This is a genomic window from Streptomyces sp. SD15 (genome assembly GCF_054462255.1).
On the sequence record NZ_JBTLMO010000021.1, the window covers coordinates 1 to 57,671 of the forward strand.

Sequence of the window (57,671 nt, forward strand, 5' to 3'; positions counted from 1 at the left end):
GGCCGCCCCTGACACACCATCAGCCAACTACACTCCGGACGACGCCTCTGACCAGACCAGATAGCGAAACGCTGCTGGAGTACTAGGCGGCAGCCTCGGAGGAGACGTCCTGGTTCACGTCGCGGTAATGCTGCCACTCGTCCATGCACGCCTTGTCTTTGACGTCCACACAGGGTTCGGCGATGACGTAGGTCATGGGCATCTCCTTTGCGAGGGCACGGTCCAGGTGTCGCCCTCGGCGAGCGGCGCCGCCAGGTCGCCCTTGCCGTTCTGTTCGGTCGCGGTGTCGAGCCGGTCGGCCATCCGGATGAGGCCCGGCGCAGCGGCTCCCCCCGAGGTCACTGGGGCTGGTTCCCGTGCTTGCGGGAGGGCTGCGCCACGTACTTGGTGCGCAGCACGGCGAGCGCGTCGATCAGCCCGACGCGGGTCTCCGCGGGGTCGATGACATCGTCCACCAGGCCGCGTTCGGCGGCGTAGTACGGGTGCATGAGCTGGTCCCGGTACTCCTTGATGTACTGCTTGCGGGAGAACTCGGGATCGGCAGCGGCCGCGATCTCGCGCCGGAAGACGACGCCTGCGGCGCCCTCCGCCCCCATCACCGCGATCTCGTTGCCGGGCCAGGCCAGCGACAGGTCCGAGCCGATGGAGCGCGAGTCCATGACGATGTACGCGCCTCCGTAGGCCTTGCGCAGGATCAGCTGGATGCGGGGAACCGTCGCATTGCAGTACGCGTAGAGGAGTTTCGCGCCGTGCCGGATGATGCCGCCGTGCTCCTGGTCGACGCCGGGCAGGAATCCCGGCACGTCCACCAGCGTCACGAGCGGGATGTTGAAGGAGTCGCACATCTGCACGAAGCGTGCCGCCTTCTCGCTGCCCTTGATGTCGAGGACCCCGGCGAGCGAGGCGGGCTGGTTGGCGACGATGCCGACAACATGGCCGTCCAGACGGGCCAGGGCACACACCACGTTGGGCGCCCAGGCCTCGTGCACCTCGAAGAAGTCGCCGGCGTCGACGAACTCCTCGATGACCTTGCGCATGTCGTACGCGCGTTTCGCGTCGGACGGCACCAGGTCGAGCATGGCCGGGGTGAGCCGGTCGGGCCGGTCGGCGCAGGGTTCCGACGGTGGCAGCTCACGGTTGTTGGCGGGCAATAGGGACAGCAGGTAGCGGACGTCGGCGAGGCAGCTCTCCTCGTCGTCGTAGGCGAATCCGGCGACCCCGGAGAGACTGGCGTGGGCGTCGGCGCCGCCCAGCTCGTCCTGGCTGATCTGCTCTCCGGTGACGGCCTTCACCACGTCCGGCCCCGTGATGAACATCTGCGAGGTGCCACGCACCATGAACACGAAGTCGGTCAGCGCCGGCGAGTAGGCCGCCCCGCCCGCGCATGGGCCCATCATGACGCTGATCTGCGGGATGACCCCGGAGTTGCGGACGTTGCGCTGGAAGATCCCGCCGTACCCGGCGAGCGCGGTCACCCCTTCCTGGATGCGCGCCCCCGCGCCGTCGCACAGGCCCACGATCGGGGCCCCGGCCGTGGCGGCCATGTCCATGATCTTGTGAATCTTCTCGGCGTGCGCCTCGCCGAGGGAGCCTCCGAAGATCCTGAAGTCATGGGCGTACGCGAAGACGGCACGTCCGAACACCCGGCCCCAGCCGGTGATCACACCGTCGGTGTAGGGGCGCTTGTCCTCCAGGCCGAAGCCGCTCGCCCGGTGTCTGCGCAACCCTTCGACCTCGGTGAACCGGCCGTCGTCGAACAGGAGCCCGAGCCGCTCCCGGGCCGTGAGCTTGCCCTTGGCGCGCTGCGCCTCGGTGGCCTTGTCGCTGGGCCCTCGGCGCATGGCGTCACGTATGGCCTCAAGCTCGGCGACCGTGCCTCGCCGCTGCCCGACCGGCTTGTCGTCCACGGCGGTCATGAGCTCCCCTTCCGGCCGTCGTGATGAACCACCGACCAGCCTCCGCCCTGTCGCTCGAAGCCGGTTAGAGCGATGGATGACGCCGCCGCGCAGCTCTCCACCGCCCTGCGAGCCCCCGTCGAGGGCGGGGCGGGACGCTCGGGTCGTGAGCTCCGATACGGAGGGCCACGAACCCTCGCGGGGCACCGAACCGCCCGCCGGCGCCCCACATCCCCCGAGGGCACCGGCGGGCTTTTTCTCTGCCCGCGGCCGGTTGGGTCGGTGTGATCAGCAGCGGCGGGCCCGGCTTGAAGGGGCCTTCGACCTCGACGCCGATGCGGGCTGGGAGGTCGGCCGGTTCCTGCCCGATGCCGCCGCTCGACGAGGGCGGGGAAGACCTGCTGGGCCTGGTCGGTGCATAGCCCCATTGCCGTACGACCGGCCGTCGTTGTCGAAGCAGGTCCTGTCCGGGGCGTGCGAGCCGGAGCAGGTTCGGCTGCGCGGCGCCGAGCAGTTCGGCGCGCTCGATCGGCCGGGCCGAACCGAACAATTGACTGGTCCGGCCACGGTCAAAGACCGGTCGGCCGGCACGGACGAAGGGACACACCAACAGTGAACAGCACGTGGTTCCGACGCTTCACCACGGCCGCGGGGGATGGGCCGCGGCTCGTGTGCTTCCCGCATGCGGGGGGCTCCGCGACGGCGTACACGCACCTGGCGCGTACGCTGCCCGCGGACTTCGACGTGGTGTCCGTGCAGTATCCGGGGCGCCAGGACCGGTACCGCGAGGCGCCGTTCACGGCCTTGGCCCCGCTTGTCGAGGCAGTGGCCGAGGAGCTCGCCCACGAACTGGCCGCGGACTCCGGACGGCCGTACGCCCTGTTCGGCCACAGCATGGGCGCGCTCGTCGCGTTCGAGACGGCCCGGCTGCTCGCCCGGGGCAAACTGCCCGGCCCCCAGCGGCTGTTCCTCTCCGGCCGGGGCGCGCCGGGCCCCCGGACCGGCATCCGTTACGACCTCTACGACGACGCCGACGTGCTGGCCGAGGTGCGCAGGCTGGGCGGCACCGATCAGGCCATGCTCGACAACCCTGAGGTCCTGGAGATGGTTCTGCCGGCGCTGCGAGCCGACTACCGGGCCCTCGGCACGTACCGCTGGCGCGGGGGAGAGCCGCTCGCAGCTCCGATCACCGCCCTGGTCGGGGACCGCGACCCGATGGTGACGGTCCAGGAGGCTCAGACATGGCGGGAGCACACCAGCGGCGACTTCGCTTTCAAGGTCTTCCCCGGCGGCCACTTCTACCTCGTCGACCACATCGGCCAGATCGCTGCGGACGTCACCGAGGGGCTGCTCGCCGGCACCGCCGCTTCCTGACCGTGCTTCCTGACCGGCCGTCAGCCGAAGTCTTCGTGTCCCACCGCAATGCCCGGCCGGCCGTTCACGGCAGGCGGATACTGGTTGGTCGCGTTCGCTCCGGCAAGCCCAGTGGCGCATGTGGCGGACGAGATGGGCATCTCGCGCGCTGCGCTTGAAGGCCGGAGTCGGCGGGGATGGGGTGACGGCCGGCCTCGGTCCGCACGGCGTCGCGGTGACGGACATGATCCTCGCCCCGGCGGCCACGAGCACCTGACCTCCTGGGGCCAAGTGGAGGTCAGCCATCGCGTCAAGGAGACCGCCGGCCTGAAAGAGCTCGCCAAGGATGTCGCCGCGTTCGCGAACCACATCGGCGGGATCATCGTGGTCGGCATGGCTGACACGAAGGGCGTCCCGACGAAGTTCATCATGGACAGCGATGTATCCGATGCTCATCAGCGCCATCTCCAGCAGGCCGTAGCCCACAACACGGCGCCCCCGGTACGGGTCGAGACACGGGCCGTAGACAACCCGGCCACTCCGGGCAGAGGGTCCTCCGGCTCGGGCCGACGGGCTGTCGGGCTGTCGGGCTGTCGGGCTGTCGGGCTGTCGGGCTGTCGGGCTGTCGGGCTGTCGGGCTGTCGGGCTGTCGGGCTGTCGGGCTGTCGGGCTGTCGGGCTGTCGGCGTGACCGTACGGGGGCCCGAGCGGCTCCGGGACGGAGGGCTCCGGCGAAGTCCGCGTGACTGCCCGCCAATTGGCGGACCACGCAGGCGGGGTCGTTCCAGGGGGCCGGGTGGCGATGTGGCGCGAGGCGGCATGGGTCAGGAAGGCGTCCCGCCGACTTCGTTTCCGCCCGCCGGCCCGCGCGGCACGCCGCCCAGCAAACCGTCAGGCGGCGTGGCAGAGCACCGCTGGGCCGGCCGGTGCCGCGGCGCGGGCCACGGCCGCGGGCACGGGCACGGGCACGGGCACGGGACGGGCGGTAGGGACGATCACCGCGGTCTGCGAACGGTTCCGCGCGAAGACGACGAGGCGCAGCACCGCGAACCGCGCGATGCCGGCGACTGCGGAGGCGGACAGGTAGACGACCTGCTCGAGCACCGCACCGGGCGCCTCCACCAGCAGTTGCAGGACAAGCATCGCCACGCAGGTCACGGCGTACGCGACCGCCGCGGACCCGGCCGACTGCGCGTGCTGGCGCCAGGTCGCGCGCCCGCCCGCGCCGAAGGTGAAGCGGGCGTGCAGCTCGGTGGCAAGAAGCGTGGAGACCACGGTGACCACGGCGTTGGCCAGGGCCCAGGGAATCCAGGAGGCGAGGGCCGCCACGGCGAAGCTGGAAGCGAGCCCCACCCCGCCGCCGCAGAGCACGAAGCGGGCGAAGGCGGCAAAGGCCCCAGGTGCCGCCTGCTGCCGGTTCTGTGCTGTCTCCATGATCCGCCCCCTTTGATCGCTCACTCCGCGAAAACGCGCACCCCCGGGCCTGCGAAGCCGAGGAGTGCGCTACCGATGACGCCATCATGGCACACAAATGGCGCCACGTGGAGCCTTACGTGTCGCCATCCATGTCCACAGTGGCGTCATGGCATGGAGCAAGTCATGAATACGCAGGTCGGCGCCTCGGCGTGCGCGCTCATGGCACCCATGTCGTGGCCCGAGTTCGCCAAGAACCGGCCGCGTCGACACCAAGCGCTGATAGCTCTGACCTGGAGTTTTATGGGTCGCGCCGGAGCGGTGGCCCCATGATGGCCCACATGCAGCGCACGCTTGCTCGATACGGCGCCAAGCCTGCGCCATCGTGGAGCCACGGAAACGGGGCGACGCTGGGTACGGGCAAGCTCACCCTGCGGACCGCCGCGTATGGCGCCGTTTCGCTGCGGGCCGCCGCTGACGCCGCCGGCTCTCCCCTGTCCTCCGCGACCGGCCGCCATGCCGTCCAGTTGCCGCCTCCACGAGCACGACGTCGCGTCGGCGGCCCAGGAAGACGCTTGTTCATCACCTCGCACATGCCCCATCGGGCGGGGCTGGCCCGATCGTGCCGCCTCGGGTGCTCGGGCCAGCGGCAGAGCACGGCGGGGGCAGGTCACCTTCTTGACGCCACCACATGGCGTCACACGACACAGGGTGGCGCCTCTTGGCGCTATCTGGCGTCACCCCGTGTCGCCTGGCGCCATTCCACGCTCCCAAAAGCACTTGAGCACGCATGGCACCACAACGGCCCGAGGTGCCATCTCCGCGTTTCCGCAGGTAGGGCGGTCATCCCCGCGCCCATTTCCCACAAGGCGCCATTCAAGCTTGCGCGTGGCACCATGATGCTGCCATCATGGCGTCATGGACCTCACCCCGTACGTCGACACCCTCCGCCGCGAGCTCGCGGTCGCCGCCGAAGCCGGCGGCGACGAAGCCCGCGAGCTGGCAGAGAGGCTCACCGCTCCCCTGGAGTCGGCGACCCGGCTGACCATGCTCAACGTGCTCTCCGCCGCGATGGACGAGATCACCCGCGAACTCGCCCCCGGCTCGGTCGACGTACGGCTGCGCGGGCTCGACCCCGACTTCGTGGTGACACCGCCGCCCACCTACGGCGGCGCCCCCGCGGAGCCGGCCGCGCCCGTGGAACCGCTCAGGGCCCCGGCCGACGGCGACGAGGGCGGCACCGCCCGCGTCAACCTGCGCCTGCCGGCCCACCTCAAGGCCCGCGCCGAGGAGGCCGCCAGCCGCGAGGGCCTGTCGGTCAACGCGTGGCTGGTGCGCGCCGTGTCGGCCGCGGTCGACGGCGGCACCCGGCCGCGTACGGCGGAGAAGACCCGGACCGTCGGACAGAACTTCACGGGCTGGGTGCGCTAACCGCGCCCCCGCCCGCCCCACTTCACCCCCACCACGTCCCACCAGCGGGGACGCCCCGAAGACTCAAGAGGACGGTACAGCCATGCCTTCGTTCGACACTCCCGAACCGATCTCGGCCACGGCGCACGTGGATGCCGGCTCCATCCAGTTCACCGCTGGCGACCGCCTCGACACCGTCGTCGAGGTGCGGCCCCACGACCCGAAGAAGGACCTGGACGTACGGACGGCCGACCAGACCGAGGTCACGTACGCGAGCGGCGTACTGACCGTCAGGACGCCCAAGCCCAAGCTGTTCGGCCGCACCGGCGCCGTCGACGTGACGGTCGAACTGCCCACGGGCTCGCGGATCGACATGGCCGGTGGCTGGGCCCAGGTGCTCGGCGAGGGCCGACTCGGCGAGGTCCGGGTGAAGACCTCGTCCGGTGAGGTCCGCCTCGGCACCACCGGGCCGCTCCAGGTGACCGCGCCGGACAGTTCGATCAGCGTGGACCGGGTCGAGGGCAGGGCCGAGATCACCACCAGCTCCGGCAGCGTGCGCGTCGGCCTCGTCGACGGCCCCGCCGTCCTGAAGAACTCGCACGGCACCACGACCGTCGGCGCCGCGACCGGCGAGCTTCGGGTGAGCGGCGCCCACGGCAACATCGACATCGCGCGCGCCGAGGCATCGGTCACCGCCACCACCACCAACGGCACCGTGCGCGTGGGCGAAGTGGCCCGCGGCACCGTTCAGCTGGAGACCTCCTACGGCGCCATCGAGGTCGGCGTCCGCGAGGGCACGGCCGCCTGGCTCGACGTCAGCTCGAACTTCGGCCAGGTGCGCAACACGCTCGCCACGTCCGAGACCCCGAAGAAGACCGAGGACACCGTCGAGGTCCACGCCCGCACCCAGCACGGCAACATCGACGTCCGCCGCGCCACGGCCTGAGGCCCACATCCTCAACCGGCCCCGTCCCTCACCCACTTCATCCTTCGAACGGAGGGCCCCATGCCTTCTTCTGTCATGCTCACGCCTAGTAGGGCCGACGGTGACACGTCGTCGGCCGCCGTCTCCGCCGCCGGTCTGCGCAAGTCGTACGGCGACAAGACCGTCCTCGACGGCATCGACCTGCGCATCCCGGCCGGCTCGGTCTTCGCGCTGCTCGGGCCCAACGGTGCCGGCAAGACCACCGCCGTGAAGATCCTGTCCACGCTCATCAGCGCCGACGGCGGGCAGGCCCGGGTCGCGGGCCACGACGTCGCCACGTCACCGGACGGGGTGCGCGCCGCGATCGGCGTCACCGGACAGTTCTCCGCCGTCGACGGCCTGATCACCGGCGAGGAGAACATGCTCCTCATGGCCGACCTGCACCACCTGCCCAAGCACGAAGGGCGACGGGTCACCGCCGAACTCCTGGAGCGCTTCGACCTGGTCGAGGCCGCGAAGAAGCCCGCCGCCACCTACTCCGGCGGCATGAAACGCCGCCTCGACATCGCCATGACCCTGGTCGGCGACCCGCGGATCATCTTCCTCGACGAACCCACCACCGGCCTCGACCCCCGCTCCCGCCACACCATGTGGCGCATCATCCGCGCGCTGGTGTCCGACGGTGTCACCGTCTTCCTCACCACGCAGTACCTGGAAGAGGCCGACGAACTAGCCGACCGCATCGCCGTGCTCAACGACGGCAAGATCGCCGCCGAAGGCACCGCCGAGGAGCTGAAGCGGCTGATCCCCGGCGGGCACGTCCGGCTCCGCTTCACCGACCCGTCCGCCTATCAGAGCGCCACGCTCGCGCTGCGCGAGGCCACCCGGGACGACGAGGCGCTGTCGTTGCAGATCCCCAGTGACGGCAGCCAGCGCGAACTGCGCTCCGTCCTCGACCGGCTGGACTCCGCCGGCATCGAGGCGGAGGAGTTGACCGTGCACACCCCCGACCTCGACGACGTGTTCTTCGCCCTGACCGGCGGCACCGACAGGACCAAGGAGGCTGTCCGATGAGCTCCCTCTCCCTCGCCGCGCGCGACTCGGCCACCATGCTGCGCCGCAACCTCCTGCACGCGCGCCGCTACCCCTCCCTCACCCTGAACCTGCTGTTCACGCCGATCATGCTGCTGCTGCTCTTCGTCTACATCTTCGGAGACGTGATGAGCGCGGGCATCGGGGGCAGCGGAGCCGACCGCTCCGATTACATCGCCTACCTCGTGCCGGGCGTCCTGCTGATGACCCTCGGCAGCACCACGATCGGCACCGCGGTGTCCGTGTCCATGGACATGACGGAGGGCATCATCGCCCGCTTCCGCACGATGGCGATCCACCGCGGCTCCGTGCTCATCGGACACGTCGTCGGCAGCGTGCTGCAGGCGCTCATGAGCGTGCTCTTCGTCGGAGCCATCGCCGTGGCCATCGGCTTCCGGTCCACGGACGCCACGGCCCTGGAGTGGATCGCGGCATTCGGACTGCTCGCGCTGTTCGCCGTGGCGCTCACCTGGATCGCCGTCGGCATGGGCCTGGTCAGCCCGAACGTCGAGGCGGCCAGCAACAACGCGATGCCGCTGATCTTCCTGCCGCTCATCTCCAGCACCTTCGTACCGATCGACGCGATGCCGGGCTGGTTCCAGCCGATCGCCGAGTACCAGCCGTTCACGCCGGCCATCGAGACCGTGCGCGGCCTGCTGCTCGGCAGCGAGATCGGCCACAACGGGTGGATTGCGATCGCCTGGTGCCTGGGCCTCTCCGCGCTCGGCTACTTCTGGTCGAAGTCGGTTTTCAACCGCGACCCGAAGTAGCCGGGACGAGGGCGGCGTACCCCGACACGGCGGCGGCGTACGCCGCCGCTGCGAAGGGGGGCGAGCGCGCATCGTCGCTCCAGCTCTCGTCGTGAGTCGCTTCGGTCGCTGGCATGCCTCGATGTCACCCGGAGGCGGCTGAGCGTCGTCTGCTGCCATACGCCGAATTCGTACCAGCTGGGATCACGTGTGGGCCTTTGTATGCGTGTCCCGTCGGCGGGACACGCATACACGCTCCGCCGAGTGCGTATCCCCTTGCTTTGCTCCGCGTCGGCGCGCGGCTTGCATTCCGAAGGCACCGAACTCGCAGAAAAACGGAGACGTATTCATGTCGATCGGCGCGAATGCCGTGACTGTCGCCGGGCAGCCGCCGCTGGGCTATGAATGGGTGCACGACGCCCGGCGCCGTATCGCCGGCCGTGTGGCGCTGACGCCCGTTGTACGCAGCGAAGAACCGCACAGAAGGGTTGGGCATGACAGGGTCAGGGAAATTCGACGGGGAGTGGATACACCGCTTCCACCCCACCGACGACAGTGAATTCCGAATCGTCTGCTTCCCGCACGCCGGGGGCTCGGCAAGCTACTTCTACGCACTGTCGGAAGCTCTCTCACCGGAACTGGACGTGCTCGCCATCCAGTACCCGGGACGGCAGGACCGGCGTGCCGAGGGCTGCGTCGAGAACTTCGCCGAACTCGCCGACCTCACCTACGCGGCACTGCGTCGCTCCGAGGACGGCCGGCCCACCGTCTTCTTCGGCCACAGCATGGGCTCCATCCTCGCCTTCGAGGTGGCCCGCCGCTACCAGGACGACACCGGCACCCCACCCGCCTGGCTGCTCGCCTCCGGCTACCCCCCGCCCTCCCTGCTGCGCGGCGGAACGGTCCACCGCCGTGACGACGACGGCATCATCGACGAACTGCGCTCCGTCAAGGGCACCGACCCCGTCTACCTGGAGAACAAGCATCTCAGGGCCTCCATCCTCTTCGCCGTCCGTGGCGACTACACGGCCATCGAAACCCACCCCCGGGTCACCGGTATCCGGCTCGACTGCCCCCTCACCATGCTGGTCGGCACCGACGACCCGCACACCACGACCGCCGAGGCCGAAGCCTGGCAGGAGCACACCACCGGCGAGTTCTCCCTGCACGTCTTCCAGGGCGGCCACTTCTACCTCGACCAGCACAGCCAGGAGATCAACGACATCATCTCCGGCACCGTCCGAGACCTCTCCGCCGCCCGGAAAGCAGTCCGCTAGGTTCTGTCTCTTCGGTACGGATCCCGCGCCGTCGCAGGTGGTCGCGGACGGCGCGGGAGGAGCGGGCGCGACCGCCCGACAGCAATGGGGCCGGCACGTTGTCCCCCATCTTCGACGCCCATGACCTCCCGGAGGGCCGACGCCAGCGCGTCCGCGTCCAGTTCGCCTTTCTGCGCAGGACGAGCGATGTCTGCCTGGGCCGTCGTCGAATCCACGCGACGCAAGGATGGGGCGAAGCGCGATTTCATCGCTGCGGAAAAGCGACCCCGCCGGTGTTTTCGGCGCCTCCGCGACACAGCGTGCTCATGTGCGCGGAGGGTGGGCCGCAGCAGGGCGACACCCCGGTCGGCGAGGTCGACCGGGGTGTCCTGAAGGTACGGATTTCGCCTCCGGCGAAGATGACGGCGGAACGCCTACAGAACTTCGCCTTCCTTCGTCCTCCTGCGCAGAGTCGGCCTGCTGGACCGGGCGAGGTCCTTCCACGTGTCGGTCAGACCGGCGATGGTGCGCACCGCGAACAACGTGCGGATGGGCACCTCTTGGTTCAGCTCCGCCCGGATCAGGCCGGTCAGCCTGATCGCCCGCAGCGAGTTGCCACCGTGGTCGAAGAAGTCGTCGTCGATCCCCACCCGGTCCAGCTCGAGCACGTCGGCGAACGCCTCGGCCAGCACCCGCTCGGTGTGGTCGCGCGGTGCCCGGTACTTTTCGTCATCGAACGTGGGCTCCGGCAGCGACGCCCGGTCCACCCTTCCGCCGGCGGTCAGCGGCAGGCGTTCCAGTACCACGAACACCGACGGGATCATGAACTCCGGCAGCCGCCCCGCGGCGAACCGGCGCAGCTCGTCACCCGCGACGGCCTGGCCGCCCACCGGAACCACATAGGCCACAAGGCGTTGCTGCCCGGAGGTGTCCTTGCCGACGACCACCACCGACTGCGCAAGGCCGGTGTGCTCGGACAGCGCTTCTTCGACCTCGGCCGGTTCGACCCGGGTACCACGTACGTCCGCCTGGGCGTCGGCCCGGCCCACGTACTCAAGGAGGCCGTCGGTACTCCACCGCACCCGGTCTCCGGTCCGGTACATGAGCCCGCCGGCCGGGCCGAACGGGCAGGGCACGAACCGCTCCGCGGTCTGCCCGGGTCGCCCGGCACAGCCACGCGCCACGCCGGGCCCGGCCACGTACAGCTCTCCGGCCACGCCCACGGGGACCGGCGCCAACCCCGGCCCCAGCACGTAGAAGGCCGTGTTGTCCATCGGGCGGCCGACCGCGCCCGCGTGGTGCACCGGTTCGGCCGCCGCCAAGCGGTGGGACGCGGCGAACACGGTCGTTTCCGTCGGACCGTGACCGCCCACGATCGTCAGCTCGGGGCAGGCCTCCCGCACCCGTCGCACCGCGGCCGCGGACACGCGGTCACCACCGGTCCACACCTCGCGCAACCCGGCGAGGCGCTCGGGGCGTTCTGCCGCGATCGCCGAGAACAGGCCCGAGGGCAGCCACACCGTGGAGATCTCGTGCGCCGCTCGCACCTCGGTCAGCGCGTCGATGTCCAGCTCCCCCAAAGGAGCCACGACCACCCGGCCGCCGTTCAGCAAAGGCACCCACACTTCGAGGGGAAGCGCGTCGGAGGTGTACGGCGCATGCCACAGCACGGTGCTGTCGCCGGCATCCTGCCAGCGGCGGTCCAGGACGAACCGCTCCATGTTCCGGTGCGTCACGGCGACTCCTGTGGCCGCACCGGTCGGTCCGGAGCCGTACATCACGGCCAGCAGGCCGTCCTGACGCGACGGGACCGGAACCTCCGCCGCACCGTTGCTGTCGTCGGCGGCGTCCGACCGGATGTCGTCGCACAGAATCGCCGGCACATCCAGATCGCCGGAGAGCGCTTCGGCTGTCGCCGTATCGGTGAGCAGTGCGCGCACCGAGGCGTCACTGACCACCGACGTGATCCGCTCCGCCGGGAACGTCGGGTCGACCGGCAGGTAGGCTCCGCCCGCCTTCACCACTCCCAGCAGGGCGACGACCAGGTCGACCGATCGGGGCAGCGCCACCGCCACGACCGTCTCGGGTCCGACCTGCCGCCGTCGCAGCGCCTCGGCCAGGCGGCTGGAGCGCTCGTCCAGCTCCCGGTACGAGACCGCCGAGTCCCCGGCCACCACCGCGACGGCATCGGGAGCCCGCTCCACCTGGCGGGCGAACAGCTCCGGAACCGTCAGCCCCGGCACCGGCACATCCGTCTCGTTCGGCGCCGTCAGCACCCGGTCCCGCTCGACACCGCTCACCACGTCCAGCGCACCGACCGGCTGTTCGTGGGCGGCCACCACGGCGCGGATGTGCGCGATCAGGTCCTCGCCGATGAAGCGCAGCTCCGCGCGGGAGTACAGGCCCGCAGGGGCGTCGAGCCGGATGAACAGGTCGCTGTCGGCGGTCCCGTCGGTGTAGACGCCGATCGACAGTTCCTCGAAGGTCCCGGTCGTCCCGCCGAGAAAGTGTGCCGGGCTGTCGGCGAAGTGGAGGTGTTCCGCGAACTCGACGACGTTGATGACGGCACCGAAACTGCCGCGATCGTTCAGGACGGTTCCGCTCGCGCGCTGGATCTCCGAGTAGTGGCAGGCGGCGTGATCGAAGATCTCATACGTCTCGTCGCCGATCGCGTCGGCGATCTCGGTGAAGGTCGCACCGAGCGGAACCTCCACCCGCACCGGCACCACGTTCACCGCCAGACCGGGTGTCCTGCTCGCCACCCCGACGCGATTGGCCACGGCCAGCGAGAGGAGGAACTCCGGACGATCGCAGCGGTGCCGGAGGAACACCGCCGCGGCCGCGGTCAGCATCGACGACATCCACACACCCATGGACTTCGCGGTCTCGGTCCACGCGTCCGCCTCGGCGCGCGGAACGGTCAGCGTTCGGCTCACCATGCCGATGGGTTCGGTCAACTCCCCCCAGCGGTCGGCGCTGCCCATCGGTTCGGAGAGCGCGGACCGCGTCGCGTCGGACAGGGCGACACGCGGAATCCGCGCGGGGGCGGGCGCATCCGCCAGGTAGTCGCGCCAGAACTCCGTGTCCTCGGCGAACTGCTCGGAGGCGCTGTACTGCGCTGCCTCGGTCGCGAACGACTCGGCATCCCACGGGTGCGGCAACTCCGGTACGTCCGAACCCCGCGACAGCGCCGTGTACACCTCGGCGAGGCGCCGCGACAGCAGGCCGGCCGCGCCGAACCCGTCCGATATGAGGTGGTGGTAGATGATCACCAGCACACAGCGGGCCGCCGCGAGTTTGACCACACCCAGCCGGAACAGCAGATCCCGCTCCAGGTCGAACGGCTGCCGCACCATGTCGGCCAGCGCTTCGCGCGCCGCCCGCTCCGGATCGTCCTCGGCGCCGGCATCCAGGAAGAACGGCCGCCAGTCCCCCAATTCCCTGGGCACAAGGCGCAGCCCGCTGCCGTCGTCGACGAAGTTGACGCGCAGCACTTCCGCCTCGCCCATCACGTGCAGGAACGCGGATTCCATGACTGCCGCGTCCAGCTCACCGTCCACATTCCACATGGTCAGCGCATGATTCAGTGTGTCGGGAAACATTTCCTGCGCCCGCCACAACCCTTTATGCGCAGACGACGCACCGAACGAACGCACAGAGATCATCTCCTCAGCAAAAGCGGCCGGGAACCGGAGGCATTCGGAGAAGACCTCCACTTCACGGAAGTGGATCGACTGTTCAAGGCATCTGGGGCCCGGTTTTCACCGCCGGTCGCGACCGGCCATCGACGTCGCGAGGTGCCCGGCGACCCGCCTCGGTGTCGGGTGCCGCAGCACCAGGTTCGGCCTCAGCTTGAGTCCGGTCGTCGTGGCCAGGCCCTTGCTCAGCTGCACCGAGAGCAGCGAGTCGAATCCCATGTCCTTGAATTCCTGGTCGGGGTCGATGGTCTCGCCGGAGGGGTGTCCGAGCACGACGGCGACCTTCGTGAGGACGTGGTCCAGGACGAGTGCCGTCGCCTCGTCGTCGGGGAGGGTGGCGAGCAGGTCCGGCAGGGCGACGGGCTCGTCGTCACCCGCGGGCGGCTCCAGCGCGGGCACCTCCGCCGTCACCCCCGCGTGCGAGGAGTTCAGCCAGTAGCGCCGGCGCTGGAACACGTACGTCGGCAGGTCCACCCGCCGACGCGTCCCGAACAGGGCGTCCCAGTCCACGGACCCGCCCTGGACGTGGAGTTGGGCCAGCGAGCCGACCAGCGCCTGAACCTCCCCGCGGTCCCGCCGAGACGACGACAGGACCACCGCGTCGTCGACGTCCTCGACGATCTCCTGCACCGGGACGGTCAGCACGGGGTGGGGACTCATCTCGATGAACACCCGGAAACCGTCGTCGGCCAGCCGTCGGACGGAGGGCTCGAAGAGGACTCTCTCGCGCAGGTTGTTGTACCAGTAGTCACCGTTCAGCTCTGCGGTGTCGATGGTTCTGCCGTACAGGGTCGAGTAGAAGGGCAGCGTCGACGTTCTCGGGTTCACGTCGGACAGCGGACCGATCACCTGGTCGCGGACGCGGGTCACGTGGTGTGAATGGGAGGCGTAGTCGACCCTTATCCGCTTGGCCTGGGCGCCTTCGGCCTTCATCTTCTCGACGAACTCGTCGAGTGCGTCCGGTTCCCCGGACACCACCACGGAGCGGGGTCCGTTGACCACGGCGATGCTCACCCGGTCCTTCCACGGAGCGAGATGTGCCTCCACGCGGTCCGCGGACTCCGCGACCGACGCCATCCCGCCGTGACCGATCAGATCCACCAGAGCCTTGCTGCGCAGCGCCACGACTCGGGTGGCGTCGCGCAGTGACAGGGCGCCGCAGACGTGGGCGGCGGCTATCTCGCCTTGGCTGTGCCCCACCACCGCGGCCGGTTCCACACCCCAGGACCGCCACAGGGCGGCCAGGGACACCATCACGGAGAACAGCGCCGGCTGCACCACGTCCACCCGGTCAAGCGTCGGTGCCCCCGCCACGCCGCGCACCACGTCGAGCAGCGACCAGTCGACCCACTCGGCCAACGCTGTCGCGCACGCGTCGAGGCTCTCCGCGAAGACGGGGAAGGTGTCGTACAACTGACGGCCCATACCGACCCACTGCGACCCCTGCCCGGGGAACACGAAGACCGTGCCGCCGAGCTCCCTGGCGACGCCGCGCACCACCGCGGCGGACTCCGCGCCGTCGCTCAACGACGCCAGACCGCTCAGCAACGCGTCCCGGCCGCGCCCCAGCACCACCGCGCGGTGCTCGAACGCCGTCCGGCTCGACACCAACGACCAGCCGGCGTCGGCGACGTCCAGATCCGGGTCGGCGGCGGCGAAGTCGCGCAGCTTGCGGGCCTGCCGTTCCACGGCCGCCGCGTTCTTGCCCGACAGCACCCACGGCACAAGGCCGCCGGGAACCGCCGGGCCCGGAGTGCGCTCGTGCGCCCGCTCCAGCGGTGTCCCCTCCTCCAGGATGACGTGCGCGTTGGTGCCGCTGACGCCGAACGACGACACGCCGGCCCGCCGCGGACCGTCCGCCCGGGTCCACTCACGCCCCTCCACCAGCAGTTCGACCGCGCCGGAGGACCAGTCCACATGGTGTGAGGGCGTATCCACGTGCAAGGTCTTCGGCAGGTGCCGGTGGCGCATGGCCATCACGGCCTTGATGATCCCGCCGACCCCGGCGGCGGCCATGGAGTGACCGATGTTCGACTTCAGGGACCCCAGCCAGAGCGGCCTGCCCTCGGCCCGGCCCTGTCCGTAGGTCGCCAGCAGAGCGCCTGCCTCGATGGGATCCCCCAGCGTGGTTCCGGTGCCATGGGCTTCGACCAGGTCCACCTCGGAGGCCGAGACCCCTGCGTTCGCCAGCGCCTTGCGGATCACCTTCTCCTGGGCGAGGCCGTTGGGAGCGGTCAGCCCGTTGCTGGCCCCGTCCTGGTTCACCGCGGAACCGCGCAGGACGGCCAGCACCGGGTGGCCGTTGCGGCGGGCGTCGGACAGCCGCTCAAGGAGCAGCACCCCCACTCCCTCGGCCCAGCCGGTCCCGTCGGCTCCGTCCGCGAAGGACTTGCACCGGCCGTCGGGCGACAGACCGCGCTGCCGGGAGAACTCCACGAAGAGCGCGGGCGTCGACATCAGCGCCGCCCCGCCCGCCAGCGCGAGCGAGCTCTCCCCCGAACGCAGTGACTGCATCGCCATGTGCACGGCCACCAGCGACGACGAGCACGCCGTGTCCACGGTCACCGCCGGTCCGGTCAGGCCGAGTTCGTACGCCACTCGGCCGGAGGCGACGCTCAGCGCGCTGCCCTGCAGCAGGTAGCCCTCCAGTTCGTTCCCGCTCGCCTCCAGGAAACGCATCCCGTACTCGGGGGAGCTCACTCCGGAGAAGACACCGACGTCGGTCCCGCGCACGTCGGCGGGAACGATGCCGGCCCGCTCGAAGACCTCCCACGACGTCTCCAGCAGCAAGCGCTGCTGCGGATCGACCGCCAGCGCCTCACGTGGGCTGATGCCGAAGAACCCCGCGTCGAAAGCGGCCGCGTCCGTCAGGAACCCTCCGTGCCGCACGTACGAGCTGCCGACCGTGTCGGGATCCGGGTCGAACATGTCCCGCCACCCGCGGTCCTGCGGGAACTCGTCCACCACGTCGAGGCCGCCGCGGATCACATCCCACAGCTCCTCGGGCGATGACACGCCTCCCGGGTAGCGGCAGGCCATGGCCACCACGGCGATCGGCTCGCCACGCCCGGCTTTCAGGGCGTCGTTCTCCTGCCGGAGGCGGTCGCGTTCCTCCAGCAGCGCGCGGAGTGCCCGTTGGACCCGGTCCCCGCCCTCCGCTGTGCGCTCTGCGGAGTTGTTCATGTCAGTTACTCCTCTCGTCCAGGGCCAGGTCGACGAGTGCGTCCAGGTCCAGAGCGGCCAGTGCGTCCGTGCCGGTGTCCGCCGTACCGATGTCCGGCACCTGACCGGCGGCGTCCGACTGAGGCGGGGTGGCGCACGCCAGAACCAGGTCCAGGAGGCCCGCGCTCCGCAGCGTTTCGATCGAGACGGTCCTCAGCACTTCCCGGATCTCCGCGTCCTCGGCCGAGCCGATGTCCGCTGCCGGACGCAGCAGGCCGCGCAGGTGCCGCCCCAGTTCGCGTGGGGTCGGGTAGCTGAAAACGAGGGTGGGCGCCAGCTGCAGTCCGGTCGAGGACGCCAGGCGGTTGCGCAGCTCGACCGCGGTCAGCGAGTCGAAACCGAGGTCCTTGAACGCCTTGTCGAGGTTGATGGTGTCGGACGTGGTGTGGCCCAGGACGAGCGCGACGTGGGTGCGGACGAGGGCGGCGAGGGTGTCCTCGGCCTCCTCGGGGGACAGGTGGGCCAGGCGATCGCGGAGGGTGGCGGCGCCGGTCGCCGTGGCCGCGGTGGCCTTGCGGACGGGAGCGCGCACCAGGCCCTGGAGGACGGCGGGAAGAGTGCCGGTCTCCAGGTGGGGACGGAGCAGGGCGGGGGCGATCTTGGCCGGGACCAGGCAGGCGGCGCCAGTGGCACGGGCGGCCTCGAACAACGCCACCCCTTCCTCCGCCGTGATGGGCTTGATCCCGAGGCGAGCCATCCGGGTCAGGTCCACGTCGTCCAGGTGGCCGGTCATGCCGCTGCTGTCGGACCACAGTCCCCAGGCCAGGGAGGTGGCCGGCAGCCCGTCCGCGCGACGGCGCTCGGCCAGCGCGTCGAGGAAGACGTTCGCCGCGGCGTAGTTGCCCTGGCCCGAAGTGCCCAGAACGCCCGCCACGGAGGAGAAGAGAACGAACTCGGTGAGGTCCGTCTCACGGGTGAGCTCGTGCAGGTGCCAGGCGGTGTCGACCTTGGGGCGGAACACGCGCTCGACACGCTCCGCCGTCAGGGAGGCGATGGTGCCGTCGTCGAGGACACCGGCGGTGTGCACGACGGCGGTGAGGGGGTGTTCGTCGGGGATGGCCGCGAGGAGCGCGGCGAGGGCGTCGCGGTCGGCGGTGTCGCAGGCGGCAACGGTGACCTTCACGCCCAGCTCGGTCAGTTCGGCGGCGAGTTCGGGCGCGCCCGGGGCGTCCGGGCCACGCCGGCTGGTCAGCAGCAGATGACCGGCCTGCCCGGCCATCGCGTACCGGCGGGCGAACAGCGTGCCGAGGGTGCCCGTGCCGCCGGTGATCAGGACCGTGCCGCCCATGGCGGACTCCGGCACGGCGTCGGCGTCCGCGGTCGGCGGGATCTCCCGCACGAGCCGGGGGACATACAGTTTCTGATCGCCGTCACGCAGGGCCACCTGCGGCTCGCCGCTTCCCAACGCCGCAGGGAACGACTCGGCGGAGACGGCGTTCTCGTCCGCCAGATCGATCACGGTGAAGCGGCCCGGGTTCTCGGCCTCAGCCGTACGGATCAGGCCCCAGACAGCGGCGTCCGCGGGGCTGGGCGTCTCGGTGTCGGCGTGGACCGCGACGGCTCGCCTGGTGACGAACACCAGCCGGCTGTCGGCCAGCCGCTCCTCTGCCAGCCACGACTGGAGCATGTCCAAGGCGTACTGAACGGCCTCACGCGCGGAGGCTGGGACGTCCTCGCCCGAGCCGGAACGCCCCAGCAGGCCGGTGGCGATGACCAGGTCCGGGAGGGGAGCGGTGTCGTCCGCCAGCAGCGGCGCCAGCCCCGCATGACTCTCGACCGCGACATCGTCGGGCAGCGATGTGACCAGTGCCTCGGGAACGGCGGTTCCCAGGAACGCCACGCGCCCGGTCTTGAGTGCCTCCGCGACGGACGCGGGGGTCCAGGCCAGGCGGAACAGGTGGTCGTCTCCTCCCGACGCGACTGCCTTCGCCAACTGCTCGGTGGTGATCGGCCGGATGGCCAGCGACGCCACTTCGGCGACCGGCTGCCCGGTGGGATCGGCGAGCCTGACGCGCAGCGTCCCCGCGTCAGCGGGGCTGATCTGGACGCGCAGGGCCCGGGCGCCCACGGCGTGAAGCTGGACGTTCGACCAGGCGAACGGCAGCAGTACCTGGTCCGAGCCCTGCTCGGGACCGGTGCCGACGATCGGGTGGAGCGCGGCGTCGAAGAGCGCGGGGTGGATGCCGTAGTGGTCGGTGGTGTGGGCGGTGGTGTCGTCGGTGGAGAGGGTGACCTCGGCGTAGAGGGTGTCGTCGTCGCGCCAGACGGCGGTCAGGCCCTGGAAGGCGGTGCCGTAGCGGTAGCCGCGGTCGGCGAGGTGGTCGTAGAGGGTGTCGGCGGGCACGGGAGTGGCGCCTGCCGGCGGCCAGGCCGCCAGCTCCGCCCACTCGGCCGGGTCCGGCGTGGCGGACGACTGGGGGGTGAGGGTGCCGGTGGCGTGGCGGGTCCAGGACCGGTCGGGGGTGGCGTCGTCGGGCCGGGAGTGGATGGTGAGGGCTCGGCGGCCGTCGCCGTCGGGTGCCTCCACGTGCACCTGCAGGTGGCGGCCGCCGGTGGCCGGAAGGGCGAGGGGGGCTTCGAGGGTGAGGTCTTCCAGGTGGGGGGTGTCGGTGGTCTGACCGGCGTGGAGAGCCAGTTCGATGAACGCGGTGCCGGGCAGGAGGGACGTGTCGTGGACGGCGTGGTCGGCCAGCCAGGGATGGCTGCGCAGCGACAGGTGCCCGGTGAACACATGTCCGTCACCGTCCGCGAGGGCGACGGCCGCACCAAGCAGGCCGTGGTCTGCGGCGTGCAGGCCGAGGGTGTGGGGATCGATGGCGGTGGTGGTCTGCTGGATCCAGTAGTGCTGGTGCTGGAAGGGGTAGGTGGGCAGGTCGAGGTGGGTGGGCCGAGTGGTCGGGAAGAAGCCCGACCAGTTGGCGGTGGTGTGGGTGTGGGCGGTGGCGAGGGAGGTCAGCACGCGCTGCCAGGTGTCGTCGTCGCGGCGCAGGGTGCCGGTGACGGCGACCTCGCCGGTGCCCGTGTGGTCCTCGACGGTCTCCTGCAGGGGGTGGGTGAGCACCGGGTGGGGGCTGACCTCGACGAACAGGGTGTGCCCGTCGTCCAGCAGGGCGCGGGTGGTCTCCTCGAAGGCCACGGTGGTCCGCAGGTTCTCGTACCAGTACGCCGCGCCCATCGCCGTCGTGTCGCTCATCGCGCCCTTGGCGTGGTCGCCCACCGTCGAGTAGAACGCCACCTCCGCCTCCCGCGGGCGCACCGGAGCCAGCAGCTCCAGCAGTTCGTCGTGGAGCGCCTCGACGTGCGGGGTGTGGGAGGCGTAGTCCACCGGGATCTTCCGGGCCCGGATGCCCTCGCCCTCGCAGTGGGTGACGACCTCCGCCAGCGCGTCGGCGTCACCGGCGACCACGGTGGCCGACGGCCCGTTGACCGTGGCCACGAACACCCGCCCCTCCCACCGGGCGATCAGGTCCTCGGCGTCCGCCACGGCAAGAGGCAGGAAGACCATCCCGCCGTGGCCCGCGATGTGGGTGATGGCCTGGGAGCGCAACGCCACGATGCGAGCGGAGTCATCGAGGGTGAGGATGCCTGCGATGTGCGCGGCGGCGATCTCGCCCTGGGAGTGGCCCACCACCGCGTCCGGGGTGATCCCCAGGTGCTCCCACAGCCGGGCCAGGGAGATCATCATCGCCCACAGCGCGGGCTGTACGACGTCGACGCGGTCGAGGGCGGGGGCGCCCTGTTCCTGGTTGAGGACGTCGATGAGGTTCCAGCCGGTGTGCGGCTCCAGTGCCGCCGCGCAGGCGGTCAGGTGCTCGGCGAACACCGGCGAGCTGCGCATCAGCTCCACACCCATGCCGGCCCACTGCGAGCCCTGCCCGGGAAAGACGAAGACCGTCCTGCCCGGCTGAGCCGCCACCGTACCGGTGACCACCCGGGCAGAAGGCTCACCGGCAGCCAACGCCGCCAACCCACCCCGGAAATCGGCCAGTTCACGACCGATCACCACCGCCCGATGATCGAACACAGAACGGCTCACCGCCAGCGCATGACCGACCTCAACAGGCGTCACCCCAGAATCACCGTCGAGGTGATCCAACAACCCCCGCGCCTGCTCCTCCAACGCCGCCCGCGACTTCGCCGACACCAGCCACGGCAACGTCCCATCCGTCACCACCACCGGCTCCGGCACACCCCCACCAGCGACGCCCTCACCCTCCGTCCATTCGCGCAGCACGACGTGGCAGTTGGTGCCGCCCATGCCGAAGGAACTGGTGCCGGCGATCAGGGGGCGGTCGGGGTGGGGCCAGGGGGTGAGGTCCTGCTGGACGCGCAGGCGGAGTTCGTCGAAGGCGATGTCGGGGTTGGGCGTCTCGAAGTTGAGGCTGGGCGGCAGCTCGCGGTGCCAGATGCTGAGGATCGTCTTGAGCAGGCCGACGACGCCCGCCGCGCCCTCCAGGTGGCCGACGTTGGTCTTCGCGGATCCCACGCGCAGCGGGGAGTCGGCGGGGCGTCCGGTGCCGAGCGCGGCGCCCAGGGCGGTCGCCTCGACGGGGTCGCCCACGCGCGTGCCGGTGCCGTGGAGCTCGACGTACTGGACATCCTGGGGGCGGGTGCCGGCGTGCTCGTGCGCGCGGCGGATGACCTCTTCCTGGGCGCGTGCGCTGGGCACTGTGAGGCCGGGCGTGGCGCCGTCGTTGTTGACGGCGCTGCCCTCGATCACGCAGTAGATCCGGTCGCCGTCCGTCACCGCCTGGGACAGGGTCTTGAGGGCCAGGTAGGCGCCGCCTTCGCCGCGGACATAGCCGTTGGCCCGGGCGTCGAAGGTCTTGCACAGTCCGTCCGGTGACAGGCCGCCGAACTTGGTCGAGCCGATGGTGCTTTCCGGGACGAGGGTGAGGTTGACTCCGCCCGCGAGCGCGAGGGTGCACTCTCCGGCGCGGAGGCTCTCCGCGGCCAGGTGCACCGACACCAACGACGAGGACTGGGCCGCGTCGACCGCGAGGCTGGGGCCGCCCAGGCCGAGCGTGTAGGAGAGGCGGTTGGCGATGATGCTGCGGTGGAGCCCGGTGACGGAGTGGCGGTTGATGTGCTGGGTTCCGTGCTTGTAGAGCCGGATCGCGTAGTCGTCCCAGATGGCGCCCACGAAGACGCCTGTGCGGGTCCCCGCGAGGTGTGCGGGGACGATGCCGGCGTCCTCCAGCGCCTCCCAGCCGAGTTCCAGCATCAGACGCTGCTGGGGATCCATCATCGCGGCTTCATTCGGGGCGATTCCGAAGAAGTCGGCGTCAAAACCGGCGATGTCGTTGAGGAAGCCGCCGCGCGTGGTGGTGACCTTGCCGGGGGCCGTGACGTCGGGGGCGAGCAGCCGGTGCGCGTCCCAGCGGTCGGCCGGCACGTCGGTGATGCCGCTTTTGCCGTCGCGCAGCAGTTCCCAGAAAGCCAGGGGGTTGTCGGCCTTGGGCAGGCGGCATGACATGCCCACGACGGCGATGGGCTCGCGAGCGGACTCCTCCAGCTCGTGCGCCCGCTCGCGCAGCGTCTGCGCATCGCCGACGGCGCGTCGCGAGTTGGACCGGAACTTGTCGACGTCCTGCACCAGGACCTCCCCCAACGGTTGCTTAGAAGAACAGGTGTGGCTGCGTGTATCCGCGGTCGATCAGTTCGTGAAAGTCGTGGTCACTGCGGGCGGGACGGGACGGGTGAACGTGTCGGTGCCCCGAAAGCCGCGCACTGCTTTCACCGCCAAGAGGTCAACCGCTTCAGCAGGTCGTCCGGCGCGTTCATGAAGTCGTGGTGGCCGCCGTCGACGACCCGGATGTCGACCGAGTCCGAGTACGGACGCCACCCCTCGAGCTCGTCGAGGCTCACGTCGGGGTCGTCCCGCCAGTGCAGCACGACGATGGGGCAGCGCACCGTGACCGGATCCGCCCGCCGGTAGGCACGCGCGGCAGCGAGATCACGGAGCAGTACGACCATGCCCAGCTCGATCATGTCCGGCCGCGGCTCGATCCCCCGGCCGCGGATGACCGACTCCAGTTCGGCGCGCAGCTCGGACTCGGTCATGGTGAGCATCCGGTCGCGCTCGGCGTCGTGCGGTGCGGGCTGGCCCGACACGAAGAGGCACTCCGGCCCTGGCAGGCCCAGTTCGGCGAGCCGGACCACGGTCTCGAACGCGGGCAGCGCGCCCGCGCAGTGCCCGAAGAACGCGAACGGCCGGTCGAGCCGCGGCACCAGGGGTTCGACCAGGCCGGCGGCGAGGTCTTCGTAGGTGCCGTAGTGGGGGTGGGCAAGCCGGTTCTCGCGGCCGGGGAACTGCACCGGGCAGACCTCGACGTCGTCGATCGCGGCCGGCCAGGCGCTGAAGGCAGAGGCCCCGGACCCGGAGTAGGGGAAGCAGAAGAGCCGGGCGGGGTGGTCGGTGGACTGCGGCCGGACGAACCACGGCGACGTGGCGGCGGTGGAGCCGGATGTCATGGCGTCATTCGTTTCTTGGCGACGATGGGGAGGTGGGTCATCCCGGCGATGAAGTACGACCGCAGATGCTGCGGTTCGCCGTCGAGCTCGATCGATCCGAACCGCTGGAGCAGTTCCTCGAAGAAGACACGCAGGGTCAGCCGGGCCAGCGGTGCCCCGATGCAGAAGTGCGGCCCGAACCCGAACGCGACCTGGCGCTTGGCGTTGTCCCGCGTGATGTCGAAGACGTGCGGATCGGTGAACCGGGACTCGTCCCGATTGGCCGACCCGATCCACGCGACGACCGCCCCGCGGGCCGGGATCGTGCCCCCGCCGATCTGGATGTCGCTCACCGCGTACCGCATGAAGTTACAAGCGGCCGAGGTCCAGCGCAGCCCTTCCTCGACCAGGTTCGGGATCAGCGACGGGTCGGCCTGCGCCTTCTCGAACTGCTCGGGCCGCTCGATGAGCGCGTGCACCGTGCCCGAGACGGTGTGCGGCGTCGTCACGTTGGCGCCCAGGAGAATGCTGTAGCCGTCGAGGGCGATCTCCTCGTCGGTCAGCGGCGCGCCTCCCGGGCGGACGCTCATGAGGTGGTCGAGCAGGCTGTCGTCCTCGCCTCCGGCCGCCCGCCGCCGTTTGACCCACTCGGTGACGTAGGTGACGAGCTCGTGGTGGGAGATGGCCAGCGTCGCGGCTTCGCTGCCGTGCTGGAAGTGCGGGTCCGCGGGGGCCGTCACCATCGCGGTCAGCTGGACGAGTTCTTCCCAGTCCTTCTCCGGGATCCCGAGGAGCGGGCCCGTGACGATCGCCGGGAGGAGCAGCGCCTGCTCGGCCAGGTCGAAGGTGCCGCCGTCGAGCGCCGGTTCGAGGAAGCGCACGATCGACCGCCGGATGCTGTCCTCCCAGGACTTCACCGCCCGCGCGGTGAGCTTGGTGCCGATCGGCCTGCGGACCTCGGTGTGCCGCGGCGGGTCGGTGGACGTCAGCAGCACGCCCGCCGCGACGTCGTCCGTCCCGAGGTGGGTGGGCACCGTGCCGCGCTCCGAGGTGAACTCCCGGTGGTCGCCGAGCACACGGCAGACATCGTCGTACCGGGTCACCGACCAGAACTCCCGGCCGTCCGGCAGGACTTGGTGGTGCAGGGGCGCCTTCACCCGCATCACGTCCCAGATCGGGTGCGGATCGCCCGAGGTGTAGAGGTCCAGGTCGAAGAGGTCGACGCGATCGAGGTCGATGTCGCGCGCGGGACCCGGCGTCAATCTCACGTCCGTGCCCTCCCCTTCTCGATCAGCTCGGCGACCCGGGCCGGGGTCTGCGCCAGGTAGAAGTCGCGCACGGACAGCTGGACGCCGTAGTCCTGGGCCACCCGGTCGATGATCTTGATTCCGGTCAGCGAATTGCCGCCGAGCGCGAAGAAGTCGTCATCCGCCCCGACCTCGCGACCGTTGAGGTATTCCCCCCACATTTCCGAGATCTCCCACACGAGTGACACCGGCGCGCTCGAAGGCGCGGCTTGTCGTTCTGCTGCCTTGTCCTGTCCAGTTCGCTGGTGGACCTGCGACGACGATTCCATTGCCCGTTTTCCTTCCTCCGCCGACCGGGAATGCCCGCCCAGCCATGACCGGCCCCGTCCCCGGACGTCACCACCATCACGGCCACTGGGCCTTTCGCGCTGTCCCGCCGGCGAGACAGATCCATGGGACGGCCGGACGAGTGTCTCGTGATCCCGTTCCGCCCATCCCGTGCCGACGGTGTGCGGCGCTCGTCGACCGGATGGGGTTGAGACGGACCGCCGCGTCTGCATGCTGAAGCCACCCGCAGGCGCTGTACCTGCTGTCCGGCGGTCGGCTCGGCGGCGGTGTCATCGGTCTTGCGGCCGCGATCCGCGAGCGGGAGGCGCTGCTGATCCTGGACAACTGCGAGCACGTGGTCGAGTCCGCGGCGGTGTTCGCCCACCGGGTACTCGGGGAGTGCCGGCGGCTGCGGATCCTGGCGACGAGCCGGGAACCGCTCGGCATCACCGGGGAGGCGCTGTGGCAGGCCGAGCCGCCGGCCAGCCGGAGCGGGACCGCGGTGATCAGCTCCAGGCCCTCGGCCCTGTGCCGGCCGAGCCACCAGTACCAGCCACTCGCGCCCGCCGCGAGCGCGCTGTGCATCGCCGCACCGATGTTGTCGTGCTCGGCCTCCGGCGTGACCAGCCACTTCAGTTGCCCGGCGCGGCGCAGATGTGGCTCCGCGGCCTCGGCGAGCTCGGTGAAGCAGGCGAGGTGCGCGTGGCGTGCCGGCTCCGCTTCGCCCCCCTCCGCGAGCCGCTGCCGATCATGCCCGCGTTCGAACCGCTGCTCGACGACGAGGACCCCTGGACGCGTGCACTGGCCCGGCTGCACTGGGCAAGACGCGGGTCATGCTCGGCCAGGGCGGGCGGGACGTGGACGCGCACCTGGAGCAAGCGCTCGCCGGGTTCCGGGCGCTCGGCGAGCGGTTCGGGATCCCGTTCGCCCTGACCGAGCCGGCGGGCCGGATCGCCGTGCGCGGCGAGTTCGCCGCCGCGTGCGAGCACTACGAGCAGGCGATCGCGGTCGTCACCGAGGTCGGTGCCACCGAGGACATCATCCAGATGCGGTCGCGGCAGGCGCAGTTGTACTGGCACCTCGGCGACGAGGACGTCGGCGGCCGCCGCCTTCGCCGAGGCGCAGTGGTACGCGGAGCGGGTCGACCGGCCGGATGCGCCGGCCGCGCCGGCCCTGTCGAAGGCGCAACTCGCCCGGTGGGGCGGCCACCCCGAGGAGGCACGCAGGCAACTCGGCGCCGCGACGGCCCTGCTGGGCGACGAAGGGGAGCAGTCGAGCATCCGCACGGTGACCCACGATCTGCTCGGCTACCTCGCCGACGACCTCGGCGAGGCGCGGGCGTACCACGCGACGGCCTGCGCGGCGGCGTCCGAGGCGGGACACGTGCCGCTGATCGCGCGGGCGCTGGTCGGGGTCGCGGACCTGGCACTGCGCCGCGACGAGCCCGGGCAGGCCGCGCGGCTGCCAGGGGGTGTCGTTTGGATCACCCCGGGTCCGCGACGCCTGGCACGGCACCTCGCCGCGTTGTCGCCTCACCCGAGTACGCCCAGTACGCGGGTCATGCTCCGCCTTGCGATGCACCGCACCAGGCGCCGCGGCCTGATCCGAGGTGATCCAAACGACACCCCCTAGCGGCGAGCACCCGCGTGCGCGGGCTGCCGGACCGCTCCCGCACGGACGTGGCCCGGATCGAGCAGACAGCCCGGCGCCGCCTCGGCGACGCGGGGTTCGTCGAGGCGGCACGGGAAGGGACGCGGACGAGCTGGTCGCTGTTGGTCGAGGTCACGCTCGCTTCTTGAACGTGGAGACCGCCCACACGTACCCGAGGACGGCGAGCCCGACGCACCAGGCGAGGGCCGCGATCGTGTCGCCGGTCGACGTGCCGCCCATCAGCAGCCCGCGCAACGTCTCGATGATCGGGGTGAAGGGCTGGTACTCCACGAACTGCCGCACGCCGGCCCCCATCGTGTCCGCGGGCACGAACGCGCTGCTCAGGAACGGCAGCATGATCAGCGGCACGGCGGCCATGCCCGCCCCCGCCGCGGTCTTCGCGGCCAAGCCCATGGCGACGGTGAGCCAGCTGGCCGCGAAGCTGACCAGCGCGATGAGACCGAACGCGCCGAGCCAGTCGACGGCGCTCGCGTCCGGGTCGAACCCCATCGCGAAGGCCACCCCGATGATGACCGCGCAGGCCACCAGGCAGCGCACCGTGGTGATGACGACGTGTCCGGTCAGCATGGCTCCGCGGGAGACGTCCATGGTCTTGAACCGGTTGATGATGCCCTTGGTCATGTCGTCGTTCACGGCCGTCGCGGTGGCCCCGAGCCCGTAGCTGATGGTCATCACGAGCAGACCCGGCGTCGCGTAGTCGATGTAGTCGACGCCGACGTCGAACCCGCCACCGAACACCTTGACGAACATGAGCATCATCACGATCGGGAACAGGATCGCGTTGAACACCGTGACGGGGTTCCGCGTGGTGTGCTTCAGGTTACGGCGCAGCATGATCGCCGAGTCGGCCAGTGCCATCGAGACAGTGCTCACTGTGAGATCGCCTCCTTGCTCGTGCGCTCGGTCAAGGCGAGGAAGACGTCGTCGAGGTCGGGGGTGTGCACGGTCAGCTCGTCCGCCTCGATGCCGACCGAGTCCAGCCAGTCGAGGATGGAGCGCAGCTCGCGCTGGGTGCCGTCGCTCGGGATCTGCACCGTCAGCGCCTCGTCGTCCGTGGTGACGTCGCGCAGCGCGGCCGCGGCGGAGCGGTACCTTGCCGGGTCGGTGAAGCGCAGCCGCACGTGCCCGCCGGGGACGAGCCGCTTCAGCTCCTCGGCGCTCCCCTCGGCGACGAACTTGCCGTCGCTCAGCACCGCGATCTGGTCGGCGAGTTCGTCGGCCTCCTCCAGGTACTGGGTGGTGAGGAAGATGGTGGTGCCGTCGGCCACCAACTCGCGGACGATCCCCCACATCGTGCGCCTGCTGCGCGGGTCGAGACCCGTCGTCGGCTCGTCCAGGAAGATGATCTGCGGGTTGCCGACCAGCGTCATCGCCAGGTCCAGCTTCCGGCGCATACCGCCGGAGTAGGTCGCCGCCATCTTGTCCGCCGACTCCACCAGGTCGAACCGCTCAAGCAGCCGCGTGACCACCTGGTCGCCGGAGCGCACGCGCTTCAGGCCTGCCATCATCTGCAGGTTCTCCCGGCCCGAGAGCAGATCGTCCACTGCGGCGAACTGACCGGTCACGCCTATGGCGGCGCGCACCTGCTTGGTCGCGGTCGCCACGTCGTGCCCGGCGACGTGCACCGTCCCGGCGTCGGCCGTCAGCAACGTCGCCAGGACGTTCACCGTCGTCGTCTTGCCCGCCCCGTTCGGGCCGAGCAGGGAGAAGATCGATCCTGCGGCGACATCGAAGTCGATGCCGTCGAGCACGGTCTTGTCCCCGTATGCCTTCCGCAGCCCTGAAACTGCAATCGCTGTCCGTCTCATGCCTCCACAGTCCCGGCCGGGCCTGTCACCCACCTGTCACCCCTCTGACATGGCCGCTGACATGACCACTGACATGACCACTGACACGGGCGTTCCCACGCATCGCCCCTGCTCGCAGCGGTGCACAACCGGCAGGTAAACGCCCGCCACCGCGCTGGCGACCGACGCTGAGCCTGCCGCTCGGAGTCGGCGGAAGGAACGCCTTGCCCGGACCGGCGCCTCCTCCCGCTGTCGGGCAAGGGGCAGGAGGAAGCCCCGGACGGTCCCGGCCTCCGACGCCCGGACGCGGGATGGCACCGATCTCCGGGGTGCAGGGCCCGGGAGTGTGCTCGCACCGCCGGTCTCACACCTGAAGGGTGCCGCGTACGCAGGTCACGCTCGCGCCGCCGACCCATATGTCCTGGCCCCGTGCCTCCACGGTGAGCACGCCCTGCCGTCCCAGGCGCGTGCCCTGGCCGACCCGGAAGCCGCGTGGGGCCGTCCCCTTTCCGATGAGCCACTGAGCGAGCCCCGCGGTGAGACTTCCGGTGACGGGGTCTTCGCGCACGCCCTGGGGCAGCGCGAAGGCGCGGACCTCGAACTGCACGGGCGAGCCCTCGGGGTGGGCACCGATCACGCCGAGTGTCAGCTCGCGCATGTGCTGCTCGTCCGGCTCCAGGGCCAGCACCTCCGAGGCCGAGGCGAGCTGTACGGCGGCCCAGCCGGGCCCGTTGTCGACCCACTGGTGGCCGACGATCCGTGCGCGGTCGACGCGCAGCCCGCGGGCGATGCGGTCCAGGTGCGCGTCGTCCAGGGGGCCGCTGCGGCGGAGGGCGGGGGCGCAAAAGCCCAGCCCGTCGCCGGAGAGCCGCACCTGTACGAGCCCGAGGCCGCACTCCTGCGTCAGCTCCCCGGGCTTCTTCGGAGTGCCTCCGGCCTCCAGCCAGGCGTGCGCGGAGCCCAGAGTGGGGTGACCGGCGAACGGGATCTCACCGCCCGGCGTGAAGATCCGCAGCCCGTAGTCGGCCTCGTCGGAGGCAGGCGGGACGACGAACGTCGTCTCGGACAGGTTGGTCCACTGCGCGAGCCGCGCCATGTCCTGGTCGGCGATCCCGTCGCCGTCCAGGACGACGGCGACGGGATTGCCGAGGTAGGGGACCTCGGTGAACACGTCGACCTGCGCGAAGGAACGCCGGCGGCGGGACGGCGGCGTCATGCGCCCTCACCCTCACCCTCGACCAGGATCAGGTCCATGTGCGTGCCGTCACGGAGCGGGACAATGGCGCGGTACTCGGGCGAGGCGTACCAGCGGCGGGCGTGCTCGGCCGTGGGGAACCCCATCACCGACAGGTGCTCGGGATGCCAGTCGCCCTCCAGCGCCTCGGACTCCCCACCGCGGATCACGAACCCTCCGCCGTAGAGCCGCAGCGTGTGCAGCACCTTCGCGCGGTACTCCGCCATGCGCTGTACGTCGCCGATGACCCCGACATTGCCGATCAGTAGTGCCGTCATACGGTGTCCTCCCACGTGGGGTCTCAGCAGGTGAAGTCGGCCTCGGTGCCGATGCCGAGGCGCCGTGCGGCACGGACGACGGCGAATCCGGAGGCGACGTCCTGCGCGGCCATGCCCAGCGACTTGTAGAGCGTGCGCTCGGCGGGGCCCGTACGGCCTGGGTGCTTGCCCAGCAGCACCTCGCCGATCTCGGGCAGCGGCCGGTCGGCGGGCACCAGCCCCTCCTCGACGGGCGCCGCGATCTCGGAAGACTCGCGCAGGGCTCCCTCTCTGCTGTCCACGAAGACCGAGCAGGAGGCCACCGCACCCGCGTCGAGCTCGCGCTTGCCCGGGACGGAGGAGCCGACGGCGTTGACGTGCACGCCGTCCGCCAAGTCCGCTGCCCTGACCACGGGTTCGACCGTGTCGACCGTCGTGCACACCAGGTCGGCGCCGCGCAGCGCGTCTGCGGGCGTGGACGCCAGCTCGACGTCGACGTCGGCCTCCGCACGCGCCCACGCCACGAACTCCTCGGCCCGCGCGCGGCCCCGGTTCCACAGCCGCACTCTGCGCAGCGACCGGATGTCCCGCAGCGCGAGCAGATGGCTGCGCGCCTGGGTGCCGGCCCCGATCAGGGCCAGGTCGCCGGCCTCCGGGGCGGCCAGGGCCTCGGTCGCCACGGCGGAGGCCGCGGCCGTGCGCAGCGCGGTCACGGCCGCACCGTTGATCAGGGCCAGGGGCTGCGCGGTCTCGGGGTCGAACACCACCACCATGCCCACGTGTGTCGGCAGGCCGCGGGCGCTGTTGCCGGGCGCATGCAGCACCGCCTTCAGGCCGTATCCCGCATCGGGCTCGCCGGCGACATGGCACGGCATGGCAGCGAACAGCGAGGTGTCCCGGCCGGATCCGAGCACGGTGCGCACCGGCTGGACGACGTCGCCCCCGCTGTAGCGGCGCATCACCTCGGCCACCACCCGGTGCGCCTCGGCCACGGGCAGGGCCTGTCGTACCTGGTCTCCGTTCAGCAGTAGCACGGGCTCGTCCCCTTCTTGTGGGTGCGCACCGCCCCGCTGAACACCGACCAGACCATACGTATGGGCCGGGTCCTGGAGATGAACTCCAGGCCGTGCAGCTGCGCGGCCGGCATGGTGGTCAGCGCGAGATCGGCGGTTCCGTCCACGGCGGCGCCGGCGGCGGCGCTGGTGGAGTCGTGGTGGATCACCTTGTACGTCGCGTGCCGATGCGGCAGGAGCTGCGCGATGATCGGCTCGGGCGAGGGGTGGCTCGCGATGATCGGGACATCCGGCACCGGTCCGGCTCCGCGGCGCATGGCGATGCCGTAGAGCGGGGTATCCATCACGAACACCCCGGCCAGCTCGACGGCCGGGTCCATGTAGAACCGGTAGATGTCCTTGTAGGCGTTGGCCACGACGACATGGGTCACCTCACGGGCGTGGAGCGCCTCTCCCGCCTCCTCGTAGGTGTCGAACAGCCGGACGTCGACGGTCGGCCCGTCGGGCCCGGTCATCTGGACGGCGTACCGCTTCGACGCCACTTCGCTGCTCGTGCCGGGCGGGCCGAGCGTGCCGACGGCCGAGGGCTGAAAATCGGAGCCGGGGCGCTGGAGAGAGATGAAGTCAGACAGCATCATCCGCATTTTCCTTCGCTTGGCGTAGGTGTTCGGTTGGCAGGCGGGAACTCCGGAGCGCCGGCGGAACGTGGGCCGGCCGCGTACCGAGGTGCTCAGACGGCGGAACGGGTGTGAGCCACTTCGGATGGCCCTCGTCCCCGGCTTGGTCCGACGCGTCCTGAGCCGTCGTGGCCGTGCGGTACAGCGCGGCCACGCGGGCTGCGACCGGTCCTGCGGTGCCGCTTCCGATGTCCCGGCCGGACAGCGCGACCACGGAGGCCACTTCCTTGCCGGTCGAGGTGAGGAACACCTCGTCGGCGGTGTAGAGGTCCGCGGGGCTGAGGGGGCGTTCCAGGACCGTCATCCCGGCCTCCTGGCACAGGGTGATCACGGTGTCCCTGGTGATGCCGGGCAGCAGGTCGCCCGTGTCCGGCGGGGTGACGAGGGCGCCGTCCCGCACCGCGAACACGTTCGCGGTGGTCGCTTCGGCGACGTTGCCCGACCGGTCCAGGAGGATGGCGTCGTCGTATCCGGCCGCGCGCGCCTCGTCGCAGGCGAGGGCGCTGGTCACATAGGCACCGGCGATCTTCGCCTGAACGGGAAGCGCGTCGCGGGGCGGGCGCCGCCACGCGCTGAGGGCGCAGCGCACCTCCTGGACGTCACCGGCCGTCGGATACCCGAACGTGGTGATGGACAGCGCGTCGGACACCCCGGCCAGCGAGACCCCGGGCGGCGTGCCCGGCAGCAGGGAGAGCTTGTGCGCGAGTGGACGCACGTAGACGTCTGTGTCGTGCGCGTTCATCCGCAGCAACTCGACAGTGATGTCGATGAGTTCCCGGACCGTCGGTGGAATTCCCGTGATGCGCAGCATCCGGCATGCGCGCAGCATGCGCGCGTAGTGCTCGTGCGCCCGGAACAGGTGGAGCCCGCCGGGCGAGCGGTAGGCGCGGATTCCCTCGAACACCGCGGTCCCGTAGTGCAGGCCCTGCGTGGAGAGCGGCAGCCGCGGAGCGTGCGCCGAGACGAACTCGCCGCGGTCGTACGCCCATGCCCCGAGCCCGAGCTGCGACGGTCGCTGCGCGGGGGAGGCGCCGACGGGGGGCGGGTCGGCGGAGGACGGGCCGGCCATCATGCCCTCGCCCCGGCGATCCGCTCGGCCGAGCGGGACTCGACCGAGGTCCCGGCGCGCGGGTCGCGGAGGTCCACCACCCGCGCGGCCTTCCAGCTCACCATGGCTCCGGTGCTGGTGATGGGGCCGGGGTCACCGAGGGCCACGCTCAGCGCGGTGTCCAGCTCCTCGCGGCAGTCCGCGACGGCCCGTTCGGTGTCGTCCCCCCGGTGCCGGTCCGGGTCGGCGTTCAGGGTCAGGGACAGCAGGTCCGTGCCCGCGTCGTCGCGGGCCACGGTGATCTGGTAGTCGAGGTAGCCGCGGAAGTGACGCAGCAGCAGGTTCTCCAGGTCGTAGCCGTTGACGAGGTGCCCGTTGAGCCGGAGCCGGTCGCGGACACGTCCGACGGGCTCCAGCGTCGGCGCCGGTACGGCGGCGCCGGGCCCGGCCTCCGCCATCCGCACCATGTCCCCGGTGCGGTAGCGGATGAGGGGCTTCGCGCCGGTGTAGAGGTTCGTGACGACGAGTTCGCCGTAGCGCACCCCGTCGGGGCCGGGCGCCACGGGCTCGGCGGTGCCGGGGTCGATCACCTCGTAGTGGTTGATCAGCGGTGCGGTGCGGAGCGTACCGTCGGAGGTGGCTGCCGCGAGAACGGAGGCCTCCTGTGACGCGTAGAGGCAGTTGTGTGCCTCAGCCCCCCAGAGCGCGCCGATGTTGTTCCGGAGGCTGGGCGACATCAGCTCGCCGGTGAGCATGAGCAGGTCGAGGGAGAAGTCCCGCCGGGGGTCCAGCCCCGCCTCGACCGCTTTCCGGGCCAGACGCAGGGCCATGCCCGGGGTGCAGAACAGCCCGGTCACCGGCAGCAGCCGCATGACCTCCAGGGCGCGGTCGAATCCGACCACCGGCGAGTGCGGCCACATCTTGGCCACCGTGTGCCCCAGGTTGCGGCACACGTCCCCGAACGTGTCCCCGGTGGCGTGCAGTTCCGTGGGGCCGGAGATGCCGATGACCTGGCGGTCCCCGTGCGGCGCGAAGATGTCCCGGTAATAGGCGGAGAGCACGGTGTTGTTGTGAATGCTGTCCCCATTGGTGCGGGGGCACGGGGTGGGCTTTCCGGTGGTGCCGGTGGTCTCGTAGACGGTCCAGGCGTCGGACACGGGGAGCGAGAGCACGTCGAACTGGGCCTGCTGCAGATCCTCTTTGGTGGTGAAGGGAAGGCTCCGGATATCGCCGATCTGCAGTCCGGACAGCGCCTCGTCCGAGATCCCGGTCAGCTTGGCGCGGTAGAACGGGGAGTTGGCACGGACATATGCAAGTACCTCGCGCAGCTTGCCGGTCTGATGGATTTCCAGCTCGTCGGCCGTCCACTTTCCCTTGCCGAACTCGTCAAACAGTCCGCGCAGCTCATCTGTGAGCGCCGCAGATTCCGGGTCGTATTGCGTGAACACCCAATCCTCCTTCAGATGTCTTTGAGGTCGACGACGACCCAGTCGGATATCTCTCGCCACTTCTGCACGGACTCCTGGTGGTACGCGTTCGCCTGGTATTTCTCCAGCGCGGCGAGATCTGGCAGCACCCCGATCACGGCGAAGTCGTAGGAGATGTCCCGGTCAACCGTGTTCCAACCCACCCGCCAGTCGGCGAGTTCCGGAACGTGGCTGCCGACCGCCCTGGCAAACTTCTCGGCCTCGGCCACGGACGGAGCAGAGCGCTCGATGCCGTCCTTGAGCTTGAAAAGAACGATGTGCGTGATCACGATTGCCTTTCGCGCAGGATATCGACTGGCCTTCAGACGCATTGAGGAGCATGCCGCTGTCTCCGACACCGTTCAACCACGGATTCGCGATGTGCTGAATCGTCGGGCTCGGTCTCACCGCCCTGCTCGAACCATCGGTAATCTGTTTGCCGTTTTCGGTCCGCCACAGCTGCCTCGGCCGATCGCGCTGCCGACATCTGCATTCCGACCGCTTCCGGTGGCTCAAGCTTTTTCCGCCCACGGTAGGACTGTCCCGCCGGCGGTACAGGGGCAGGTTCGACAGCGGCGTGAGTTTCCGTCACCGGTGTCGTGTCGACCGGCTGATGCACTCAAAAGAGAATGCGTGAGCTCAAGGTCGTCACGGTGAACGGGCCGCGGTTTCCACACACCCGCCGCCACCGCACCCCCGCTGTCATGGGCGCCCTGCTCACGCGGCACTGCGTCGCTCCGAGGACGGCCGGCCCACCGTCTTCCTCGGCCACGGCGTGGGCTCCATCCTCGCCTTCGAGGTGGCCCGCCGGCTACCAGGACGACACCGGCACCGACCCCCGGGTCACCGGTATCCGGCTCGACGGCGGATTCAATAGGCCCGGTGGCCCAGAAGGGACGCCACGAGGCTGGTGTCGACGTTGCCGCCCGAGACCAGCACTCCGATGTCCCGGGCGTGGCCCTCGGCGGCGAGGCGCAGGGCGCCGGCCACGGCGGTGGCGGCGGCGGGCTCGATGAGCAGTCGGGCGTGGACGAGGACCAGGCGCAGCGCTTCGGCGATGGCGCTCTCCTCGATCGTGAAGACCCCGGTGACGCTGTCGTGGGCCAGGTCGTAGGGGAGTTGGCCGATGCGGTCGGGGCGCAGTCCGTCGGCGATGGTGGGCCGGGCGTCCACGGTGACCGGCCCCCCGGCTTGCAGGGCCGCGGTCAGGGCGGGGACGGCGCTGGGCTCGGCGCCGTAGACGTCGATGTCCTGGCCCGCGGTGGCCAGGCAGGCGCCGGCCAGCGCGCTGCCGCCCCCGACGGGCAGTACCACCGCGTCCAGGCGGCCGCCGGCCGCGTTCACCTGGTGCAGCAGGTCCAGGGTGGCGGTGGCCTGGCCGGCCACCACGTCGGGGTTCTGGTAGGGGTCGATCTCGTCCAGGCCGCGGGTGTGTCTCAGTTCCTCGACCACCGCGATCCGCTCGGCCAGGGTGGTTCCCACCTGGAGCACCTGGGCGCCGGCGTCCCGGATGCGCCGCACCTTGGTCGCAGCGGCGTCGGTGGGCAGCACCAGCACGGCCGGAAGCCGGTACTGGGCGGCGGCGAGGGCCACGGCTATGGCGTGGTTGCCGGTGGACTGCGCGACCACACCAAGGCTGCCGGCCCCCATCAGCCGCTCCACGGCAAGGAGCGCGCCGCGCATCTTGAAAGAGCCTCCACGCTGGAGGTTCTCCGCCTTCATCCACAGCCGGGCGCCGGCCACACGCTCCAGTTCCTCGCTGCGTACCACGGGCGTCTGCACCACACGCCCGGCGATACGGTGCCGGGCGTCGTGCACCCGTTCATAGCTCAGCAGCGGCGGCTGCCCGGCGACAGTCACGGCATTCGCGCCGACCGACATGATGCGTCTCCGTTTCTCTGCGAGTTCGAGGTGCCTTCGCGGGAGGGCTCTGCGTAGGCGGGGAGCGAAGCAATGGCTTCCAGTCCTGGCGGGTTCGGAAGGTCGCGCGTGGAATTCCGTTGCCTGCGATCTTTTGCGAGGACCCCTGCAGGAGAGTGCATTCGTGTCCCGCCGACGGGACACGAATGCCCAGCCCACCACGGATTCGCTGAAGAATTCGCGCCCGCCCGGACGTGGAGGCGGTGTCAGCCGGTGAAAGCGATCGAGCCGGTCAGCAACTCGTCAAAGACTTCTGCCGGGGTGCGACACGCGTTGACGCCGAGCCACCTCGAACCCCTGCCCCGGGTGAGCGATCCGCGCGCGAAGCCGGATGCCCTGGCCGAGCCGGCCAGGACCGCGACTCTCTCCGGGGCCCGACCCGCAGGCGACCGCCCGCCAACACGCTCGGGCCTGTCCGGCGGATCATGCCGGACAGGCCCTAGCGACCGCGGGCGGATTCTGCCTCTATCACGTCCAGCACCTCCCGGGCGCGATCGACCAGGTACATGTGATCGCCCGGGAACTCCACATAGCCGAATTCACTCGACGTGGTCGCGTCCCGCCACTGCTGCGCCTCTTCCGCGGTGACCAGGCCGTCACAGTCACCCCGCAGCGAGCAGATCGGCACCGACACCGGTTCGTCGGTGCTCGGGACGTAGTTCTCGTGCATTTCGCAGTCGGCCTGCAGCACGGGGAGAATCAGTTCACGCATCTCGGGGTGATCCAGAGCTTCGTGCCGGAACCCCGCGAACTCCTCGACCCGGGCGAGGAACTCCTCGTCCGGGAGTCCCGTCGCCCGCCTCTCGCGCTGTGTCCACGGCCCCGGCGAACCGCTGACGATCAGCCGCTCGACGTGTACATCGCGTGTGCTCAGCAGGTGCACCAGCTCGTACGCGAGCACCGCGCCCAGGCTGTGCCCGAACAGCACCGTCCGTGCCCCCGCGCCGAGGTCCGCGACAATGTCGTCGACCGAGTTCTTGGCCGCTTCGACGACATTCCGGTACGGCGTCTCCAGGATCCGCCGCTCCCTGCCGGGCAGTTCGACCGACGTCACGCGCCACCGGTCGCCGGCCGGCTCCCGCCACGGGTGGAAGAACGAAGGACCCGCTCCCGCGAACGGCACACACAGCAGCGTGGCCCGGTCCCCGGTTTCCGCAGACATGCCAGGTTCCTTCACCCCGACCAACCCCAATCATCCATTCGATGGTTCGTCGAACCGGCTCCGAAAGATCGCTGTCCGGTCATTCCGCCAGTTCCGCCAATTCCGCCAGTTTGTGGTTGATGACCTCCATGACTTCGGCCACGGCTGAGGGCATGTTCATTTCGTGGTGCGTGGCGCGCACGTCGTGCACCTCGATGGAACCGAGCACGTACGGCCGCCACAGGTGCGCGTACGACTGTTCCTGGAGCGTCGCGCTGAAGAACACCACATCGCCGCGGTAGACCGGCGATTCGAAATCCATCATGAGCGTCTGGTTGTTGGCCAGAACCTTCGCCATGTCGTCCAGGAAGTCCTGCCGGTTGTCGGTACCTATGTACTGGCCGAAGAATTCCTCGAGTTCGGCCCGGTAGTCCGCCAGCGTCTTGCCGGCATGGATCTCCGTGAAGCCGTGCCCCCCCGGCTGGGAGTCCAGGATGGCCACGAAGGCGATCTCGTGCCCACGCCGGTCGAGCGCCTCCGCGACGGCCTGCACGACCGTGCCGCCGTAGGACCAGCCGACCAGGTAGAAGGGCCCTTCCGGCTGGACCTTCAGCATCTCGGTGACGTAGTCCTCGACCATCTCCTCCACCGACCCCGCCAGCTTGTCCACGCCGTTGGAGCCACGGGACTGCAGGGCATAGGACGGCCGGTCCTGCACGTACGACACGAAGCTGAAGTACGTCCAGCCGAGGCCGCCTCCTCCGTGGAAGAACCACAGCGGCGGCTTGCCCGTACCGGGATCGACGTTCAACGGCAGCACGACGGCGAGCGGGTCGGAGGATTCCGCGGGAGTGGTGACGAGCAGCAGCGCGGCCAACTCGCCCGCCGTGGGGAACTTGATGATCGTCCTGAGGGGCACGTCGATGCCGAACTCGCTGCGGATGCGGGCGCTGAGCCGGGTGGCCAGGAGCGAGTGCCCGCCCAGCGCGAAGAAGTCGTCGTCGACACCGACCCGCTCCAGGCCGAGCAACTCACTGAAGAGGGAGCACATCCTTTCTTCATGGGAGTTGCGCGGCTCTCGGCTGACCGAGGTGTTCGTGTCCTCGGACGGCAGTGCTCCACGGTCGAGCTTCCCGTTCGGGTTCAGCGGGAACTCCGAAAGACCGATCACCGCGGACGGCACCATGTACTCCGGGAGACGTCCACGCAGGTACTCGGGCAGCTCAGCAAGCAGCGCCTCGACACCGGCATCGGTCTCCGCGACATCGGCACCCGGGACCACATAGCCCACGATGCGCTTGTCGCCGTCCTGGTTTTCACGCACCGCGACCGCCGCCTGCACCACGTCAGGATGCCCGGTCAGCGCATGCTCGATCTCGCCCAACTCGATCCGGAATCCCCGGATCTTCACCTGGAAATCGGTTCGCTCGATGTACTCCAGCTGACCGTTCCTGTCCCAGCGCACCAGGTCCCCGGTGCGGTACATCCGCGCACCGGCGGGGCCGAACGGGCACGCCACGAACCGCTCCGAGGTCAGCTCCGGCCGGCCCTGGTACCCGCGGGCCATCCCGGCACCGGCGATGTACAGCTCGCCCGGCACCCCGCGCGGAACCGGGCGCAGCCGCGAGTCGAGCACGTACACCTGGGTGTTCCCGACCGGCCTCCCGATCGGCGCACCCTCGCCCACCTTCACGAGCGCCTCGGTGCACCACGTCACCGTCTCGGTCGGGCCGTACATGTTGAACACTTCGACGGCCTGCTTCGCCAATGTCTCGGCCAGCCGTACCGGCACAGCCTCCGCGCCGATGATGATCCGCAGATCCTTCGCGGCGTTCGGATCGTGCATCAGCAGCATCTGCCAGAAGGCGGGCGTGGCCTGCACCGCGGTGACCCCGTGGCGGCGCATCAGCTCCAGCACGGCCGACGGATCGGTGACGGTGTCCTTGCCCGCCATCACCATGGTCGCGCCGGAAATGAACGGTTGGTACAACTCGGTGTTCGCCATGTCGAACGCCACGGTCGTGCTGAACAGCATCCGGTCCGCGGCCGACAGCGGGAACCGGCGCTGATTCGTGGCCAGGTAGTTCGCCACCGCGCCGCGCGGAATCGCCACGCCCTTCGGGGCCCCCGTCGACCCTGACGTGTAGATCACATACTGGGCGTTCTCCGGTCGGACGACCACCTCTGGTGCCGCATCCGGATACCCCGAACAGTCCGCACCGGCCAGCGCCTCGGCGTCGAGCACCAGCACCGGATTCGCATGCTCGAGGATGTAGTCGATCCGGGAACGCGGGTGGTCCGGATCGATCGGAACGTAGGCTCCGCCGGCCTTCAGCACCGCCAGCAGCGCCACCACCAGATTCACGGTCCGGGGCAGGCACACGGCGACCAGCGACTCCGCCCGCACACCGCGGTCGACGAGCCAGTGCGCCAGCCTGTTCGACCGCGTTTCCAACTCCTGGTAGGTGAGCGACTCCTCCTCGCCGATGATGGCGAGCGCCTCCGGTGTCGCCTGTACCTGCCTGCGTACCGCCTCCAGCAGCTCCAGGGTCGGCTCGGCGGTGTCGTTCACCTCCACCACCAGGTGCTGCCGCTCCCCCGCGCTCAGCACGTCGACATCCCCGACGCACATGCCCGGATCGGCGACCAGCTGCTCCAGGGCACGCGCGAACCGAGCGCCGATGGCCTCGACCGTCTCCCGGTCGAACACGTCGGTCGCGTAGGAGATGTCGCCCCGCAGCGCCCCCGAGTCGTCCATGGCCATGTTGAAGAACAGGTCGACCTTGGAGGTCGACGGGGTGGCCTGCTCGACCTCCAAGGTGAGTCCGGCGAGTTCGAGGTCCGGCCTCGCGTAGTTCTGCAGGCCGAGCATCACCTGGAACAGCGGCTGGTAGGCCGCGGAGCGTTCGGGGTTGATCGCCTCGACCAGCATGTCGAACTGCACGTCCTGGTGCTCGTAGGCCGCCAGCGACTTGTTCCGCACCTGCGCGAGCAGCTCGGTGAACGTCGGGTCACCGCAGAGGTCCACCCGCAGCACCTGGGTGTTGACGAAGAACCCGACCAGATCGGCCAGCGCCTCGTCGGTCCGCCCGGCGATCGAGCTGCCGATCGTCACATCGTCCCCGCCACCGAGCTTGCGCAGCAGCACCGCCAGCGCGGCGTGCAGGACCATCGACATGGTCGCCCCGCGCTCGTCGGCCAGCTTCTGCAGCCCGGTCGCCACCTCCGACTCCGCCATGAAGCCGACCGCGGCGCCACGCCCGCTCGCCTGGACGGGCCGAGGACGGTCCAGCGGCAGGTTCAGCGGCTGCGGCACCCCGGCCAGTTCCTTGCGCCAGTACGCGACCTGCGTCGCGGCGAGACTCTCCGGGTCCGCAACGTCGCCGAGCAGCTCGCGCTGCCACATCGTGTAGTCCTTGTACTGCACGGGCAGCGGCTCCCACCCCGGCGCCCGGCCGTCCCGGCGAGCGGTGTAGGCCGCGGCCAGGTCCCGTACCAGCGGCGCACCCGAGCTGCCGTCCGTGGCGATGTGGTGGATGACCAGGACCAGGACGTGTTCCTGGGGCGAGCAGCGGAACAGCCGCACCTGCAGCGGAAGTTCGGCCGCCAGGTCGAACCGGTACGCGAAGGCCTCCTCGACCGCGCTGTCCACGTCCTCGGGCGCCACCTCGATGACCGGCACCTGCGGCGCGGCCTCCGCTGTCGGGAGGATCCGCTGGTGAGGCTCCCCGTCGCCGTTCGTCACGTAAACGGTGCGCAGGATCTCGTGCCGGTCGACCACGTCGCGGATCGCCGCGGTGAGGGCGGCCTGGTCCAGGGATCCCGTCAGCCGGAAGGCCGCCGGCATGTTCCAGTTCTCCGACCCGCCCTCCAACTGGTGCAAAACCCACATACGGCGTTGTGCGAATGACAGCGGAATCATTGCTTCTTACTCCTCTACGAACATCTTGCGCAGGCCGGGGCGACGGGGAGCGGCCGATTCCTCCGACCACGCGGCGAGCGCGGCCACTGTCGGCAGGTCGAAGATCTTGCGGATAGGTATCTCTATCCCCATCACGGCGCGGGCGCGGCTGATCAGGCGGGTGGCGAGCAGGGAGTGCCCGCCGAGCTCGAAGAAGCCGTCGTCGACGCCGACCCGGTCCACGCCGAGCACCTCGGCGAACAGCGTGGCCAGGGTCTCCTCGCGGGCGGTGCGGGGTGCCCGGTAGGCGGCGCCGGTGTACTCCGGTTCGGGCAGCGCGACCCGGTCCAGCTTGCCGTTCGGGGCGAGCGGCAGCCGGTCGAGGACCACGAAGGCGGACGGCACCATGAAGTCCGGCAGCCGCTCCGCGACGAAGGCGTGCAGCTCCTTCGTCTCCGGGCCACGGGGGTCGTCGGTCGTCGTGGTGTCGCCGGTGACGGCGGGCACGACGTACGCGACCAGCTGCTTGCTGGTGCCGCCGCCGCGCCCGTCGCGGGCGATGACGGCGGCCTGCGCGACGCCGGGGTGCGCGGTGAGCGCGGCCTCGACCTCGGCGGGCTCGATGCGGAAGCCGCGCACCTTGACCTGCGCGTCCCCGCGGCCCACGTACTCCAGCTGACCCTCGCCGTTGACGCGGGCCAGGTCACCGGTGCGGTACATGCGCGCACCGCTCGGGCCGAACGGGTCGGCGACGAAGCGCTCGGCGGTCAGTGCGGCGCGGCCGTGGTAGCCGCGGCCCACGTTCCCGCCGACGTACAGCTCGCCGACCGCGCCCGGCGGCACCGGAGTCAGGCCGGGGCCGAGGACGTAGGTGCGCATGTTGCCGAGCGGGGTGCCGACGGGCGCGCTGCCCGTCAAGGCCTGTGTATCGCCGTCGACGGTGAAGGTGGTGGCGTAGAACGACTCGCTCTGCCCGTAGGCGTTGACGATCCGTACGCCCGGGAAGGCGTCGCGCGTCTTCTCGACGAGCGACGAGGGGAGGGCCTCGCCGGCGAACACGACCGTCTCCACGCTGGTGCGGTCGGAGATGTCGTCGACGAGTTCGGCGAAGGCGGACGGCACGGTGGAGATGACGCTGCCGCTCCAGCCCTTCGGGTCGCTCAGGGCCAGGACGTCCTGGACGACTTCGACGACGCCGCCGCCGGCGAGGGTCGTGAAGATCTCGAACGCCGAGACGTCGAAGTTGACCGACGTGCCCGCGAGGAGCCGCTTGCCGGGCTCCATGCCCACGCGGGAGGCCAGCCGCAGCACACCGTTGACCACGCATCCGTGGGTGATGGCGACGCCCTTGGGCTTGCCCGTGGAGCCGGAGGTGTACATCACGTACGCCAACTGCTGTGCGTGGAGCGACAGTTCGAGGCCGGTGGCGTCTGCGGACAGGTCGAGCGTGTCGAGGAGGACATCCGGGGCGTCGTGCTCCGGCAGCACCGCGACCGTGGCGGAGTCCGTCAGGACGAGGCGCGGCCGCGCCTCCTCGAAGATGGCCGCGAGGCGGTGGCTGGGGTACCTGGGGTCGACCGGCAGATACGCGCCGCCCGCTTTCAGGACCGCGAGCAGGGCGACCACCAGGTCCGCCGTCCGCGGCAGCGACACCGCGACCACCGACTCCGGGCCCACTCCACGGCCGGCCAGTTCGCGCGCCAGGCGGTCGGCCCGGGCGTTCACCTCGCGGTACGTGAGCGACTCGCCCTCGGCGACCACGGCGACCTCGTCCGGGGTCTTCGCCGCCTGTGCCTCGACGAGCCCGGTGATCGTGACGTCCGGAGTCGGGACGGCCGTGTCGTTGAACTCGACGAGGAGTCGGTCGCGTTCGGCCTGCTCCAGGACGTCGAGCTGCGCGATCTTCAGCTCGGGGGTGGCCGCCAGCTGTTCCAGGATGCGCACGAATCGGGCCGCGTACGCCGCCACCGTGTCCCGGTCGAAGACACCGGGCACGTACTGGAGGAGGAACTGGAGCTGCGACTCGACCGCCGCCATCAGGGCCAGCGGGTAGTGGGTGCCGTTGGACGAGCGCATGCCGGTGAAGGCGATTCCGTCCGCGGCCTCGCCGGCGGCGCTGATGCCCTCCCGGTCGACCGGGTAGGACTCGAAGACGACCAGCGTGTCGAAGAGGGTCTGCAGGCCGAGGGACTGCTGGATCTGCGTGAGGCTGTAGTGGTGGTGCTCCAGAAGGCCGGCCTGCCGGTGCTGAAGCCGCGTGACGACCTCGGCGAGGGTGTCGCCGGGCGCGTACTCCACGCGTACGGGCAGGGTGTTGATGAACATCCCGACCATCGACTCGACGCCCGTCACCGCGGCCGGGCGCCCGGAGACAGTGGCGCCGAACACCAGGTCCTGGCGGCCGGTGAGCTGGCCGAGCAGCAGCGCCCAGGCGCCCTGGACCAGGGTGTTGACGGTGACGCCCAACTCGGAGGCGCGCCGGTTGAGTTCGCCGGACACGTCGAGCGGGAGGGTGACCTGGATCTGGTCGAGGCCGTCGCCGCCCGCGGATCCCGGAGCGAGCAGGGTCGGCTCCTCGACCCCGCCGAGCTCGGCCGCCCACGCCCGTGCCGCCTCGTCCTGGTCCTGCCTCGTGTACCAGGCCAGGAACTCACCATAGCTCCGCGTGCCGGGCAGACCGGCCCCGTCGCCGTGGGATGCGTAGAGCAGCAGCAGGTCCTGCATCAGCAAGGGCGTGGACCAGCCGTCATACAGCGCGTGGTGGGCGGTCATCACGAGTTCGGCCCGGCCGGGCTCAAGGGCGACCAGTGCCAGCCGGACCAGCGGTGGGGTGTCCACGTCGAAGTGGGCGGCCCGGTCCTGCTCGAGGAACTGCTCGAACGTCTCGGTTCGCTCCGCCTCGCCGTGCCCGGTCAGGTCGAGGTACTGCCACGGCAGGGTCACCCCCGCCGCCGGCACCGCCATCGCGAGATCGCCGTCGGCCCGGTTGACGAACGCCGCACGGAGGCTGGCGTGGCGCTCGAGCAGCGCCTGCCCGGCCCGGCGCATCCGCTCCGGGTCGACCTCACCGGAGAGGTGGAACACCAGCTGCACGTGGTAGGCGTCGAACGAGGATCCGGCCAGCATCGAATGGAAGAGGATCCCGGACTGGGCCGGGGTCACCGGCCACACCTCGGCCAGGTGGCCGAGCCGGGCCTCCCAGGTGTCGATCTCCTTCTGGCTTACGTCGACCAGGGGCACGTCCGACGGAGTCAGTCCGCCGGCCTCGGGTGTCGCGGCGTGCCGGGCCAGGGCGGTCAGTGCCTCGACCCACAGCCCGGCCAACTCGGTCACCTCCTCGTGGGAGAGCACACCGGTCGGGAAGCCGAAGTAGGCGGTCAGCTCGTCACCGGCGCCGGTGTCGGTGGCCACCGCGTTGATCTCCAGCGCCGACATCACCGGCATGTCCGCGTCCGGCGCGGCGATCAGGTCCCGCTGTGTGGTGTCCGGTGCCCAGCCCTGGCCACGCAGCTCCTCGGGGATCTCCGTACCGGAAGTCCGGCCGAGGTAGTTGAACCCGATCTGCGGTTCCCGGTCCGCGGACAGCGCGGCGGCGGTGGCCGGGTTGAGATGGCGCAGCAGGCCGAAGCCGATACCGTCGCCCGGAACCGCCCGCAACTGCTCCTTGACCGCCTTGATCGCCCGGCCGGCGGCCGGACCACCGGCGAACGCGTCCGCCACGTCCACGCCTGTCAGGTCGAGGCGCACCGGATACATCGCGGTGAACCACCCGATCGTGCGCGACAGATCCGCGCCGGGCGCCGCCTCCTCTTCGCGGCCGTGCCCTTCCAGCCGGACCAGCGCCGAGGAGGCGGGCACGCCCCGCGTCTGACGCCAGCGGGCCAGCGCCAGTGCCAGCGCGGCCAGCAGCCCGTCGTCGACACCGCCCCGGAAGATTGCGGGCCCCATGTTCAGCACGGTCTTGGTGACGTCTGCCGGCACCTGGATGCGCACCGTGTCCACGGTGGCGGCGACATCCCGCGCCGGGTCCAGCTCCCGGCTTCCGAGCACCGGCTCGTCCGCGCGCAGGATCTGCTGCCACACGGGCAGTTCCGCCACCCGCTGCGGACTGGCCGCCTCGTCGACCAGGGCATGCGCCCACCGGCGCAACGAGGTACCTGGCCCTGCCAGTTCCGGAGTGCGGCCGCCTTGGACCTGCTGCCAGGCCGAGACCAGGTCCGGTAGGAGGAGACGCCACGACACCCCGTCGACGACCAGGTGGTGCAGCACGATCAGCAGCCGGTCCGCGTCGGTGTCGGAGGTGAACCACACGAACTGCGCCATGGCGCCCGCGTCCGGGTCGAGCCGGTCCGCGGCCGCATCCAACTCGGCGTGCACATCGGCGTCGCCGTAGGGGACTTCCCGCAGCAGCGTGCCGGCGTCCACGCTGCCGGCCGGCTCGATCGACAGGCCTTGCCGCGTCCGGTCGAGTCGGGAACGCAACACGTCGTGCCGGTCAAGGACGGCCTGCACCGTCGCCACAAGGCCCGCACGGTCGATGCCCTCGGGCAGGGTCAGCATCATGGACATGCAGAGTCGGCCCAGGCCACCACCGAGCGCGAGCACGTGCTTCGCCGTCGGCATCAGCGGAGCCCATCCCACGCCGCCGCCCGGCAGCTCGGCCAGGGTGAGGCGTTCTTCTTCGCGTCCTTCCACCAGTTCCGCGAGCCGGGCGACCGTGCGGCGCTCGAAGATCTCCCGCGTGCTGACCTCGATGCCGCGCGCCCTGGCCCGCGCGACGATCTGGATGGAGCGAATGCTGTCCCCGCCGCTGGCGAAGAAGTCGTTGTCGATGCCGACGTTGTCCACGCCGAGCACTTCGGCGAACAGCGCGCTGAGGGTCTCCTCCACCTGATTGCGCGGTGCCCGACCGGTCGATACCTGCCCGTAGTCCGGCGCAGGCAGCGCCCGGTGGTTCAGTTTCCCGTTCGGAGTCAGCGGCAGCTCCGAAAGCGGCACGAGCGCGGGAGGAACCATGTAGTCGGGCAGACGCTCGCTCAGGTACTCGGGCAGCTCGATGAGCAACGGACCGATCGACCTGGCCAGCGCGGGGTTGTTCGCCCAAACCCGCCCGCCCGCACCGCTGGGAACGAACAAGCCCGAGACATTCCGCTGCCCGGTCTGCTGCTCGGGCAGCAGCACCGCGTCGAAGTACCGCATGTCCTGTCCCGACCAGGTGAGAACCGCGTCCCGGCCGTGCTCACGTGCCCACTGGAGCAGTTCCTGCGGATCGACCGGTTCACCGGGCTGGGACGCCGGGTCGAGGAGACCTGTCGCCACAGTCAGTGCGACCTCCTCGACCAGACGCGCATTGGGTATCCCGGTCACCCGCACCGGGCCGCCCGCCCGGTCCGCCCAGCGGCCAAGGCCGACCAGGTCGTCCACTTCCCGGCCCCACGGCACCGACGGCGTGCCGGCCACGTCGAGTACGTCAGCCGGTTGTTTGTGCAGGACTACCTCGTAGCGGTGCCGGGTCAGCTCGTTGTGCGCCTGCCCGGGCTTCAACCGGATGTCGACCGCGACAAAATCGTCTCCTGCCCAGTCGGTGAACCACTCCGGGGCGATGGCCAGTTCCCTCTCGGCCAGCAGTTCCCTCTGCACCACCGTCCGCAACTCTTCGTGCGAGGCGTGCGGGTGTGCCGCACGGTGCACCGCGGTCTGCATAAGGCTGCGTGTCGTGGCGTTGCGGACGTCACCGACGATGACGCGGCCGCCCGGCACGAGGAGTTCCATCACCTGGCGCAGCACCTGGTCCAGGTACTCGACGTTCGGGAAGTACTGCACCACGGAGTTGAGTACGACGGTGTCGAACCGGCCATGAGGCAGCCCGGACATGTCGTCGGCCGGTTGGGCGCTCACCCGGACCCGGTCACCGTATCCGGCCTGCTCGGCCTGGGCCCGGACCCGGTCCACCACCGTGCCCGAGATGTCGGTGCCCCAGTACTCCTCGACTTCGCCGACGATCTTCGCAAGGAGCAGACCGGAACCCACACCGATCTCGAGCACCCGCTTCGGCGCGAACCGCAGCACCTGTGCCACCGCCGCGTCCTGCCACTCCCGCATCTGCTCAAGCGGGATCGGCTCACCGGTGTAGCTGGAGTTCCATCCCTGGAAGTCGTCGCCCAGCGTTTCATCGCTGGAATCGGCATAGCTGTCGTCGTAGAGGTCGCGCCACTCATCCACCTGAGCGTCGGCAACGGCCACTGCGGCGGCATACGGCTTGGGTACCAGATACCCCACGAGCTGCTTGTCGCCCTGCGGAGTCTCACGCACCACGGCCGCCGCCTGTGCCACACCGGGGTGCGTCGTCAGCGCGTGCTCGATCTCACCCAGCTCGATCCGGAAACCGCGGATCTTGACCTGGAAGTCGGTTCGCCCGAGGTACTCGAGCTCGCCGTCCTTGTTCCACCGCACCAGGTCCCCGGAGCGGTACATCCGGGTTCCCGGCGCACCATAGGGGCAGGCGACGAACCGGTTCGCGGTCAGCGCGCTCTGCCCGAGGTAGCCCCGGGCGAGCCCCGGGCCGGCGATGTAGAGCTCACCGGCGACCCCGGGCGCGACCGGGCGCAGCGCCGTGTCCAGCACATATGCCTGGGTGTTGGCGATCGGCCGCCCGATCGGCGGAGTACGGCCGTCACCCACCATCGCCGTGCTCATGGCGGCGCACACCGTGATCTCCGTCGGGCCATAGCCGTTGATCATCCGCCGCCCGGCCGACCACTGCGCCACCAACTCCGGCGAGGAGGCCGAACCCCCGACCACCAACGTCTCCACACTCGGCAGCGACCCCGCCGGCAATGCCGCCAGCACTGCCGGCGGCAACGTCGCGTGCGTCACCCCGTGGGCGGCGATCGTCTCGATCAGCGGCTCGCCCGCGGCCAGCTCATCCGGGCCGGCCAGCACCAACGTCGCCCCCGCCAGCAGCGACATGCCCCACTCCCACAGCGAGGCGTCGAAGCTCGGTGAGGCGAACTGCAACACCCGGCTGGCCGGCGTCACTTCAAGCCGCTCGACCTCCGTCTCGACCAAGCCGGCCATTCCCGAGTGACTGACCGCCACCCCCTTCGGCGTCCCGGTCGAACCCGAGGTGTAGATCACATACGCCGTATTGGCCACCGCCACCGGGCCGCGCCGGTCGGCGTCGGTCACGGGGCCCGGGTCGGCCCCGGCCAGCGCCGCGGCCACGTCCGGATCATCCAGGCTGATCGCGGGCGCGGACAGCTCCGGCATCTGCCCCGCCGAGACGGCGTCCTCGATCACCAGCACCGCGCCGGAATCCGCCACCATGAACGCCACGCGCTCCGCCGGATAGGCCGGATCCACCGGCAGATACGCCCCGCCCGCCTTCAGCACCCCCAGGATCGCCACCACCCACTCCGGCGATCGGGACACCGTCACCGCCACCACCGACTCGGGCCCCACACCCCGTGTGGTCAACACCCGCGCCAGCCGATTGGCCCGCTCGTCCACCTCCCGATACGTCAGCGCCACGTCCCCACGCACCACCGCCACCGCATCCGGCGTCGCAGCGGCCCGCTCGGCGAAGAGCGCGTCGACGGTCCGCTCCGGCACCGCCGCCACCGTGTCATTGGCCCCTCGCAGCAACCAGTCCCGCTCCTGGGCCGACAGCACCTCGACGGCGCCGATCGGCACCGTCGGGTCCTCGAGCACCTGCTCCAGGATGCGCACGAACCGGTCGACGATGCGTTCGGCCGTGGTGTGGTCGAACAGGTCCGTCGCGTACTCCAGCAGTCCCTGCGTGCCGTCGCCGGACGCGTTCGGGACGATGTTGAAGAGCAGGTCGAACTTCGCGGTGCCGGTGCCCACAGGGAAGGGAGTGACCCGCAGCCCCGGCATCTCGATCTCGCCCCACACGAACTGCCAGCCCAGGGCCGTCTGGAACAACGGCATGTAGGCGGTGGTGCGTTCCGGGTTGAGCAGCTCCACCAGCCGCTCGAACGGTACGTCCTGGTTGTCATACGCGGTGAGGGCCTTGTCCCGCACCTGCTCCAGCAGCTCGCCGAACGACGGGTTCTTCGACAGATCGGCACGCAGCACCCAGGTATTGACGAAGAACCCGATCAGATCATCGAGTTGCTCATCCCCGCGCCCTTCGATCGGACTGCCGATCGGCACGTCCTCCCCTGCACCCAGCTTGTTCAGCAGCACCGCCAGCGCTGCCTGAGCCACCATCGGCGCCGTGGCACCGCGGTCCGCAGCCAGCTTGTGCAACCGGGACATCAGCTCAGGTGCCAACGTGAACAGGACCTCGCCGCCGCGGTGGCTGGCCGACTTCGGACGCGGCCGGTCCAGCGGCAGCTGCAGCGGCTGCGGCACCTCGGCCAACTCTTCTTTCCAGTAGGCCAGTTGCTCCGCAGCAGTGCTCTCCGGGTCGGCTTCGTCACCCAGGAGCTGCTGCTGCCACAGCGTGTAGTCCTTGTACTGCACCGGCAGCGGCGTCCACTCCGGTGCACTCCCGCGGTGGCGGGCCGTGTACGCCGACACCAGGTCCCTGACGAACGGCGCTACCGACGACCCGTCCGCGGCTATGTGGTGGAACACGAACACCAGGACGTGCTCCTGCGGAGCGATCCGCAACACGGTCGTCCGCAGGGGAAGCTCCGTGTCCAGGTCGAACGGCTCGCGCGCGACCTCGTGCAGTGCGGCGTCCACCGCGTCAGCGGCCACGTCGACCACACGGAAGGGGAAGACCGACTCCTCCGGAGGCAGGATCCGCTGCTCCGCCGTGCCGTCCGCGTCCTCGACGACCAGGGTGCGCAGGCTCTCGTGCCGGGTCGTGACGTCCGTCACCGCTGCGGCCAGGGCCGTCGTGTCCAGGGACCCTTCCAGGCGCAGCACGAACGGGACGTTGTAGGTCGCGGACGGGCCTTCCAGCTTGTGAAGGATCCACATCCGGCTCTGGGCAAAGGACAACGGGATCATCGACGGTTCTCCTGTACGTTCATCGGGCGCAGCCGGGGACGTTTCGACGTGGCCAGCTTCTCGATCTGCTCTGCCAGCTGGGCGACGGTCGGATTGCGGAACACCGTCGTGACCTTCATGTCGGCGTTGAGCTCGCTGCGTACGCGGCCGATCAGCCGGGTGGCCAGCAGCGAGTGCCCGCCGTGGTCGAAGAAGTCGATGTCGATGCCGACCTCGTCCACACCGAGCAACTCGGCGAACAGTCGGCAGAGGACTTCCTCGTTGTGGTTGCGCGGCCCTCGTCCGGCCGTGGCTTCGGTGTGGTCCGGTGCGGGGAGCGCGTTGCGGTCGAGCTTCCCGCTCGGTGTCGTGGGGAACGCGGCGAGCGGCACGATCGCCGAGGGGACCATGTACTCCGGCAGCCGCTCCCGGGCCAGATCCGTCAGAGCCGCGACGTCAAGGCCGGACGGGTCCGCCGTGCTGTTGCCCGGGATCACGTACGCGACCAACCGCTGGTCCCCGGCGCGGTCCTCGCGCACCACGACCACCGCGTTGTCGACGTCCGGGTGCGCGGTCAGCGCCGACTCCACCTCGCTCAGCTCGATCCGGAAGCCGCGGACCTTGACCTGGAAGTCGGTGCGGCCGATGTACTCGACCTGGCCGTCCTGGTTCCAGCGCACCAGGTCCCCGGTGCGGTACATCCGCGCGCCGGCGGGGCCGAAGGGGCAGGCGACGAACCGGTTCGCGGTCAGCGCGCTCTGCCCGAGGTAGCCCCTCGCCAGCCCGGCGCCGGCGAGATACAGCTCGCCCGCCACTCCCGGCGCGACCGGACGCAGCGCCGCGTCCAGCACGTACACCTGGGTGTTCCAGACCGGCGCGCCGATCGGCACCCGGTCCGCCCCCGGCACGTGCTGCCACGCCGTGACCTCCACCGCCGCCTCGGTGGGCCCGTAGAGGTTGTGCACACCACAGTCCGGCAGCAGATCGACGACCTTGTTCGCCAGCGCCGCCGGGAACGCCTCACCCGCGACCTCGATCCAGCGCAGGCTGTCGCACTGCTTCGCCGCGGGCTCGCCGGCGAACACCTCCAGCAGGGAGGGCACGAAGTCCGCGCCGGTCACCCGCTCCCGCTGGATCAGCTCGGCCAGATAGGACGGATCCCGGCGCCCGTCCGGACGCGCGATCACCACGGCGGCGCCCACCTGCAACGGCGCGAACAGCTCCGGCACCGACACGTCGAAGCTCGCCGAGGTGCTCAGCAGCACCCGGTCCTCGGTGCCGACGTCGAAGTGCGCCAAGCCCCACTTCAACCGGTTCATGATCGACCGGTGCGACACCTGCACGCCCTTGGGGCCGCCGGTGGAGCCGGAGGTGAAGATGACGTACGCGGCGTTGTCCGGTGACAGCACCCGCTCCGGGTTCACGGTCGGGTACGCGGACACGTCCGGAAGCGTCCCGTCGAGCACCAGCAGTGGCCTGGCGTTGTCCAGCACATGCCGCACCCGGTCCTCGGGCAGCTCGGTGTCCACCGGCACGTAGGCCGCGCCCGCCTTGACGACCGCGTAGATCGCCACCATCAGGTCGACGGAACGCGGGATACGCACCGCGACCAACTGCTCGGGGCCCGCGCCCTGTTCGACCAGCCAGTGCGCCAGCTGATTGGCACGCCGGTCGAACTCCCCGTACGTCAGCCTCTCCCGCTCGCCGATCAGCGCGACACGGTCGGGGTCACGTGCCACCTGGGCCTCGAACGCGCCCGGCAGCGTATCCGCGGCCACCGGCTGCGCCGTGTCGTTGACCCGGCGCACCAGCCGGTCCCGCTCCTCCTGCGACAGCACCTCGACGGCGCCGACCGGCACGGTCGGGTCGTCGAGCACCTGGTCGAGGACCCGGACGAGCCGGGCGGCGATCAGCTCGGCCGCCTCACGGTCGTAGAGGTTGTTCTGATAGTCGAGGGAGGTCCGCAGGTAGGGGTCGGAGGCGTTGAGGGTGAGCGGGTAGTGCGAGCCCGCGAACGGCCGGATGGCGTCGATCGTGAACCCCGCCGCGGTGTTCGCGTCGACGATGCCCGCGCGGTCGATCGGGTAGTTCTCGAACACGACGATCGTGTCGAACAGGGCGGGCAGCCCGACGTCGCGCTGGATGTCGGCGAGCCCGTAATAGTGGTGGTCGAGCAGCGCGGTCTGCCGGTTCTGCAGGTCGGTGATGACATGCGCGACGCTGTGGTCCGGTCGGCAGGACGCCCTGGTCGGCAGGGTGTTGATGAACAGGCCGACCATCTCGTCCGAACCGGGGAGCTCGGCCGGACGACCGTTGACGGCGGCTCCGAACACCACGTCCCGCTGCCCGGTCAGCTTCGAGAGCAGGATCGCCCACGCGCCCTGCAGGAGCGTGTTCAGCGTGACGCCGAGTTCCGCGGCGCGCCGGGCGAGTTCGCGCCCCTTGTCGATGGACAGCGGTACCTCGACCCGCCCGAGGGCGGACGCCGCCTCCTGGACGGGAGCGTTCGGGGCCACGAGGGTCGGCTGGTCGAATCCGGTGAGTTCGGCGGTCCACCGGGCGGCCGACGCCTTCCGGTCCCGCGTGGACAGCCAGGTCAGATAGTCGCCGTAGCTGCGGACCGGGCCGAGCCCGTCGGTCGCGGAGTACAGCCGGATCAGATCCCTGATCACCAACGGCGACGACCAGCCGTCGAACAGGGTGTGGTGCGCCGTGATGATGAGTTTCGCCTGCCGCGGACCGCAGGTGAGCAGGGCCAGGCGCATCAGCGGCGGCCTGCCGGGGTCGAGTCGGTCGGCCCGGTCGGCGGCGAGGGCCTGGTCGAGCGCCGCGTCCTGCTCGGCCGCGGCGCGACCGGTCAGATCGACGTGCCGCCAGGGCAGGGTGACGTGTTCCGCCACGACCTGCACCGGATCTCCGCCGGCTCCGGCGAGGAACGCGGAGCGCAGGTTCGGATACCGGTCGAGCAGCGCCTGCCCGGCCGACCGCATGCGCGCCGGGTCCACGGGCCCGGACAGATGCAGCACGAACTGCATGTGGTAGACGTCGAAGGAGCCGTCGGCGAGCGCGGCCTCGAACTGGATCCCGGACTGCCCCGGTGCCTGCGGCCACACCTCGGTCAGCCGGCCGTAGCGCGTCTCCCAGGCCTCGATCTCGTCCTGCCGCACCGAGACCAGCGGAGCGTCCGAGGGCGTGAGGCCGCCGGTCTCCGGCTGTGCGGCGTGCGCGGCCATGCCGTGCAGCACCTCCACCCACAGCTCGGCCAGTTCGGAGGTCCGCTCGCGAGACAGCAGCCCGGTGGGGAACATGAAGGCCGTCTGCAACCGGGTGCCGGCGGCGGTGTCCGTGGCGACCGAGTTGACCTCGAGGGCGGACAGTGCGGGCAGGTCCGGGTCGGGCATCGCGATCAGTTCGGCGGACCAGGACGCCGGTCCCCACCCGTGCGCGCGCAGGTGCTCGGGCACGTCGGCGTCGGAGATCCGGCCGAGGTAGTTGAACCCGATCTGCGGCACCGGGTACTCGGCGAGCCGCTCGGCGGTCTCCGGGTTCAGGTAGCGCAGCAGTCCGTACCCCATGCCCTTGTCCGGGACCCCGCGCAGCTGCTCCTTGACCAGCTTGATCGCCTTCCCGGCGGCGGGGCCGCCTGCCAGCACGTCGGCCAGGTCCACCCCCCGCACGTCGACCCGGGCCGGGTACATGCTGGTGAACCAGCCGACGGTCCGGGAGAGGTCGGCCCCGGGGACGACGTCCTCCTCACGGCCGTGCCCCTCGAGGCGGACCAGGGTGGAGCGGTCCGCGCCGCGCCACCGGTTCACCGCCAGGGCGAGCGCGGCGAGCAGCACATCGGTCCCGGTGCCCTTGAACGCCGCGGGCAGCTTGGTCAGAACCGCCTCGGTGACCTCGGCGGGCAGTTCCACCCGCACGGTGTCGACCGTGGACCACACATCCACCGCCGGGTCGAACGCCCGCGTGCCCAGCGTGGGGTTCGGCGCTTCGAGCAGGTCCCGCCAGTACGCCAGTTCCGCTTCCCGCTTCTCGGAGAGCGCCTCGTCCTGAAGCGCCGACGCCCAGCGGCGGGCCGACGTGCCGACCGCGGGCAGCTCGGGCGCCTTGCCGGAGCGGACCTGCTGCCACGCCTCGGCGAAGTCCGACATGAGGATGCGCCAGGAGACACCGTCCACCGCCAAGTGGTGCAGCACCACGAGCAGCCGGCCCTCACCCGACTCCGCGGCGAACCAGACGAAGTCCGCCATGGTCCCGGCTTCCGGGTCGAGCCGGCTCACCGCGTCGTCCAGCTCCGCCTTCGCCGCCTGAAGCGAGGACGGCTCGTCCCACCGGCCGTCGCAGGAAACCCGGCGGATCAGGTCCGCCGCCCGCACGGTGCCCTGCGGACGCACGACGAGGGAGAGCTCGTCGCCGCGCACCAGCCGCGCGCGCAGGAGGTCGTGCCGGTCGAGCACGGCGTCCAGCGTCGCGGCAAGGCCGCTCGCGTCGATGCCCGCGGGCAGTTCGAGGACCATCGACATGGCGAACCGGTTCGTGCCGCCGCCGTGCTCGAACACATGCCGCGCCACCGGCTGCAACGGCATCGGTCCGACGCCGCCGCCCTCGTCCTCGGCGAGCACGGGCACCCGCTCCTGGCGGGCGGAGGCCACCTCGGCGAGCCGGGCCGCCGTGCGGCACTCGAAGATCTCCCGGGTGGTGAGTTCCAGGCCCCGGGCCCGGGCCCGTGCGACCACCTGGATGGAGCGCAGGCTGTCCCCGCCCACCGCGAAGAAGTCGTCGTCGATACCGACCCGCTCCACACCGAGCACGTCCGCGTACGCCGCGGTGATGATCGTCTCGGCCTCGGTGCGCGGCTCCCGGTAAGCCTCGCCCACGAACTCCGGTTCGGGCAGCGCCGAGCGGTCCAGCTTGCCGGTCGGCCCGAGCGGAAACCGGCCGAGGGCCACGAAGGCCGACGGCACCATGTAGTCGGGCAGCCGTGCCGCGACGAACTTGCGCAGCTCGGCGGCCGAAGCTCCGGACTGCACGTCCACATCGCCGATGCCGCCGGCGCCGTCGTCACCGACGGCTCCCTCGCCGGTGTACACCACGTACGCGACGAGCCGCCGCCCGCCCGAGGGCACATCGCGGCTGATCACCACCGCCTCGCTGACCCCGGGGTGCGCGGTGAGCGCGGCTTCGACCTCGGCCGTCTCGATGCGGAAGCCGCGCACCTTCACCTGGCCGTCGCCGCGGCCGAGGCACTCCAACTGACCCCGCGCGTTCCAGCGGGCCAGGTCGCCCGTGCGGTACATCCGCTCGCCCGCGGGGCCGAACGGGTTCGCCACGTAGCGCTCGGCGGTCAGGCCCGGGCGGCCGTGGTAGCCGCGGCCGAGGCAGGTCCCCACCACATACAGCTCACCGACCGCGCCCTGCGGCACCGGGGCGAGTCCCGGGCCGAGCACGTAGGCACGCATGTTGCCCAGCGGGGTGCCGATCGGCGCGACCTCGCTCTCCGCCCACTCCGCGGACGCGGCGAGGGCGAACGTGGTGGCGTAGAAGCTCTCGCTCTGCCCGTAGGAGTTCACGACCTGCACGCCGGGCAGGGCCTCGCGCACCTGCCGCACCAGTCGGGCCGGGAGCACATCGCCCGCGAACACGACCGTGCGCACGTCCGTCGTCTTCTCCAAGTGGCCGACCAGTTCCCCGAACACCGAGGGCACCGCGCTGATCACATGGCCGTCCCAGGAGTCCCGCTCGCCGAGCGCCAGCGCGTTCGGCACGACCTCGGCGGTGCCGCCGGTGGACAGGGTGGTCAGCAGCTCGAAGACCGAGACGTCGAAGTTCACCGAGGTGCCGGCCAGCATCCGCCACCCGGGCGGCGCGTCCAGGACGCGCACCAGCTCCCGCACTCCGTTGACGACGCCCCGGTGGGTGACCGCCGCGCCCTTGGGCTTGCCCGTGGAGCCGGAGGTGTACATCACGTACGCCAGGTTGTCCGGGCCCAGCGGCGAGATCCGGCCCGCGTCGTCCAGCGTCCTCTCGGGCACGTCCCACTGCGCGCGGTCATCGAGGTTGATGCTCGACATGTCGTTCGGCGGCAGGTCCCGGGACGTCCTGGTGTCGGTGACCACGAAGCGCGGGCGTGCTTCGGACAGCACGCTCTCGGCCCGCCCGGCGAGATACTGCGGGTCCATCGGCAGGTACCCGGCACCGGACTTGAGGATGCCGAGCAGCCCGGCCACCAGGTCCTCCGTACGCGGCAGCGCGAGGACCACCAGGTCCTCCGGCCCGGCACCCCGGCGCACCAGCTCCCAGGCGACGCCGTTGGCCCGCTCGTCCAGCTCCCGGTAGGTCAGCGTCCGGTCGTCGCACACGATCGCCGGGGCGTCCGGCGTCCTGGCGACCTGGCTTTCGAACAGCTCCGGGACCGTCAGCTCGGGCACCGCCGTGGCGGTGTCGTTGAACCGGGTGAGCAGCCGGTCCCGCTCGGCCGCGTCGAGTACATCGATGCCGCCGATCCTGCGTTCCGAGTCGGCCACGAGCCGGCTCAGCACGCGGACGAAGCGGTTCGCGATGCCCTCGACGGTGTCCCTGTCGAACAGGTCGGTGCGGTACTCCAGACGGCATTGCGCCCCGCCCGAGCCGTTCGGGATCAGATCGAAGAACAGGTCGAACTTGGCTGTTGCGGTCTCGAGCCGCTCGGACCGGGCGTCGAGGCCGGGGAAGTCCAGTTCCGGTATGGACGGCTGCCAGGCGAGCATCACCTGGAAGAGGGGGTTGTAGGCGGTGGACCGGTCCGGGTTCAGCAGCTCCACCAGCCGCTCGAACGGCATGTCCTGGTTGTCGTACGCGGCCAGGGCCCGCTCCCGCACCCGCTGGAGCAGCTCGCGGAAGGTCGGGTTCCCGGAGAGGTCGACGCGCAGCACCCAGGTGTTGACGAAGAACCCGACGAGCTCGCGCAGTTCCTCATCGGTGCGACCCGCGATCGGCGCGCCGATGGGCACGTCGTCACCGCAGCCGAGGTGGTGCAGGAGGACCGCCAGGGCCGAGTGCATGACCATCGAGACCGTGGTGTCCGCTTGCGCGGCGAGCTTCTCCACGGACCGGAGCAGGTCGGGGTCGATGGAGAACGGGACCATGTCGCCGTGGTGGCTCATCGACTTGGGGCGCGGGCGATCGGTGGGCAACGCCAGCGGCTGCGCCAGGTCGGCCAAGGCCTGCCGCCAGTACTCCAGTTGTCCGGCTGCCAGGCTGTGCGGATCGGACTCGTCACCGAGCACGTCCCGCTGCCACAGCGTGTAGTCCGCGTACTGCACCGGGAGCGGCTCCCACGCCGGAGCCCTGCCTTCTCGGCGGGCCGCGTAGGCGGTGATGAGATCGCGGCACATCGGCCTGAAGGACTCCCCGTCCACGGCGATGTGGTGCATCACCAGCACCAGCGTGTGCTCGCGTGGTCCGCGCCGCACCAGGGTGGCGCGGATCGGCAGGTCGGCGGCCAGGTCGAAGGTCTCGGTGGCCGCCTCGTCGACCGCCGCCGCCCGCTCCTCCTCCGTCGCGGCCTCCACGGC

General features: G+C 70.6%; 33 protein-coding genes and 1 pseudogene (1 of these 34 running past the window's edge). 10 read left to right on the top strand and 24 right to left on the bottom strand.

The window, feature by feature from the left end:
* Nucleotides 1-192: 192 nt before the first annotated feature.
* Together ACX28W_RS21600 and ACX28W_RS21605 are read right to left on the bottom strand one after the other, a co-directional pair.
* Nucleotides 193-342: a hypothetical protein gene (locus ACX28W_RS21600; RefSeq protein WP_459000817.1), complete on the bottom strand. Its 150-nt coding sequence runs from the start codon at nt 340-342 to the stop codon at nt 193-195.
* Nucleotides 339-1,916: an acyl-CoA carboxylase subunit beta gene (locus tag ACX28W_RS21605; RefSeq protein ID WP_459000646.1), complete on the bottom strand. Its 1,578-nt coding sequence runs from the start codon at nt 1,914-1,916 to the stop codon at nt 339-341. The genes ACX28W_RS21600 and ACX28W_RS21605 overlap by 4 nt, the downstream gene beginning before the upstream one ends.
* Before the next feature lie 591 nt (nt 1,917-2,507).
* On the opposite strand from ACX28W_RS21605, the gene ACX28W_RS21610 reads away from it, so the two are divergent.
* The 3 genes and pseudogenes from ACX28W_RS21610 (at nt 2,508) to ACX28W_RS21620 (ending at nt 3,938) form a co-directional block, all read left to right on the top strand.
* Nucleotides 2,508-3,269 (top strand): thioesterase II family protein, encoded by a 762-nt coding sequence (locus tag ACX28W_RS21610; protein ID WP_459000647.1) that lies wholly within the window; start codon nt 2,508-2,510, stop codon nt 3,267-3,269.
* A 35-nt stretch (nt 3,270-3,304) separates the two neighbouring features.
* Nucleotides 3,305-3,458: pseudogene (locus ACX28W_RS21615) on the top strand (IS481 family transposase); the annotation flags it as partial.
* Between the two features lie 81 nt (nt 3,459-3,539).
* Nucleotides 3,540-3,938 carry an AlbA family DNA-binding domain-containing protein gene (locus ACX28W_RS21620; RefSeq protein ID WP_459000810.1) on the top strand — a complete coding sequence of 133 codons (399 nt, stop codon included), beginning with the start codon at nt 3,540-3,542 and terminating at the stop codon, nt 3,936-3,938.
* A gap of 200 nt (nt 3,939-4,138) precedes the next feature.
* Here the strand turns inward: ACX28W_RS21620 and ACX28W_RS21625 are convergent, their stop codons facing one another.
* Entirely contained in the window at nt 4,139-4,681 is a 543-nt protein-coding gene (locus ACX28W_RS21625) for a GtrA domain-containing protein (RefSeq protein ID WP_459000648.1), read from the bottom strand.
* An 897-nt stretch (nt 4,682-5,578) separates the two neighbouring features.
* Between ACX28W_RS21625 and ACX28W_RS21630 the strand changes: the two genes are divergently transcribed.
* The 5 genes from ACX28W_RS21630 to ACX28W_RS21650 all read left to right on the top strand — a co-directional run bounded on the left by ACX28W_RS21630 (nt 5,579) and on the right by ACX28W_RS21650 (nt 10,113).
* Nucleotides 5,579-6,091 carry a hypothetical protein gene (locus ACX28W_RS21630; protein WP_459000650.1) on the top strand — a complete coding sequence of 171 codons (513 nt, stop codon included), beginning with the start codon at nt 5,579-5,581 and terminating at the stop codon, nt 6,089-6,091.
* A gap of 82 nt (nt 6,092-6,173) precedes the next feature.
* Nucleotides 6,174-7,016: a DUF4097 family beta strand repeat-containing protein gene (locus ACX28W_RS21635; RefSeq protein ID WP_459000651.1), complete on the top strand. Its 843-nt coding sequence runs from the start codon at nt 6,174-6,176 to the stop codon at nt 7,014-7,016.
* 60 nt (nt 7,017-7,076) lie between these two features.
* Nucleotides 7,077-8,069: an ATP-binding cassette domain-containing protein gene (locus tag ACX28W_RS21640; protein ID WP_459000652.1), complete on the top strand. Its 993-nt coding sequence runs from the start codon at nt 7,077-7,079 to the stop codon at nt 8,067-8,069.
* Entirely contained in the window at nt 8,066-8,857 is a 792-nt protein-coding gene (locus ACX28W_RS21645; protein WP_459000653.1) for an ABC transporter permease, read from the top strand. Before ACX28W_RS21640 ends, ACX28W_RS21645 begins: the two co-directional genes overlap by 4 nt.
* Before the next feature lie 473 nt (nt 8,858-9,330).
* Nucleotides 9,331-10,113 (top strand): thioesterase II family protein, encoded by a 783-nt coding sequence (locus ACX28W_RS21650; protein WP_459000654.1) that lies wholly within the window; start codon nt 9,331-9,333, stop codon nt 10,111-10,113.
* A gap of 413 nt (nt 10,114-10,526) precedes the next feature.
* Here ACX28W_RS21650 and ACX28W_RS21655 read toward each other — a convergent pair whose 3' ends face one another.
* The 7 genes from ACX28W_RS21655 to ACX28W_RS21685 all read right to left on the bottom strand — a co-directional run bounded on the left by ACX28W_RS21655 (nt 10,527) and on the right by ACX28W_RS21685 (nt 25,855).
* Nucleotides 10,527-13,757 (bottom strand): non-ribosomal peptide synthetase, encoded by a 3,231-nt coding sequence (locus tag ACX28W_RS21655; RefSeq protein WP_459000655.1) that lies wholly within the window; start codon nt 13,755-13,757, stop codon nt 10,527-10,529.
* Between the two features lie 96 nt (nt 13,758-13,853).
* Nucleotides 13,854-16,973 carry a type I polyketide synthase gene (locus ACX28W_RS21660; protein WP_459000656.1) on the bottom strand — a complete coding sequence of 1,040 codons (3,120 nt, stop codon included), beginning with the start codon at nt 16,971-16,973 and terminating at the stop codon, nt 13,854-13,856.
* Between the two features lies 1 nt (nt 16,974).
* Nucleotides 16,975-22,608 carry a type I polyketide synthase gene (locus tag ACX28W_RS21665; RefSeq protein WP_459000657.1) on the bottom strand — a complete coding sequence of 1,878 codons (5,634 nt, stop codon included), beginning with the start codon at nt 22,606-22,608 and terminating at the stop codon, nt 16,975-16,977.
* 140 nt (nt 22,609-22,748) lie between these two features.
* Complete coding sequence (locus ACX28W_RS21670; protein ID WP_459000658.1) at nt 22,749-23,486, bottom strand: thioesterase II family protein; 738 nt, start codon at nt 23,484-23,486, stop codon at nt 22,749-22,751.
* Nucleotides 23,483-24,733 (bottom strand): cytochrome P450, encoded by a 1,251-nt coding sequence (locus ACX28W_RS21675; RefSeq protein WP_459000659.1) that lies wholly within the window; start codon nt 24,731-24,733, stop codon nt 23,483-23,485. The genes ACX28W_RS21670 and ACX28W_RS21675 overlap by 4 nt, the downstream gene beginning before the upstream one ends.
* A complete protein-coding gene (locus ACX28W_RS21680) occupies nt 24,730-24,933 on the bottom strand; it encodes a phosphopantetheine-binding protein (RefSeq protein WP_459000660.1) in 204 nt (67 codons plus the stop codon). Before ACX28W_RS21680 ends, ACX28W_RS21675 begins: the two co-directional genes overlap by 4 nt.
* 184 nt (nt 24,934-25,117) lie before the next feature.
* Entirely contained in the window at nt 25,118-25,855 is a 738-nt protein-coding gene (locus tag ACX28W_RS21685) for a hypothetical protein (protein WP_459000661.1), read from the bottom strand.
* Nucleotides 25,856-26,062: 207 nt separating this feature from the next.
* Here ACX28W_RS21685 and ACX28W_RS21690 point away from each other — a divergent pair, with 207 nt between their 5' ends.
* Both ACX28W_RS21690 and ACX28W_RS21695 read left to right on the top strand, forming a co-directional pair.
* Nucleotides 26,063-26,671, top strand: a complete 609-nt coding sequence (locus tag ACX28W_RS21690) for a hypothetical protein (protein ID WP_459000662.1) — start codon at nt 26,063-26,065, stop codon at nt 26,669-26,671.
* Between the two features lie 14 nt (nt 26,672-26,685).
* Complete coding sequence (locus ACX28W_RS21695) at nt 26,686-26,838, top strand: hypothetical protein (protein WP_459000663.1); 153 nt, start codon at nt 26,686-26,688, stop codon at nt 26,836-26,838.
* Here ACX28W_RS21695 and ACX28W_RS21700 read toward each other — a convergent pair.
* The 14 genes from ACX28W_RS21700 to ACX28W_RS21765 form a co-directional block, all read right to left on the bottom strand.
* A complete protein-coding gene (locus ACX28W_RS21700; protein WP_459000665.1) occupies nt 26,822-27,583 on the bottom strand; it encodes an ABC transporter permease in 762 nt (253 codons plus the stop codon). The genes ACX28W_RS21695 and ACX28W_RS21700 overlap by 17 nt on opposite strands.
* A complete protein-coding gene (locus ACX28W_RS21705; RefSeq protein WP_459000666.1) occupies nt 27,580-28,518 on the bottom strand; it encodes an ATP-binding cassette domain-containing protein in 939 nt (312 codons plus the stop codon). The genes ACX28W_RS21700 and ACX28W_RS21705 overlap by 4 nt, the downstream gene beginning before the upstream one ends.
* Before the next feature lie 343 nt (nt 28,519-28,861).
* Complete coding sequence (locus tag ACX28W_RS21710) at nt 28,862-29,713, bottom strand: PhzF family phenazine biosynthesis protein (RefSeq protein WP_459000667.1); 852 nt, start codon at nt 29,711-29,713, stop codon at nt 28,862-28,864.
* Nucleotides 29,710-30,009 (bottom strand): DUF1330 domain-containing protein, encoded by a 300-nt coding sequence (locus ACX28W_RS21715; RefSeq protein WP_459000669.1) that lies wholly within the window; start codon nt 30,007-30,009, stop codon nt 29,710-29,712. The genes ACX28W_RS21710 and ACX28W_RS21715 overlap by 4 nt, the downstream gene beginning before the upstream one ends.
* A 23-nt stretch (nt 30,010-30,032) precedes the next feature.
* Nucleotides 30,033-31,022, bottom strand: coding sequence for an ornithine cyclodeaminase family protein (locus ACX28W_RS21720; RefSeq protein WP_459000670.1), 990 nt, complete (start codon nt 31,020-31,022; stop codon nt 30,033-30,035).
* Entirely contained in the window at nt 31,010-31,639 is a 630-nt protein-coding gene (locus ACX28W_RS21725; protein WP_459000671.1) for a type 2 periplasmic-binding domain-containing protein, read from the bottom strand. Before ACX28W_RS21725 ends, ACX28W_RS21720 begins: the two co-directional genes overlap by 13 nt.
* Nucleotides 31,626-32,750, bottom strand: a complete 1,125-nt coding sequence (locus ACX28W_RS21730) for an aminotransferase class IV (protein ID WP_459000672.1) — start codon at nt 32,748-32,750, stop codon at nt 31,626-31,628. Before ACX28W_RS21730 ends, ACX28W_RS21725 begins: the two co-directional genes overlap by 14 nt.
* Nucleotides 32,747-34,174 (bottom strand): phenylacetate--CoA ligase family protein, encoded by a 1,428-nt coding sequence (locus tag ACX28W_RS21735; protein ID WP_459000673.1) that lies wholly within the window; start codon nt 34,172-34,174, stop codon nt 32,747-32,749. Before ACX28W_RS21735 ends, ACX28W_RS21730 begins: the two co-directional genes overlap by 4 nt.
* A gap of 11 nt (nt 34,175-34,185) precedes the next feature.
* A complete protein-coding gene (locus tag ACX28W_RS21740) occupies nt 34,186-34,482 on the bottom strand; it encodes a Dabb family protein (RefSeq protein WP_459000674.1) in 297 nt (98 codons plus the stop codon).
* A gap of 580 nt (nt 34,483-35,062) precedes the next feature.
* Nucleotides 35,063-36,073, bottom strand: a complete 1,011-nt coding sequence (locus tag ACX28W_RS21745) for a threonine ammonia-lyase (RefSeq protein WP_459000675.1) — start codon at nt 36,071-36,073, stop codon at nt 35,063-35,065.
* A gap of 478 nt (nt 36,074-36,551) precedes the next feature.
* The gene (locus ACX28W_RS21750; protein ID WP_459000676.1) at nt 36,552-37,274 is read right to left on the bottom strand and encodes a thioesterase II family protein; all 723 of its coding nucleotides are present in this window, start codon (nt 37,272-37,274) and stop codon (nt 36,552-36,554) included.
* Nucleotides 37,275-37,353: 79 nt separating this feature from the next.
* On the bottom strand, nt 37,354-41,175 hold the full coding sequence (locus ACX28W_RS21755; protein WP_459000678.1) for a non-ribosomal peptide synthetase: 3,822 nt from the start codon (nt 41,173-41,175) through the stop codon (nt 37,354-37,356).
* 6 nt (nt 41,176-41,181) lie between these two features.
* The gene (locus ACX28W_RS21760; protein WP_459000679.1) at nt 41,182-50,136 is read right to left on the bottom strand and encodes a non-ribosomal peptide synthetase; all 8,955 of its coding nucleotides are present in this window, start codon (nt 50,134-50,136) and stop codon (nt 41,182-41,184) included.
* Nucleotides 50,133-57,671: the 3' portion of an amino acid adenylation domain-containing protein gene (locus ACX28W_RS21765; protein WP_459000680.1), read on the bottom strand. It continues 246 nt past the right edge of the window; 7,539 of the gene's 7,785 nt are visible here — the last part of the coding sequence; the start codon falls outside the window, past its right edge; its stop codon occupies nt 50,133-50,135. The genes ACX28W_RS21760 and ACX28W_RS21765 overlap by 4 nt, the downstream gene beginning before the upstream one ends.

Excerpts from the sequence above, each read along its gene's own strand:
- ACX28W_RS21655 (WP_459000655.1), bottom strand. The coding sequence starts at position 13,757 with ATGATCTCTGTGCGTTCGTTCGGTGCGTCGTCTGCGCATAAAGGGTTG.
- ACX28W_RS21725 (WP_459000671.1), bottom strand. The coding sequence starts at position 31,639 with ATGATGCTGTCTGACTTCATCTCTCTCCAGCGCCCCGGCTCCGATTTT.
- ACX28W_RS21705 (WP_459000666.1), bottom strand. The coding sequence starts at position 28,518 with ATGAGACGGACAGCGATTGCAGTTTCAGGGCTGCGGAAGGCATACGGG.
- ACX28W_RS21755 (WP_459000678.1), bottom strand. The coding sequence starts at position 41,175 with ATGATTCCGCTGTCATTCGCACAACGCCGTATGTGGGTTTTGCACCAG.
- ACX28W_RS21660 (WP_459000656.1), bottom strand. The coding sequence starts at position 16,973 with ATGAACAACTCCGCAGAGCGCACAGCGGAGGGCGGGGACCGGGTCCAA.
- ACX28W_RS21625 (WP_459000648.1), bottom strand. The coding sequence starts at position 4,681 with ATGGAGACAGCACAGAACCGGCAGCAGGCGGCACCTGGGGCCTTTGCC.
- ACX28W_RS21640 (WP_459000652.1), top strand. The coding sequence starts at position 7,077 with ATGCCTTCTTCTGTCATGCTCACGCCTAGTAGGGCCGACGGTGACACG.
- ACX28W_RS21730 (WP_459000672.1), bottom strand. The coding sequence starts at position 32,750 with ATGATGGCCGGCCCGTCCTCCGCCGACCCGCCCCCCGTCGGCGCCTCC.
- ACX28W_RS21745 (WP_459000675.1), bottom strand. The coding sequence starts at position 36,073 with ATGTCGGTCGGCGCGAATGCCGTGACTGTCGCCGGGCAGCCGCCGCTG.
- ACX28W_RS21710 (WP_459000667.1), bottom strand. The coding sequence starts at position 29,713 with ATGACGCCGCCGTCCCGCCGCCGGCGTTCCTTCGCGCAGGTCGACGTG.
- ACX28W_RS21635 (WP_459000651.1), top strand. The coding sequence starts at position 6,174 with ATGCCTTCGTTCGACACTCCCGAACCGATCTCGGCCACGGCGCACGTG.
- ACX28W_RS21680 (WP_459000660.1), bottom strand. The coding sequence starts at position 24,933 with ATGTGGGGGGAATACCTCAACGGTCGCGAGGTCGGGGCGGATGACGAC.
- ACX28W_RS21650 (WP_459000654.1), top strand. The coding sequence starts at position 9,331 with ATGACAGGGTCAGGGAAATTCGACGGGGAGTGGATACACCGCTTCCAC.
- ACX28W_RS21645 (WP_459000653.1), top strand. The coding sequence starts at position 8,066 with ATGAGCTCCCTCTCCCTCGCCGCGCGCGACTCGGCCACCATGCTGCGC.
- ACX28W_RS21630 (WP_459000650.1), top strand. The coding sequence starts at position 5,579 with ATGGACCTCACCCCGTACGTCGACACCCTCCGCCGCGAGCTCGCGGTC.
- ACX28W_RS21760 (WP_459000679.1), bottom strand. The coding sequence starts at position 50,136 with ATGATCCCGTTGTCCTTTGCCCAGAGCCGGATGTGGATCCTTCACAAG.
- ACX28W_RS21670 (WP_459000658.1), bottom strand. The coding sequence starts at position 23,486 with ATGACATCCGGCTCCACCGCCGCCACGTCGCCGTGGTTCGTCCGGCCG.
- ACX28W_RS21605 (WP_459000646.1), bottom strand. The coding sequence starts at position 1,916 with ATGACCGCCGTGGACGACAAGCCGGTCGGGCAGCGGCGAGGCACGGTC.
- ACX28W_RS21750 (WP_459000676.1), bottom strand. The coding sequence starts at position 37,274 with ATGTCTGCGGAAACCGGGGACCGGGCCACGCTGCTGTGTGTGCCGTTC.
- ACX28W_RS21715 (WP_459000669.1), bottom strand. The coding sequence starts at position 30,009 with ATGACGGCACTACTGATCGGCAATGTCGGGGTCATCGGCGACGTACAG.